The 55,609-nt window shown below is 71.7% G+C and carries 50 protein-coding genes (1 of these 50 cut by a window edge); 15 read left to right on the forward strand and 35 right to left on the reverse strand.

The window, feature by feature from the left end:
* Positions 1 to 4: 4 nt before the first annotated feature.
* A complete protein-coding gene (locus N4G63_RS23740; protein WP_260790094.1) occupies positions 5 to 862 on the reverse strand; it encodes a hypothetical protein in 858 nt (285 codons plus the stop codon).
* 183 nt (positions 863 to 1,045) lie between these two features.
* Between N4G63_RS23740 and N4G63_RS23745 the strand changes: the two genes are divergently transcribed.
* Positions 1,046 to 2,854 (forward strand): acyclic terpene utilization AtuA family protein, encoded by a 1,809-nt coding sequence (locus tag N4G63_RS23745; protein WP_260790095.1) that lies wholly within the window; start codon positions 1,046 to 1,048, stop codon positions 2,852 to 2,854.
* 90 nt (positions 2,855 to 2,944) lie between these two features.
* Here N4G63_RS23745 and N4G63_RS23750 read toward each other — a convergent pair whose 3' ends face one another.
* Positions 2,945 to 3,769: a DUF429 domain-containing protein gene (locus tag N4G63_RS23750; protein ID WP_314600399.1), complete on the reverse strand. Its 825-nt coding sequence runs from the start codon at positions 3,767 to 3,769 to the stop codon at positions 2,945 to 2,947.
* Between the two features lie 40 nt (positions 3,770 to 3,809).
* Positions 3,810 to 4,688 (reverse strand): EamA family transporter, encoded by an 879-nt coding sequence (locus N4G63_RS23755; RefSeq protein ID WP_260790097.1) that lies wholly within the window; start codon positions 4,686 to 4,688, stop codon positions 3,810 to 3,812.
* A gap of 97 nt (positions 4,689 to 4,785) precedes the next feature.
* Here N4G63_RS23755 and N4G63_RS23760 point away from each other — a divergent pair, with 97 nt between their 5' ends.
* Positions 4,786 to 5,835, forward strand: a complete 1,050-nt coding sequence (locus N4G63_RS23760) for an asparaginase (RefSeq protein WP_260790098.1) — start codon at positions 4,786 to 4,788, stop codon at positions 5,833 to 5,835.
* 92 nt (positions 5,836 to 5,927) lie between these two features.
* Here the strand turns inward: N4G63_RS23760 and N4G63_RS23765 are convergent, their stop codons facing one another.
* The 3 genes from N4G63_RS23765 to N4G63_RS23775 form a co-directional block, all read right to left on the reverse strand.
* The gene (locus N4G63_RS23765; protein ID WP_260790099.1) at positions 5,928 to 6,740 is read right to left on the reverse strand and encodes a YdcF family protein; all 813 of its coding nucleotides are present in this window, start codon (positions 6,738 to 6,740) and stop codon (positions 5,928 to 5,930) included.
* 126 nt (positions 6,741 to 6,866) lie between these two features.
* Positions 6,867 to 8,936, reverse strand: a complete 2,070-nt coding sequence (locus N4G63_RS23770) for a phytase (protein WP_260790100.1) — start codon at positions 8,934 to 8,936, stop codon at positions 6,867 to 6,869.
* Between the two features lie 92 nt (positions 8,937 to 9,028).
* A complete protein-coding gene (locus tag N4G63_RS23775) occupies positions 9,029 to 11,518 on the reverse strand; it encodes a TonB-dependent receptor (protein ID WP_260790101.1) in 2,490 nt (829 codons plus the stop codon).
* Between the two features lie 486 nt (positions 11,519 to 12,004).
* Between N4G63_RS23775 and N4G63_RS23780 the strand changes: the two genes are divergently transcribed.
* Entirely contained in the window at positions 12,005 to 13,048 is a 1,044-nt protein-coding gene (locus N4G63_RS23780; RefSeq protein WP_260790102.1) for a GGDEF domain-containing protein, read from the forward strand.
* 36 nt (positions 13,049 to 13,084) lie between these two features.
* Positions 13,085 to 14,359, forward strand: a complete 1,275-nt coding sequence (locus N4G63_RS23785; protein ID WP_260790103.1) for an AraC family transcriptional regulator — start codon at positions 13,085 to 13,087, stop codon at positions 14,357 to 14,359.
* A 78-nt stretch (positions 14,360 to 14,437) separates the two neighbouring features.
* Here the strand turns inward: N4G63_RS23785 and N4G63_RS23790 are convergent, their stop codons facing one another.
* Positions 14,438 to 15,550, reverse strand: coding sequence for a M12 family metallopeptidase (locus N4G63_RS23790; RefSeq protein ID WP_260790104.1), 1,113 nt, complete (start codon positions 15,548 to 15,550; stop codon positions 14,438 to 14,440).
* Between the two features lie 142 nt (positions 15,551 to 15,692).
* Here N4G63_RS23790 and N4G63_RS23795 point away from each other — a divergent pair, with 142 nt between their 5' ends.
* Positions 15,693 to 16,250, forward strand: coding sequence for a hypothetical protein (locus N4G63_RS23795; RefSeq protein ID WP_260790105.1), 558 nt, complete (start codon positions 15,693 to 15,695; stop codon positions 16,248 to 16,250).
* A gap of 102 nt (positions 16,251 to 16,352) precedes the next feature.
* On the forward strand, positions 16,353 to 17,228 hold the full coding sequence (locus tag N4G63_RS23800) for a hypothetical protein (RefSeq protein ID WP_314600400.1): 876 nt from the start codon (positions 16,353 to 16,355) through the stop codon (positions 17,226 to 17,228).
* 39 nt (positions 17,229 to 17,267) lie between these two features.
* Here N4G63_RS23800 and N4G63_RS23805 read toward each other — a convergent pair whose 3' ends face one another.
* Entirely contained in the window at positions 17,268 to 17,735 is a 468-nt protein-coding gene (locus N4G63_RS23805; RefSeq protein ID WP_260790107.1) for a hypothetical protein, read from the reverse strand.
* A 263-nt stretch (positions 17,736 to 17,998) separates the two neighbouring features.
* Here N4G63_RS23805 and N4G63_RS23810 point away from each other — a divergent pair, with 263 nt between their 5' ends.
* Genes N4G63_RS23810 through N4G63_RS23820 form a run of 3 tightly spaced genes read left to right on the forward strand, consistent with a single transcriptional unit; the run spans position 17,999 to position 20,762 of the window.
* A complete protein-coding gene (locus tag N4G63_RS23810; protein ID WP_260790108.1) occupies positions 17,999 to 18,433 on the forward strand; it encodes a gamma-glutamylcyclotransferase family protein in 435 nt (144 codons plus the stop codon).
* Positions 18,434 to 18,483: 50 nt separating this feature from the next.
* Positions 18,484 to 19,110 (forward strand): hypothetical protein, encoded by a 627-nt coding sequence (locus N4G63_RS23815; protein ID WP_260790109.1) that lies wholly within the window; start codon positions 18,484 to 18,486, stop codon positions 19,108 to 19,110.
* A complete protein-coding gene (locus tag N4G63_RS23820; RefSeq protein WP_260790110.1) occupies positions 19,107 to 20,762 on the forward strand; it encodes a MutS-related protein in 1,656 nt (551 codons plus the stop codon). The genes N4G63_RS23815 and N4G63_RS23820 overlap by 4 nt, the downstream gene beginning before the upstream one ends.
* 65 nt (positions 20,763 to 20,827) lie before the next feature.
* On the opposite strand, the gene N4G63_RS23825 is transcribed toward N4G63_RS23820, so the two are convergent.
* From N4G63_RS23825 to N4G63_RS23875, 11 genes are all read right to left on the reverse strand, one after another.
* Positions 20,828 to 21,580, reverse strand: a complete 753-nt coding sequence (locus tag N4G63_RS23825; RefSeq protein WP_260790111.1) for an SDR family oxidoreductase — start codon at positions 21,578 to 21,580, stop codon at positions 20,828 to 20,830.
* A 28-nt stretch (positions 21,581 to 21,608) separates the two neighbouring features.
* Entirely contained in the window at positions 21,609 to 23,045 is a 1,437-nt protein-coding gene (locus N4G63_RS23830) for an aldehyde dehydrogenase family protein (RefSeq protein ID WP_260790112.1), read from the reverse strand.
* A 59-nt stretch (positions 23,046 to 23,104) separates the two neighbouring features.
* Positions 23,105 to 23,785 (reverse strand): ABC transporter ATP-binding protein, encoded by a 681-nt coding sequence (locus N4G63_RS23835; protein WP_260790113.1) that lies wholly within the window; start codon positions 23,783 to 23,785, stop codon positions 23,105 to 23,107.
* Between the two features lie 85 nt (positions 23,786 to 23,870).
* Positions 23,871 to 24,638 (reverse strand): ABC transporter ATP-binding protein, encoded by a 768-nt coding sequence (locus N4G63_RS23840; protein ID WP_260790114.1) that lies wholly within the window; start codon positions 24,636 to 24,638, stop codon positions 23,871 to 23,873.
* Positions 24,635 to 25,579: a branched-chain amino acid ABC transporter permease gene (locus tag N4G63_RS23845; protein ID WP_260790115.1), complete on the reverse strand. Its 945-nt coding sequence runs from the start codon at positions 25,577 to 25,579 to the stop codon at positions 24,635 to 24,637. Before N4G63_RS23845 ends, N4G63_RS23840 begins: the two co-directional genes overlap by 4 nt.
* A 13-nt stretch (positions 25,580 to 25,592) precedes the next feature.
* Positions 25,593 to 26,498 carry a branched-chain amino acid ABC transporter permease gene (locus tag N4G63_RS23850; RefSeq protein WP_314600401.1) on the reverse strand — a complete coding sequence of 302 codons (906 nt, stop codon included), beginning with the start codon at positions 26,496 to 26,498 and terminating at the stop codon, positions 25,593 to 25,595.
* 36 nt (positions 26,499 to 26,534) lie between these two features.
* Positions 26,535 to 27,854: an ABC transporter substrate-binding protein gene (locus N4G63_RS23855; RefSeq protein ID WP_260790116.1), complete on the reverse strand. Its 1,320-nt coding sequence runs from the start codon at positions 27,852 to 27,854 to the stop codon at positions 26,535 to 26,537.
* 223 nt (positions 27,855 to 28,077) lie between these two features.
* Positions 28,078 to 28,743, reverse strand: a complete 666-nt coding sequence (locus tag N4G63_RS23860) for a hypothetical protein (protein ID WP_260790117.1) — start codon at positions 28,741 to 28,743, stop codon at positions 28,078 to 28,080.
* A 62-nt stretch (positions 28,744 to 28,805) separates the two neighbouring features.
* Positions 28,806 to 29,474: a signal peptidase I gene (gene lepB / locus N4G63_RS23865; protein WP_260790118.1), complete on the reverse strand. Its 669-nt coding sequence runs from the start codon at positions 29,472 to 29,474 to the stop codon at positions 28,806 to 28,808.
* Between the two features lie 141 nt (positions 29,475 to 29,615).
* On the reverse strand, positions 29,616 to 30,038 hold the full coding sequence (locus tag N4G63_RS23870; RefSeq protein ID WP_260790119.1) for a DUF3052 domain-containing protein: 423 nt from the start codon (positions 30,036 to 30,038) through the stop codon (positions 29,616 to 29,618).
* Between the two features lie 5 nt (positions 30,039 to 30,043).
* The gene (locus N4G63_RS23875) at positions 30,044 to 30,619 is read right to left on the reverse strand and encodes a GNAT family N-acetyltransferase (RefSeq protein ID WP_260790120.1); all 576 of its coding nucleotides are present in this window, start codon (positions 30,617 to 30,619) and stop codon (positions 30,044 to 30,046) included.
* 252 nt (positions 30,620 to 30,871) lie between these two features.
* Between N4G63_RS23875 and N4G63_RS23880 the strand changes: the two genes are divergently transcribed.
* Positions 30,872 to 32,284 (forward strand): amidohydrolase family protein, encoded by a 1,413-nt coding sequence (locus tag N4G63_RS23880; protein ID WP_260790121.1) that lies wholly within the window; start codon positions 30,872 to 30,874, stop codon positions 32,282 to 32,284.
* Between the two features lie 84 nt (positions 32,285 to 32,368).
* Here N4G63_RS23880 and N4G63_RS23885 read toward each other — a convergent pair whose 3' ends face one another.
* Together N4G63_RS23885 and N4G63_RS23890 are read right to left on the reverse strand one after the other, a co-directional pair.
* Positions 32,369 to 32,818, reverse strand: a complete 450-nt coding sequence (locus tag N4G63_RS23885; protein ID WP_260790122.1) for an SRPBCC family protein — start codon at positions 32,816 to 32,818, stop codon at positions 32,369 to 32,371.
* 115 nt (positions 32,819 to 32,933) lie between these two features.
* Positions 32,934 to 33,515, reverse strand: coding sequence for an isochorismatase family protein (locus tag N4G63_RS23890; RefSeq protein ID WP_260790123.1), 582 nt, complete (start codon positions 33,513 to 33,515; stop codon positions 32,934 to 32,936).
* Between the two features lie 152 nt (positions 33,516 to 33,667).
* Between N4G63_RS23890 and N4G63_RS23895 the strand changes: the two genes are divergently transcribed.
* On the forward strand, positions 33,668 to 33,826 hold the full coding sequence (locus N4G63_RS23895; RefSeq protein WP_260790124.1) for a helix-turn-helix domain-containing protein: 159 nt from the start codon (positions 33,668 to 33,670) through the stop codon (positions 33,824 to 33,826).
* A gap of 197 nt (positions 33,827 to 34,023) precedes the next feature.
* Here the strand turns inward: N4G63_RS23895 and N4G63_RS23900 are convergent, their stop codons facing one another.
* Positions 34,024 to 34,461 carry a hypothetical protein gene (locus N4G63_RS23900; RefSeq protein ID WP_260790125.1) on the reverse strand — a complete coding sequence of 146 codons (438 nt, stop codon included), beginning with the start codon at positions 34,459 to 34,461 and terminating at the stop codon, positions 34,024 to 34,026.
* Between the two features lie 86 nt (positions 34,462 to 34,547).
* Positions 34,548 to 36,737 (reverse strand): TonB-dependent siderophore receptor, encoded by a 2,190-nt coding sequence (locus N4G63_RS23905; RefSeq protein ID WP_260790126.1) that lies wholly within the window; start codon positions 36,735 to 36,737, stop codon positions 34,548 to 34,550.
* Positions 36,738 to 37,003: 266 nt separating this feature from the next.
* Between N4G63_RS23905 and N4G63_RS23910 the strand changes: the two genes are divergently transcribed.
* Both N4G63_RS23910 and N4G63_RS23915 read left to right on the forward strand, forming a co-directional pair.
* The gene (locus N4G63_RS23910) at positions 37,004 to 37,174 is read left to right on the forward strand and encodes a hypothetical protein (protein WP_314600233.1); all 171 of its coding nucleotides are present in this window, start codon (positions 37,004 to 37,006) and stop codon (positions 37,172 to 37,174) included.
* A gap of 4 nt (positions 37,175 to 37,178) precedes the next feature.
* Positions 37,179 to 38,333 (forward strand): PepSY-associated TM helix domain-containing protein, encoded by a 1,155-nt coding sequence (locus N4G63_RS23915; protein WP_260790127.1) that lies wholly within the window; start codon positions 37,179 to 37,181, stop codon positions 38,331 to 38,333.
* A gap of 107 nt (positions 38,334 to 38,440) precedes the next feature.
* On the opposite strand, the gene xylB is transcribed toward N4G63_RS23915, so the two are convergent.
* The 8 genes from xylB to N4G63_RS23955 all read right to left on the reverse strand — a co-directional run bounded on the left by xylB (position 38,441) and on the right by N4G63_RS23955 (position 47,415).
* Entirely contained in the window at positions 38,441 to 39,934 is a 1,494-nt protein-coding gene (xylB, locus tag N4G63_RS23920; RefSeq protein ID WP_260790128.1) for a xylulokinase, read from the reverse strand.
* Positions 39,935 to 39,950: 16 nt separating this feature from the next.
* The gene (locus N4G63_RS23925; protein WP_260790129.1) at positions 39,951 to 40,883 is read right to left on the reverse strand and encodes an AraC family transcriptional regulator; all 933 of its coding nucleotides are present in this window, start codon (positions 40,881 to 40,883) and stop codon (positions 39,951 to 39,953) included.
* A 21-nt stretch (positions 40,884 to 40,904) separates the two neighbouring features.
* The gene (gene dalD, locus N4G63_RS23930; RefSeq protein WP_314600234.1) at positions 40,905 to 42,317 is read right to left on the reverse strand and encodes a D-arabinitol 4-dehydrogenase; all 1,413 of its coding nucleotides are present in this window, start codon (positions 42,315 to 42,317) and stop codon (positions 40,905 to 40,907) included.
* Positions 42,318 to 42,371: 54 nt separating this feature from the next.
* Positions 42,372 to 43,124, reverse strand: a complete 753-nt coding sequence (locus tag N4G63_RS23935; RefSeq protein ID WP_260790130.1) for an SDR family oxidoreductase — start codon at positions 43,122 to 43,124, stop codon at positions 42,372 to 42,374.
* A 13-nt stretch (positions 43,125 to 43,137) separates the two neighbouring features.
* The gene (locus tag N4G63_RS23940; protein ID WP_260790131.1) at positions 43,138 to 44,181 is read right to left on the reverse strand and encodes an ABC transporter ATP-binding protein; all 1,044 of its coding nucleotides are present in this window, start codon (positions 44,179 to 44,181) and stop codon (positions 43,138 to 43,140) included.
* 16 nt (positions 44,182 to 44,197) lie between these two features.
* Entirely contained in the window at positions 44,198 to 45,031 is an 834-nt protein-coding gene (locus tag N4G63_RS23945; RefSeq protein WP_260790132.1) for a carbohydrate ABC transporter permease, read from the reverse strand.
* A gap of 8 nt (positions 45,032 to 45,039) precedes the next feature.
* Entirely contained in the window at positions 45,040 to 45,924 is an 885-nt protein-coding gene (locus tag N4G63_RS23950; RefSeq protein WP_260790133.1) for a carbohydrate ABC transporter permease, read from the reverse strand.
* A 174-nt stretch (positions 45,925 to 46,098) separates the two neighbouring features.
* Positions 46,099 to 47,415: an ABC transporter substrate-binding protein gene (locus N4G63_RS23955; protein WP_260790134.1), complete on the reverse strand. Its 1,317-nt coding sequence runs from the start codon at positions 47,413 to 47,415 to the stop codon at positions 46,099 to 46,101.
* 299 nt (positions 47,416 to 47,714) lie between these two features.
* Between N4G63_RS23955 and N4G63_RS23960 the strand changes: the two genes are divergently transcribed.
* Positions 47,715 to 48,098 (forward strand): hypothetical protein, encoded by a 384-nt coding sequence (locus N4G63_RS23960; protein ID WP_314600235.1) that lies wholly within the window; start codon positions 47,715 to 47,717, stop codon positions 48,096 to 48,098.
* Between the two features lie 57 nt (positions 48,099 to 48,155).
* Here the strand turns inward: N4G63_RS23960 and N4G63_RS23965 are convergent, their stop codons facing one another.
* The gene (locus N4G63_RS23965; protein ID WP_260790136.1) at positions 48,156 to 51,668 is read right to left on the reverse strand and encodes an AAA family ATPase; all 3,513 of its coding nucleotides are present in this window, start codon (positions 51,666 to 51,668) and stop codon (positions 48,156 to 48,158) included.
* 331 nt (positions 51,669 to 51,999) lie between these two features.
* On the opposite strand from N4G63_RS23965, the gene N4G63_RS23970 reads away from it, so the two are divergent.
* Positions 52,000 to 52,794, forward strand: coding sequence for a PEP-CTERM sorting domain-containing protein (locus N4G63_RS23970; protein WP_260790137.1), 795 nt, complete (start codon positions 52,000 to 52,002; stop codon positions 52,792 to 52,794).
* Between the two features lie 41 nt (positions 52,795 to 52,835).
* Here N4G63_RS23970 and N4G63_RS23975 read toward each other — a convergent pair whose 3' ends face one another.
* From N4G63_RS23975 to N4G63_RS23985, 3 genes are all read right to left on the reverse strand, one after another.
* On the reverse strand, positions 52,836 to 53,186 hold the full coding sequence (locus N4G63_RS23975) for a hypothetical protein (protein ID WP_260790138.1): 351 nt from the start codon (positions 53,184 to 53,186) through the stop codon (positions 52,836 to 52,838).
* Positions 53,187 to 53,202: 16 nt separating this feature from the next.
* Complete coding sequence (gshA, locus tag N4G63_RS23980; protein WP_260790139.1) at positions 53,203 to 54,762, reverse strand: glutamate--cysteine ligase; 1,560 nt, start codon at positions 54,760 to 54,762, stop codon at positions 53,203 to 53,205.
* 133 nt (positions 54,763 to 54,895) lie between these two features.
* A protein-coding gene (locus N4G63_RS23985) for an AraC-like ligand-binding domain-containing protein (RefSeq protein ID WP_260790140.1) crosses the window boundary here: on the reverse strand, positions 54,896 to 55,609 show its 3' portion. Its footprint extends 261 nt past the window's final position; 714 of the gene's 975 nt are visible here — the last part of the coding sequence; its start codon lies beyond the right edge, outside the window — the gene reads right to left on this strand; it ends in the stop codon at positions 54,896 to 54,898.

Raw genomic sequence — 55,609 nt, forward strand, 5'->3', positions numbered from 1 at the left:
TGCGTTATCTGGCTGATGGCTGGCGCACCAGCCGCGGCAGCAGTTCGGCCAGGTGGATGCCGGCGGCGGCCGCGGCGCTCAGGCTGGCGGCGTGGGCCGGGGCCGCCCCTGGCGGGCCGTCGGCCAGCGGCACATGGCCGGCGCAGGGCACGCCCAGGGCCTGGCTCACCAGCGCCAGTTCGCCAGCGCCGTGCAGCGCTGTGGCCGGCCCGGCGGCCGGCGGTGGCCATGGCCCACCGGTGGCCAGCCAGGCCACCGGCCGGGCACCCTGTTCGGCCACGGCCAGCCGTGCGCGCTGCGCTGCGCCGGGGGTCAGGCGCACGCACAGCAGCAGCGGCAGGTGCAGGCGCCGGGCCATGCGCGCCAGCAGTGGCCCGGTGGCCGGGGCGCCTTCGGCCACCGCTGGCGAAAGCCAGCCGCCGATGCCCGCCACCACCACCGCATCGGCCCAGGTGGCCAGCACCTGGAAGGCCTCGCGCACCGGCTGGGCACGCAGGCCCGGCCCATCGGCGCTGGCCGCCACGCGCGCCGCACCCGGGCCGCTGGCCGGCCGTTGCGCCGGCAGCACGAAGGGGCACACCGCATGCGCCGGCAGATGAAACGAGGCCGCGGCCGCCAGCCGCGCCACGCGCGCGCTGTGCAGGCCGCCACCCGGGGCGGGCAGGCCGTCGCAGGCCAGCGGGGTCATGGCGGCCACGGTGCCGCCCAGGCCACGCAGGCGGTGCACCAGGGCCAGGGCGGCCTCGTCTTCGCCATCGTCGGGGCCCAGGCCGCTGACCAGGCAGCTCAGCGGCGCCGAGGCCATGCCGCGGCCGCTGGCGGGTGCCTGCGCAGCAAGGCCGGAATGGGCGGGCGCCACCATGGTGCGGCCATCGTGGCGATGGCGGTGCCCTGGCGTCTTGCGGCCAGTGGCTGTGCCGGCTTGGCGAAAACGCCATGCCGGCGGCGCCGCGGCCCGGCTCAGCCAGTGCACACAAGCCATGCCGCGCACGGCTTGCTAGCCTGTGCGCATCGGGTGCATTGCCCGGCCACCGGAGAGCAGCGCATGCCAGCCCAGCCAGACAAGATCGTCCGCATCGGCGGCGCCTCGGGCTTCTGGGGCGACAGCATGGTGGGCGCGCCGCAGCTGGTGAACGCGGGCGGCGGCGAGGTGCCCGACATCGACTACCTGGTGTTCGACTACCTGGCCGAGACCACCATGGCCATCCTGGCCTCGGTGCGGGCACGCAAGCCCGAGATGGGCTATGCCACCGACTTCGTCGACATCGCAATGAAGGCCGTGCTGCCCGAGGTGATGCGGCGCGGCATCAAGGTGGTGGCCAATGCCGGCGGCATCCACCCGCAGGGCTGTGCCGCGGCGCTGCAGGCGCTGGCCGACAGCCTGGGCCTGGCGCCGCGCATTGCCGTGGTGGAGGGCGATGATGTCTCGGCCCAGATGCCGGCGCTGCGCGCGGCCGGCGTGACCGACATGTTCAGCGGCGCGGCGCTGCCCGAGAAGGTGCTCTCGGCCAATGCCTACCTGGGCGCGTGGCCGGTGGCCCAGGCGCTGGCCGCGGGGGCCGACATCGTGATCACCGGCCGCGGCGTCGACAGCGCGGTGACGCTGGGCCCGCTGATCCACGAGTTCGGCTGGTGCGCCGACGACTACGACCGCCTGGCCGGTGGCAGCCTGGCCGGCCACATCATCGAATGCGGCTGCCAGGCCACCGGCGGCCTGCACACCGACTGGCAGGCCGTGCCCGACTGGGCGCACATCGGCTACCCCATCATCCACTGCCGTGCCGATGGCAGCTTCGAGCTCACCAAGCCCGCCGGCACCGGCGGTGCCGTGCTGCGCGCGGCAGTGGCCGAGCAGCTGCTGTACGAGATCGGCGACCCCGGTGCCTATCAGCTGCCCGACGTGTGCTGCGACTTCCGCCAGGTGCACATCGAGCAGCTGGATGCCGGGCGGGTGCGCGTGAGCGGCGCACTGGGCCGCGCGCCGGGCCGGCAGTACAAGGTTTCGGCCACGCAGATGAGCGGTTGGCGCTGCGCCGGCAGCATGGTGATCATCGGCATCGATGCGGCGTCCAAGGCACTGCGCACCGGCGAGGCCATGATCGAGCGCACCCGCGGCATCCTGAAGAGCCTGGGCCTGCCCGACTTCAGCCACAGCGCCATCTCGCTGCTGGGCGCCGAGACCCTGTACGGCCCGCATGCCCGCACCGGCCAGGTGCGCGAGGCCTGGCTGCGCGTGGTGGTCGATCACCCGATGAAGGCCGCGCTCGAGATCTTTGCGCGCGAGGTGGCGCCGGCCGGCACCAGCTGGTCGCCCGGCACCACCGGTCCGGGCGGTGGCCGGCCCGCGCCCTCGCCGCTGATCCAGCCGTTCTCGTTTCTGCTCGACAAGGCGGCCGTGCCGGTGCACTGGCGCATCGGCGCGCAGCAGGGCGTGGTGGCGCTGGCCGATGGCGGCGTCACGCCCGCGGCCCCGGCCCTGCCGGCGCCCGCAGCCTGGCGCGAGCCCGACGAGCCGCAGGTGCTGGTGCCGCTGCTGAAGCTGGCCTGGGCGCGCAGCGGTGACAAGGGCAACATCGCCAACATCGGCCTGATCGCGCGCCGGCCCGAATGGCTGCCGCTGCTGTGGGACCGCATCACGTCCGAGGTGGTGGGCCGCTACTTTGCGCACCTGGTGCTGGGCCGGGTGGAGCGCTTCCACCTGCCCGGCATCGACGCGATGAACCTGCTGATGCACGAGGCGCTGGACGGTGGCGGCCCGGCCAGCCGGCGCATGGACCCGCTGGGCAAGGGCATCGGCCAGATGCTGCTCGATCTGCCGGTGGCGGTGCCGCAGTCGCTGGCCGCCGGGCTGTAGCCGGCCGCGGCGCGGCCGGGCGACATGGCCCTGCCCGGGCGGGCAGGCGCTCAGACACCCAGGCGGGCAGGCACCCGGGCGGGCAGGCGCTCAGGCGCTCAGGATCCAGCCCTCCAGCGCATCCACCCCGGCCGGCAGGCCGTATCCGGGCTGGGTGCTGGCCCAGGCGGCCTGCATCAGGCACAGCACGGCGTCCAGTGTGTCGCCGCGCGCATCGGCGGCCAGGGCGTCGCGCTGCGCCGCGCTGAGCTTCAGGCGCAGGCCCAGCGCGCTGCGGCCCTGCTCCAGCGCCTCGACGATGTCCTTGCGCGCGATCAGGCGCTCGGGCGTCTGCCTGGCGGCGGTGTCGCTCTTGTAGCTGCGGGTGCCGATCAGCGCCCGTGCCAGCAGGCCCGGGTAGGCCTCCAGCGCCTGGCGGTCGGCCGCCGGCGCCACCGGCCCGTGGGCCGGAAAGCCCACGCCGGCCGCGCGCAGCAGCGGCACGCCGGCATGCAGCATCCAGGCCACGGGCGGGTTCACCCACTTCATGCTGGGGCTCGATCCGGCCGGGCCATCGGTGGCGCGGTGGGCAAACTTGGCGCCCACCGGGCGCGCATGGCAAAAGGCCGCAAAGGTCTCGCGCAGCTGCTCGCGCGGCTGGGCGGCGTAGTGGTCCATGCAGGCGGCCCAGTCGCCGGGCCAGCCAAGCTGCAGCACCAGCTCGCGCGGCAGGCCGAACGGCAGATCAAAGCCGCCCAGCCAGGGGCCGGGCTGCTGCAGCCAGTCGCCAAAGGCCGCCAGCGTGGCAAAGCGCTGCACGCCGTCCAGCCGCAGCACCGCGCCCAGGCGCGTGCCCTGGGCCATCACGATGGGTTTGGCGCGGCTGGGCGCGCTGGAGAAGTCGACGCCGATCAGCGCCGCAGGTGGGTGGTTCATCGGCCCGATTGTCGGGCGCGGCACTGCGCTTCACAGCGCCTCACAGCGCCAGCAGCATCACCCCCAGCGCGATGCAGGCCGCACCGGCCAGGCGCGCGCGGCGGTCGCCCTCGCCCAGCAGCTTGCCGCCGATCAGCGCGGCGAACAGCATCGACACCTCGCGCGCCGGCGCCACATGCGACAGCGGCGCCAGTTGCACCGCGTACAGCACCAGCACATAGGCCAGCGGGCTCACCGCGCCCATCAGCAGCACCGCGCGCCAGTTGCGCCGGCCCTCGGCCAGAAAGCCGGCGCGGTCGGCCAGCGCACGCGGGCCCAGCACCGGCAGGCGCAGCAGGTTGCCGAGGTAGTCGAGCACGATGGGCGAAATCAGCGCCACCTTCACCGCATAGCCGTCGATCACCGTGTAGACCGCGATCAGCAGCCCGGTCAAGCCGCCCCAGCGCAGGCCGGCCAGCACGCGACTGCGCTGCGCGGCCGCGTGGCGGCGCGCCAGCAGGGCCGGGCCGCCGGCGATCAAGAACACGCCGGCGCACACGCCCAGCACACCGGCCGCGCCGCGGGCGCTGAGCGTCTCGCCCAGCAGCAGCACCGCGCCGGCCGCCGCCACCAGCGGCCCGGTGCCACGCGCCACCGGGTACACCACGGTCAGATCGGCCCGGCGGTAGCCGGTCAGCAGCACCTGGAAGTACGCCACATGCACCAGGCCGCTGGCCAGGATCAGCGCCCATTCGCGCCAGCTGAAGCCGGGCGCATGCTGCCAGGTCAGCCACAGGCCCAGCGGTGCCCACAGCAGGCTCACCGCCAGCGCCGACCACAGCGCAAAGTGCGGCCCGCCATCGGCCCGCTTGGCCACGATGTTCCAGCCCGCGTGCAAAAGCGCGGCCACCAGGATCAGCGCCAGCGCGGTCAAGGGCATGGGGCGGCATTGTCGGTGCTGGCGCTACAGTGCCCGGCACACTGCTTGATCCACTGCCCCGCCCCTCTACCCCGCCCCTCTACCCCGCCCCATTGCCGTGACGCCCCACAACCCCGACCTCGTGCACCTGCTGCGCGGCCCCGCGCTCGAATCCTTTCACCGCGGGGCCCTGGCCATCGTGGATGCCGGCGGCGCCGTGTGGCGCAGCAGCGGCGACATCGACCGGCCGGTGTTTCCGCGCTCGGCCAACAAGGTGCTGCAGGCGCTGCCGCTGGTGGCCAGCGGCGCGGCCGAGGCCTTCGGCCTCAGCGATGCCGAGCTGGCCCTGGCCTGCGCCTCGCACAGCGGCGAGCCGGCGCATGTGGCCACGGCCGCCGGCGTGCTGGCCAAGGCCGGGCTGGGTGCGCAGGCGCTGGAATGCGGCACCCACTGGCCGCGCGACGAAGCGGTGCTGAAGGCCCTGGCCCGCAGCGGCCACGAGGCCAGTGCGCTGCACAACAACTGCTCGGGCAAGCATGCCGGCTTCGTGTGCGTGGGCTGCCTGATGGCGCGCGCCGCCGGCCGCGAGCCGGGCGAGTTCACACGCGGCTACCTGCGCCCCGATCACCCGGTGATGCGCGAGGTGACGGCCGCAGTGGCTGCCACCACCGGCTGCGATCTGGCGCGCGCGCCGATGGGCACCGATGGCTGCGGCATCCCCACTTTTGGCGTGCCGCTGCGCGCGCTGGCGCTGGCCTTTGCCCGCGTGGCCAGCGGCCAGGGCCTCTCAGCCGGGCATGCGCGCGCCGCCCTGCGCCTGCGCCAGGCGGTGGCGGCCTCACCGTTCCATGTGGCCGGCACGGGTCGCTTCGACACCCGCGTGATGCAGCGCCTGGGCGAGCGCGTGTTCTGCAAGGTGGGTGCCGAGGGCGTGTACTGCGCGGCCCTGCCTGAGGCCGGCCTGGGCGTGGCCATCAAGCTCGACGACGGCAACACCGCGCGTGCCGCCGAGGTGGTGATGGCCGCCGTGATCGCGCGCCTGGTGCGGCTGGACGATGCCGAGCGCGGCTTCGTGCAGGGCCTGGCCGATGTGCCGCAGCGCAACTGGGCCGGCACCGAGGTGGGCCGGCTGCAGGCCAGCCCGGCGCTGCAGGCGGCGCTGGCCTGACGGCTGACGGCTGACGGCGAGAACGCCAGAACGCCCGAACGCCCGAACGCCGGCGCGGCCTGTCCCCGCCGCGGCTTTGACGCCGCCCGGGCCTACGCGCCGGCCAGGCGGCCCAGCCACTCGTGCAGCGCGTAGACGCTGCGCTGCAGCCCCTCTACCGAGGGCATGAAGTCGCCCGCGGCCAGTGGCCCGGCCGGCGGCACGGCCATCGGCGCCGGCAGCAGTGCCAGGCGCACGCCCTGGCGCTGCATGGCGCGCTCAAAGCCGGCCAGCGCGCGGCGCTGGTGCATGTCGTGCGTCACCAGCACGATCTGCGTGATGCCGGCCTGGCTGAGCAGGGCCACGGTGAACTGGGCGTTCTCGGCGGTGTCGCGCGAGCGGTCTTCGCGCCAGCGCAGGCGCACGCCCAGGTCGCGCTCGGCCACGCGGGTGGCCGCGGCGGCCTCGGTTTCACCGGGGTCGACGCCGGGCGCCAGGCCGCCGCTGAAGGCCAGCGGCAGCCCGGTGCGGCGCGCCAGCCAGGCGCCGTAGCGCAGGCGCTCGGCGGTCAGCGGCCGCAGGTCGGGCACGCCGTACTCAGGCGCCGGATCGCGGCGGCCGGCCCCCAGCACCACGATGGCGGTGCTGCGGGCGCCCTTCAGGGCCAGCACCTGCGCGTCGGTCAGCGGTGGCGGCGGCGTGGTCAGCCAGCGCGCCAGGCCCAGGCCCACGGCCGGCAGGCACAGCAGCCACATCGACACCAGGCCCAGCACCACCAGCGCGCGGGCCAGCCGCGGCCGGCGCCGCCACAGCAGCAGGCCCAGCAGGGCCAGCAGCAGCGGCGAGGCCGGTGGCAGCAGCAGCTTGCCGGCCAGGCCCTTGAGGGCATGCAGGTTCAGTGCGGCGATCAGATCATTGGGTGACACGGCAGGGGGCGGTCGGCAAGGGCAGCGCATGCTACCCGCAGGCCTGTTGGCTGGCCCTGGCTGGCGCTGGCTGGCCCTGGTTGGTGCTGGTTGGTGCTGGCCGGCGCGGCGGGTGCCCTGCCCCGCCTATGGCTCGCCCAGGCCGAGGGCGCGTGCCACCACGCGCCAGTCGATCAGCTTGAAGTTCTGCGGGCCTTCGGGCGCGCGCTTGTGGCCGTCCTGCATCACCAGCAGGCCCTGCGGATAGGCCGCACCGAGCGCCGCGCCGCTCACGTCCAGGCCATCGGTCTCGGACACGCCGTCGATGCCGGCACCGGCGTTGTGGCCCACGCGCAGTGCGCCGCGCACGCGGTAGGGCGGCTGGGCCTCGAGCACCACCACGCTGTGGTTGCCCTGGCTGGAGGCCACCAGCCAGCGCGCCGGCTGGCCCGGTGCGCCGGGGTACAGCGCCAGGCCTTCCACATCGGCCTGCAGCACGCCGCCCGCGCCACCGACCCGCAGCACCTCGGTCAGCCGCGGCTGCGGGCTGCGGTCGGCCAGGTCCAGCGCCCAGATGCCGCGGTCTTCCTCGCCGATGAACAGGCGCTGCGCGGCATCGTCGGCCACGCAGCCCTCGGGCTGGCTGGCCATGGCCAGGCGCTGCACCACATCGGCCACGATGCGCCCGCCCTCCATGCGCAGCGCCAGGCGGTGGATGCGGCCGTCCTTGTCGTTGGCAATGGCCTCCAGGCCACCGGCCGGCGGCTGGTGCAGGCACAGGCCGTACAGGTCATCCAGGCCGCTGGGCAGGCGCGCACGCTCGCTGAAGCGGCCCTCGGCATCGGCCTCGAAGACCACCAGCGCACGCGCGTCGCGGTGCGTGGCCAGGGCCAGGTCGCGCGGGCGGTCGTCGCCGGGCAGGCGCACGCGCTGGCGCAGGTCCACGTTGTTGAGCCGGCCCACCGGCAGGCGCTGCAGCTCGCGGCCGTCCAGCGCGTAGACCATCAGGCCTTCGCGCTTGTTGGTGCCCAGCACGCGCGAGCGTTCGGGCGCCGCCGGGTGCACCCAGATCGCGGGGTCGTCGGCAGCGTCGCCGGCCTGGTGCACCGGCTCGGTCTGCGCGCTGGGGGCCACCACCGGCAGCGCCGGCGGCAGGCCTTGTGCGGCCGTGCCCGCCCAGTGCAGCGCCCGGGCCTGCCAGGCGGCCTTGGGCGTGCTGCGCCAGGCCAGCTGCCAGCCGCCGGCGGCGGGGGCATCGCCTGTGGCGCGTGGCAGCGCCAGCAGCTGCGGCTCGTCGCTGTCGGCCGCGCGGGGCACGGCCAGCGGCTTGCCGCTGCGCACCCAGGCCGGCTGGCCATCGGCGCTGCGCTGGCGCGCCAGCAGGTGCAGCTGGCCGGCCCGTGCATCCAGCACCGCCAGGCCGCCGGGCAGCAGGGCCAGGGCCGGATCGGCATCGCGCAGCGGGCCCAGCGGCTGCTGGGCCAGCAGCAGGTGGCGCTGCGGCATGCCTTCCGAATCGGCCCGCAGCGCCCACAGGCCCACGCCGGGCTCGTGGGCGTGCAGCCAGCCGCCGGCGTCATCGACCACGCAGCGTTCCAGGCCTGGCGGCAGGGCCAGGGTGCGCAGGCGCAGCGCCGGCTGGCTGCCCTGGGGGATTGGCGTGCCTTGCGGGCCTTGCGACCCTGGCGCGCCTTCGCTGCCTGCCGCGCGATCACGCAGCAGCCACTGCTCGGCCAGGCCCTCGTCGCCCACCAGGAACACCTGGTCGGCGCCCTGCGCATCGCGGTACAGGCACAGCGTGCTCACGCGAAAGGCCGGCGATGGCAGCAGCGGCTGCGGCTCGGCCAGGCGCATCCGGGCCAGATCCACCCCCACGCCCAGCGTGCGCTGGCTGTCGGCATCGAGCAGCACGGCGCGCACCTGGCCGGCGGGGCCGGCGCGCCAGTCCATCGCGCTGGCGCGCAGGGCCAGGCGGGCGCGCTCGGTGCCGTTGGCGTCGTGCAGGCGCAGCGCGCGCTTGTCGAGTGCCAGCCAGGCGCCGCCGGGCAAGGCGGCCAGGGCCTCGGTGCGGCCGATGGCGGCGGGCACGGCAGCGGCACTGGCCGTGGCCACGGCAGCATCCACCGCCGCCGCGCCGGGCTGGGCCGCCAGCGCGGCGCGGGTGGGGCCCAGGGTGGCGGCCAGCAGCGCCGCGCAGAACAGCGCACGGCGCAGCATCGCGCCAGGCACAGGGCCAGCACAGGCAACCAGGCGCCGGCCGCGGCCGCGGCAAGGCTTGGACGAAGCGATCATGGGCAACAGGCGGGTCATCAGAACAGCGCCATCTTCACCGACACGCGCAGGCTGCGGCCATAGCGCTCGTACTGTGCGTTGCGGCTGCTGCGGCCCTGCAGCACCTCGTAGGCCTGGTTCGTGAGGTTCAGGCCCTCGACGACCAGGGCCGTGTCCTTGGCCAGGTTGAAGCGCGCCGACACATCCCACTGCGTCTGCGGCGCCACGTACAGGTCGGCGTCGGCAGCGCGCGCATCGCCCACCTCGAGCAGGTAGCGCGACTTGTGATTGGCCGCCAGGCGCAGGCCCAGGCCGGGCGTTTCCCAGCCCAGCATCAGGTTCAGCACGCGCGACGACTGGCTGGGCAGCGGGATGCTGCGCTCCACGCGGCTGCCATCGTCCATGGCCGCGATACGCGCCTTCGAGTGGCTGAGCGTGGCATTGGCCGCGGTGACCAGGGCGTTCCACGGCCCCGGCAGCTCGCGCCAACTGCGCGACCAGGCCAGCTCCAGCCCGCTGACCCGTGCGCTGCGGCCATTGGCATAGGTGATGGCCTCGCTGAAATCGGCCCAGTCGCCGCTGCCGGCCACATCGGTCTGGTAGACGAAGTTGCGGATCTGCTTGTGGAAGGCGTAGGCCGACACCGCACCGGCATAGCCCAGCTGGCGCTCGAGGCCCAGATCGAGGTTGCGCGCGCGCAGCGGCTGGAGCAGCGGGTTGCCGAACTCGGCCTCGTCGCCATCCACCAGGCGTGCCGGCGAGAGCTGCTCGAAGGTGGGGCGCACCACGCTGTTCGTCCAGGCCGCACGCAGGCTGGTGGCGCGATCAAGGTCGTGGCGCAGGTGCAGGCCGGGCAGCCAGTGGCTGTGGCGGCTGTCCACGCGGGTGGGCGTGAACTCGCCATCCACCAGGGCCCAGCCTTCGGTGCGCAGGCGGGTGCGCTCCATGCGCAGGCCGGCCAGCAGGTGGGTGGCGCCGAGATCCAGCTTGCCCTGCAGGTAGCCGGCGTCGATGCGCTCGCGCAGCGTCATCGTGGCCAGGCGCGACTCTTCGTCGTCGATGAAGTCATCGAGGTTCACGCGGCCCAGCATGGCCAGGATGGGGGCCGAGGCGATGGCCGGCCCGAACTCGCCCAGGCCGTAGGCGGCCTGCCCCAGGTTCAGCGCGCTGAGGCTGCGCTGGGCATCGCTGAGCGCCAGCGGCGCCTCGTCCAGGTCTTCGAGCTTCCAGGTGGTCTGCTCGTTCGTCTTGCGGCGGTGGCTGGTCTTGGCGCCGAACTTCAGCTCGGCCTCGTGGCCGGCCAGCGCAAAGCCGCGCGAGAAATCCAGCCGCGCATGGCGCTCGCGGTCGATGGCCAGCGAGCGCTCGGCCTCGATCTCGGTGAGCAGGTAGCTGGCCGCGCGGTGGATCGCTGCCGGCGCCACCAGGCTCGGCGCGCGGGCGTTGGTGAAGCCCACGCCCGAGAACACATCGTCGGCCTCGAACACCGCCGCGGCAATGCGCTGCGGCAGCTTTTCGCGCGCCTGGCTCTGGCCCAGCTCGCCCTGCACACGCCAGTCGCTGGCGGCAGCGCCCAGGCGCCAGTCGCCACCGAGTGAGAACGCGCGGATGGTCTGGGTCTCGAGCCGGTCTTTCAGCTCGCGCACCGATTCGGCCTCGCCAGTGGCGCCGGCCGCCTGGGCCTCGTCAAAAGCGATGGCATGCGCCTGGCGCTGCTCCAGATCACTGAAGCGGCTGTAGGTGGCGCGTGCAAACCACTGCTGCAGCGCCGTGGGGCGGTACTCGAGGTTGGCGGCCAGGCCGCTGCGCTTGCGCGTGATGCGGTAGGCGCGGCGCTCGAACTCCGCCAGCGCATCGCCGTCCCAGGCGCCGCCGGTTTCCACGTTGTCGGAGCCGAAGGCGCGCTCCTCGTGGCTCAGGCCCAGGGCCAGGCCCAGGCGGCCACCGTCAAAGCGCTCGCTCCAGGCCAGCGCGGCATTCGGCCGGGTGCGGCCGGTCAGGCTGTCGCGGCTGGCACCCAGCTCGGCGCTGAGAAAACGCCCCGGCTGGTCAAAGGCCGAGAGCGTCTGCACATCGATGGTGCCGCCCAGCGAGTTGGCGTCCATGTCGGGCGTGAGGGTCTTGTGCACCACCAGCGCGCGCACCAGCGACGAGGGCAGCACATCCAGCGCCACCGCCCGGCGGCCGGCCTCGGGCGCCGGCACCAGCGCGCCGTTCAGCGTCACCGCGTTCAGGTCGGGGCCCAGGCCGCGCACACGCACATAGCGGCCCTCGCCCTGGTCGCGTTCGATCGAGACACCGGGCACACGCTGCAGCGCCTCGGCGGCGTTCTTGTCGGGCAGGCGGCCAATGCCATCGGCGCGCACCACGCTGATCACGCTGTCGGCCGCGGCCTGCTCGCGCAGTGCACGGTCGGTGGCCTCGGCCTGGCCGGTGATGACCACGGCCTGCACCGCCGCCGGCGGCGTGGCCTGGGCCCAGGCCATGTCACCGGCCGCGGCGCAGGCCAGCAGCGCGGCGGCGGCCACGTGGCGAAGCGGGCGAGCCGTGCGAACCGCGCGAACCGGGCGTACCGGTCGAACCGGGTGGGAGGGGTGTGCAGGGTGTGCCGGGCGCCGGCTGCTGCGGGCCGGGGTGAAGCTTTGATGGGCGGGGTACGGCATGGGCTTGGGCGCGCTGGGCGTGTGGCAGGTTGGGCGTTCAATGAACGTGACGGGGCGCACGGTAGGCAGGCCGCATGAAGCTTGCGTGACAGGCCGGCGCGCCGCGGCGCGTTGGCAGCCGGCCCGACACCACGCTGAGCCCCTTGCACCCGGTCGGGCCCCGGCCCGTCACGCGGCCGCTCACCCGGCCCCTCCCCCGGCGTTCCTCCCGGCAAGGCCCAGGCCCGCCGCACGGCAGCGCGGCGCGGCGTGAGCTCTTTGAACCCCCCCGCCCCGCGCTGCGGCAACAGCGGCACAACTGTCATGCATGCGCCCTAAGCTGGTCATCCAGACGTCACACCCGCCGCACCCATGTTCCAGCACCTTGCCTCGTCCGCCACCCGCCGCAGCGGCCTGCCGCACTGGCGTGCCCACCAGTGGCTGGCGTTGGGCCTGCTGGCCGGCTGGCTGCTGCTGGCGCTGCTGTTTGCGCAACAGGGCCTGCCCAAGCCGCTGGCCGCCTGGCATGCGCTGGACATCGCCGGCGAGGGCTGCCTGGCCCTGCTGGCCGGCGCCTGGGCCCTGGTGGTGCTGGACAGCCGCCCCGCCGGCCGCGTGACCCGCTGGCTGGGGGCCGGGCTGGCGCTGCTGTCGCTGTCGGCCGGGGCCGACCTGATGGACGAGTTTTTCACCCTGCCCGCGCAGGCCGTGCTGCTGCGCTGGCTCGAATCAGGGCTCACGCCGCCCGGCCTGCTGGCGCTGAGCGTGGGCCTGGTGCTGTGGCGGCAGGAGCAGCAGGTCATCGGCCTGCAGCTGGCCGGGCGCGAAGGCGGGCTGCGCGACCACCGCAGCTTTGACCAGCTGACCCGGCTGGCCGATGCCGGGCACTTGCGCCGCGTGCTCGAGCAGGCGCTCGACACGCCCGCCAGCGGCAGTCTGGTGATGCTGGAGCTGGCCAGCCGCAGTGCGGCAGAGCGACTGCACGGCCGCCGCGCCGGCCAGCAGCTGATGCGTGCCGTGGTGCAGATGGTGTTGCTGAACCTGCGCCCCGACGACCTGCTGTGCCGCTACGGTGGCGACCGCCTGGTGCTGTGGCTGCCCGGCACCCCGCTGGCCGAGGCACACCAGCGTGCCAGCGCCCTGCAGCGCATGGCCGAGGCCCTGCACACCTACGCGGCCCGGCATGGCCCGGCCCTGGGCGCGCAGCTGCGCGTGGCGCTGCAGCCTCTGGATGGCGAGGCACTGGCCCAGGCCGCCGCCGGCCGGCCGGCGCCCGGCCCGGCCGCTGCGGCGGCGGCCAGCGTCCAGGTGCGTGCGCAGGCGCCGCTCAGTGCGCTGTGCCGCCTGCTCGACGAGGCCGGCGGTCCGGGTGAAGCCAGCGCAGCCGCCACCGCCGGCTGCGCGGCCGCGCGCTGACCGGCGGCGCGCCTGTCTGTTGCGCCCGGCCACGCCATGTTCACTGGCAGCACCCGCCCCGCCTGGTACGACGCCGGCACGCCGCTGATCCCCTCACTGCACCAGCCGGCGCTGGTGGCCGAGCACATGGCCGCCCACCTGGATGACCACCTGGATGAGCACCTGGATGACCCGCGCGCCTGGCAGGCCGGCGGGGGCATGCCGGCGTGCCGCACGCCGCCCGATGCGGCACTGGCCGCCTGGCTGGCCGGCAGCGGGCTGGCGCCCGAGCTCTTCGGCCCGCGCCCCGGCCTGCTGAGCCCGGCCCAATGGCTGGCACTGCTGGCCCGCGCCGAGCGCAGCCTGGCTGCGCCCGACACCGCGTTCGAGCTGGGGCGCATGCTGCTGCCCGGCCACCATGGTGCGGCCAGCCAGGCCCTGGCCCAGGCCGCGCACCTGGGCGAGGCCCTGCACCTGCTGCAGCAGCATGCCGCACGCCTGAGCCCGCTGCTCACGCCACGCCTTGTGCTGGCCGGGCCCGAGGCCGTGCTGCTGTGGACCGACGCCGTGGGCCTGGGTGCCCAGCGTGGCTTCGTGGTCGATCTGATGATGGCCGCGGTGGTCGGCATGGCCCAGTGGCTGGGCGGCGAGCGCCTGCCCTGGCGCCTGTGCTTCAACCGCGTGGCTCCGCGCCGCATCGAGCAGCACCAGGCCTACCTGGGCAGCGCGCTGCGCTTTGGCTGCCATGTCGACGCCATGATCCTGCCGCGCGAGCTGCTGCAACGCCGCTGGCCGGCCGCCGGGCAGGTGGGCGCAGCGGCCCGCCGCGCCGCGCGCCACGCGGCCGACGCCGAAACCGCGGCCCTGCCGCGCAGCCTGCTGGCGCTGCTGCACGAGCACCTGCACCAGCAGCTGTGGCCACGCGGGCCCGCCAGCGCCCATGGCAACCCAATGGATGAGATGAGCGGCTTGCCGGGTGACGGCCTCAACCCGGCGCCGGCCGTTCCGGCCCCGCTGCCCGCACCCGGCCAGCCCTGCACCCTGGAGCATGCGGCCGCCGCGCTGGGCACCAGCCCGGCCACGCTGAAGCGGCGGCTGGCCGCCGAGGGCACGCACTTCCAGGCCGAGCTGGACCAGGTGCGCAGCCACCTGGCGCTGTACCTCTACCGCTACCGAGGCGCCGACAACGCCCAGGTGGCGCAGGCCCTGGGCTTTGCCGACGTGCCCAACTTCCGCCGCTCGTTCAAGCGCTGGACCGGGCTCACGCCGCAAAGCCTGCGCACCGGCCTGATCAGCCCCGGCCCGGCGCCCTGGCCTGCGGCAGCAGGCTGAGCCGGGCGTGGGGCGCGGCGCCCCAGGGCCAGGCTGCCGGCCGAATCCCCACACCCAGGCCCGGTGCCGGGCCGCCCATCACCACCACATCACGGCGGTCTCGCCCATGTCGCTGGCGTGATACAGCCGGATGCGCAGCACATAGGTGCGGCCCTTGTGCAGGCGCTGGCGGATCAGCGCATTGCGCTCTTCGCCACTGTCGTCGTCGGCGGTGAGGTACAGGTCCTCGGTGGCGGTGCGCTCGAACAGCGCGGCCACCACGTCGGCATCGCCAAAGGTCTGCATCCGGTAGTAGCGGCTGCTCTTGGGCTTGAGCAGCATGTTGATCTGGCCGCCAGCCGGCACATCGAAGCGCCGGGCCGTCAGCATCGGCAGCTCGGGCTCGGCAGCGGCGGTCAGGGGCGGGTAGAAGCTGCGGATCCATTCGCGGTCGCGCGCCGACAGGCCACCGGCCGGTTGCAGCGGCTGCACCTGGTAGATCGGTGGTGACTCGATCAGGCCGGCCTCGAACGGGTAGTGCATGACCGAATCCTTGTCCCAGTTCGAGCCCTGCACGGTGTCGGCGTTGATCTTGCGGATGATGTTGTGAAACGTCACCTCGCGCGGCCACTCGTTGGGTGGCTGGGCCAGCGCTGCATACACCGCCTCTTCGTTCCAGACGATGCCGGCCTTGGGGTTCTGGTGCTCGTGCGGCAGGCCCATGCTGTGGCCGATCTCGTGCGCGGCGGTCTCCCAGTCGAAGTTGCCTGCGGTCGGGTCGAGGTTCATGGTGGCGGCGTCGATGCCCTGGTCCAGCACATCGCGCCCGATGTACGACCAGTGGCCATCGTTGCGCTGGAAGGCAATGCGCAGCTGCGCATCGGCACGCTTGGGCACTTCCTCGAACTTCAGGCCGATGCCCAGATCGACCCAGGCCTTCAGGCCGTCACGGAACACTTTCTTCTGCGCCTCGGTGCCCGCCAGATGCGCCAGGCCCGGCCGGTTCTCGAAGAAGGCGTAGCGCAGGGTGCTGCCGTTGACCCACTTGCGGTCGTTGACGATGATGGCCCGCATGCGATTGGCCGCCACGCCGGGCTTGAACGTGCGCGGCGCAGCCTCGCGCATGCTGCAATAGTGCCGCAGGCGCAGCGGGCCACCATCGGCGCGCCCGATCGTGGCCCGGCCCGTTGCTGCTGTCTTTCTGCTTGCCATGGTTCGCCTCCTGGGCATTGCCCGCCCGGGTGGGGTTCAGTGGTGGCGCAAGGCGCCGGTGGTGGCCCCGGGTGCTGCGCAGTCTGCGGCCACCACCCACGCGGCCACATCCGCACGGCTGAGGACGGGCACCGACAATGCCATGCACCAGCTGCTTGAATTTGAGCGCGTCAACACCACGTTAGGCCCCATGCGTACGCCGCCGCGATCTCGTGAACCCACGGTTGCCAACATCGCCTTCGTGGCGCTCCTGGTGTTTGCGGCCATGTTCTTTGTGGTCGGTGTGATCCTCGTGCCCGAGGTCATGCGAGGCGCCGAGATCGCCAGACACCTGGCGGCGGGCTCCGGGCAGGTGGATGGCGCGATCGTCGGGCTTCAGCACTACGTCAGTCGACAGCGATGCGAAACGGCCGCCACCGTTCTCTACAGGGTGGATGGCAGGTCGTATGAGGTGGTGGCCCATGGCTGCGGCAGGCAGCATGGACGCACCTTGAAGCTGGGCGACCAGGCCCGCGTCACCTTTGCCCTGGCCGATCCCAGGTTCGCCAACGCCGTGGCCCCGGGCGTTTCGTCCATCGCACCGGCCTGGCCCACGCTCCCATTGCTGTGGGCGCTGGCCGCGGCCTGCGGCTGGGGTGCGTTGCGGCTGTTCCGCCGCGGGCACTGGCCGATCGGGCATGTGCCGCAGCGCCGATCGTGACGGCCCGAGCGGCCGCGCCAGCCGCCCAGCCGATGCCCCCGACCTCCGGCGTGCCGCCGTGCCGGCGCCGCGCCGCGCGTGGCCCTCAACCTGGCCGTCGCCATGCCCTTGAACCGTCATCGCCCCAGGCCTGCTGAAGCGGCCACCCGCACCGCGCCCGCGGCATCGCTGCCGCGCCACTTCGTGCGGTCGCGCATGGTGGAGGCGGTCAGGCGGCGCCTGCAGGCCCGGTCGTATCCGCGCACGCAGATGGGGTTGATCGTGCTGCTCACCGGTGGCTTCGGCCTGCTGGCCTCGTTCGCCTTGCTGCAGTTCGGGCTGGGCAGCATGGCGCTGCGTTACCCGCTGGCGCTGGCCTGTGCCTACCTGGTCTTTCTGGGCCTGATCGGCCTGTGGCTGCGCAGCCAGGCCGAGCACTGGCTAGACATCGTGCAACTGCCGGACTGGCCGGCGGCGGGGCCCAGGCAGGCCGGCGCGCCGGCCCGGCCGGGGTTCGAGCCTGGCGGAGGCGGTGATTTCGGCGGCGCTGGTGCCAGCGCATCGTTCGACGCGCCGGCGGGCCCAGGCGCCGAAGCGCTGGCCCTGCCCGGCAGCGATACCGAGGTGCTGCTGCCCCTGCGCCCGGTGGGCAAGGCCGCCAGCGCCCTGGCCGAGGCCGACGACCTGGCGTTGCCACTGGCGGTGCTGGGCGTCGTGGCCGGACTGGCGCTGGCGTCGCTGTACGTGGTGTACATCGCCCCGGTGCTGCTGGCCGAGGTGCTGGTGGATGGCGCGCTGTCGTACGCGCTGCTGCGCTACCTGCGCGGACACGACCCGCAGCACTGGCTGGCCAGCACCTGCCGGCGCACGGCGCTGCCCTTTTTCATCACCGCGGTGGTGCTGTCGGCCAGCGGCGCGGCGATGTCGGCCTATGCGCCGGGCGCCCGGTCGGTCGGGCAGGTGATCAGCCAGGCCTGGCCGGCAGGCGCCTCGAGGTGATGGGGGGCCGGCATGCGTGCAGCAGGGGCACCGCGCCGATCAGGCCTTCTTCGGCACCGGGGTGCGCTGGTTGCGCTGGGTGCGCTGGGGCCCGCAACCGGCCTGCAGCCAGCGCCCGCGCAGCTCGAGCTTTTGCAGCAGCGCGCGCTTGCCGCCCACACGCACCACGGTGCCGGCCAGGGTTTGCGGTGTCTTGGCGCTGAAGCGGGCATGCACCTGGCTGCCGTCGTCGCAGTGCAGCACGATGGCCCAGGCCTGGCGGCTCACCCGGGCCGGGCCGGTGGGTCGGCAGGGGTCGTCCTCGATCGCGTCGGGGCCGTGCACCAGGTGCAGCAGGTTGCGCTCGGGCAGGCAGTGGCTTTCCACCACCGTGCGGCGCGGCTGGCTGACCTGGGTGGTGATCTCCCATTGGCCGGTCTGGATCTCCAGGGCTTCGGCGCGCGCCGCGGGCGGCACCAGCGCCTGCAGTGCCAGCCATGCGAGCGCCACGGTCCACAACGCGTTCATTTTTCTGGTGTCGGTTGGCGAGAAAGCGCGCGCATTGTCACCGCGCCGGCATGGCACGGCGGCATCGGCCGCCGCAGATTGATCGCCACGTGCGTGCCATTCGCCTGTGGCTTGGGCGCTATGTCACAGCGTAAGCGCCCGCCTGGTCTGGCCCGCCACGGCGGTGCGGGCCGCTGAGTGCGTGGCCTGCCCACGCGGTGGCGTGCGCAGCGCCGGCCTTGCCCGAGGCGCGGCAAGCACGGCCGCCCTGCGATCATTGCGCCATGCGCATCCAGCTCTTCGTCTACGGCACCTTGAAAGAGGGTTTTCCCAACAGCCACCTCAATGCCGGCCGCCGGGTGCCCGGGCGGTTCATCACGCGCCAAGCCTTTCCGATGTATGTGGTGCGCCTGCCGGCCGAAGACCGCGCGCCCTGGCTGGTGAACCTGCCCGGCCACGGCCACCAGGTGCACGGTGAGGTGTACGAGGTGGACGCCGCCGACCTGCCGGTGCTTGACCAGCTGGAGGAAGTGGGCCTGCCCACCGGCTATGTGCGCGTGGCCATTGCGCTGGAGGCCCTGCATGAACCCGGGCTGTGCGTGCAGGCCCAGGCCTACCTGAAGCCAGCGGACCACCTGCGCCACTGCCTGGCCCGAGAGGGCCCGTATGCCGAATACACCGCGCAGCATGCGGTGGGCTACTACCTGCATCAGCGCTGACGGCCGGGCGCGGGCCCGACGTATGCTGGCCGCCTGACAAGGAGACGCCGATGACCCGACCCGCCCCGCGCCTGCCTCACGCCGTGCTGCTGCGCCTGGCCGCGCTGGTGCCGGGCCTGGTGGCAGGTCTGCTGGTCACCGGGCCCGGCGCCCAGGCTCAAGCACTGGCTGAACCCGGCTTCGCGCTGGACGGCAGCAAGCGCGTGCTGGCCGTCATGGCCGACGGTGCGCGCATCGAGCTGGGCGCGGTGCGCTTCACGCCCACGGGCGATGGCCGCACGGCCCGGGTCGACCTGACGCTGCACACCGAGCGCTTCACCGACCACTTCTTGTCGATGCGCGAGTTCAAGTGCCTGCCCGGCGGCACCGAGCTCAGCTGCCATGTGCCCTACCCCTATGCCAACCCCGGCACGGTGGCGCCGGGCCAGCTGGCCTGGCTGGAGCACCGGCTGATGTTCTTCTACAAGAAGCCGGCCGACTTCGGCGCCAAGCTGTGGAACGGCGTGTATTACCAGCTGCGCGAAACACCCACCGGCCTGGTGGGCACGCCGCAGGCCATCGACCTGAACCACATTGCCGCGCCCCCGGCCCGGCTGGACGAACCGCCGTACCGCCCGGCGCTGCGCGAGCCCATGCCGGCGGACGCGCGCTGGCTGCGGCAGATCCTCATCGAATGAAGGCGCTGCGTGCATGGTTCGGCCGCGTCATGCTGCTGGCGCGTGGCCTGCCGAAGGGCGCTTCAGCGCCTCCGCTGCCTTACGAGTGGTTCAGCGACGACGAGGCCGCGTGCTACCACCGCGCCGTTCTGGGCGCCGAGGCGTTGGCCGTGGACGAAGCCACCGCGCGCGATCTGCACTTGGCCGACTATGTACGCCAGCTGGCCAGTGACCGCAGCATCTTTGCCCGGCAGTACCTGCTGCATCGCCTGCTGGCCGGGGCCGGTGGCACGGCGGGCGCCGCGGAGGCCGAGGCCGAACGGCAGGCCACGCGCGAGCGCGTGCAGTTGCTGCAGGCTTCAGCCCGCGCCGCGGCGGCGGTGCAGGGCGCTGTGGCCGGGCTGCGCACCGTGCCGGCCGAGGTGGCGAGTTTCGTCTTCGGCCAGGATGGCGTGGTGTTGCCGCCGGCGTTTGCGCGCATCCGCTCCTTCGAGGCCCTGGTGCTGGCGCTGGGGCTGGCCGTGCTGGTGTGGCCGGGCGCGTGGACGGCTACCCTGCTGGCCGCCTGCCTGGTGTTCGGGCTGGGCTTTCAAATGCGCTGGTACCGTGTGCTGCAGCAGTGGACACGCCAGCGCGACGGTGTGCTGGCCATGCTGCGTGCCGCCCGGGTGCTGGCCGCCGCCCACGAGGCCCTGCCCCCACCGCTGCGCCCGGGTGTGCTGGCCACGCCGGCATGCATCGACCGCTTGCTGGCCACGCTGCGTCCCGGGCCGCTGGCTCGGGTGCCGGCACTGGCCGAATACCTGAACCTGCTGCTGCTGCACGAATACGCCAGTGCCGCGCGCGACGGTTTGGCCATGGCGCGCGAGCGCGTGGCGCTGGGCGCGGTGTTCGAGGCCGTGGCCCGCAGCGAAGCCGAGCTGGCATTGGCCACCATGGCCACGGCCTGCACGGGCGGCGGCACGGCCTGGTGCTGGGCCACTCCCGCGCCGCCCGGGCAACTGGCGGTGCAGGGCCTGCAACACCCACTGCTGGCCCGGCCCATCGGGGTGGATGTGGCCGTGGCGCCGGGCCGTGGCCTGTTCATCAGCGGCCGCAACGGCGAGGGCAAGAGCACGCTGATGCGCGCGCTGGGCCTGGCCGTGCTGACCGCCCGCGCCTTCGGCCATGCCCATGCGCAGCGGGCCAGCCTGCCGCGTGTCATGGTGTGCACCAGCATCCAGGTGCACGACGACATCGGCCAGGGCCGCAGCCTGTACCTGGCCGAGCTGGCGCGCGCGGCCGCGCTGTGCCGGGTGGCGGCGCAGCGGCAAGCGGTGCTGTTCATCGCAGACGAACTGTTTCGCGGCACCAACTATGTGGAATCGGTGGCGGCCTGTGCCGCCACGGTGCGCGCGCTGGCCCAGGGCGGCATGGTGGTGGTGGCCTCGCACAACGTGGTGCTGGCCACGCTGCTGGCGCCCTGGCTCGACGCGCTGCGGCTGCAGCGCTCACCGGGCGCGCCGCCGGCCCTGCAACTGGTGCCGGGCGTGCTGGTCGACACCAATGGCGTGGCCGTGCTGCGCAGCGAAGGCTTCGATGCCGAACTCGTGGCGCGGGCCGAACGCATCCAGGCCTGGTATGCCGCCTACGTGACCCACCCCACGCAGTTGCCCGGCGACCTGATGGCTTGATGGCTTGATCGCCCGGTGGCCGCGTGCGGGGGCGCCGGGGCGCCGGGGCGCCGGGGCGCTGCGGATTACACCGTGCGCCCGCCATCCACCGGAAATTCCACCCCGGTGATGAACTCGGCATCGTCGCTGGCCAGAAACACCGCCGCCTTGGCAATGTCCAGCGGTGTGCTCAGCCGGCCCAGCGGAATGGTGGCCAGGAACTTGGCGCGGTTATCGGGCGTGTCGGGCATGCCCATGAAGGCTTCGAGCAGGCCGGTCACGCCCATCACCGGGCAGATGGCATTGACGCGGATGTTGTCGGGGCCCAGCTCCACGGCCAGGCTCTTGCTCATCAGGTTGACTGCGCCCTTGGAGCTGTTGTACCAGGTGAGGCCCGGGCGCGGCCGCATGCCGGCGGTGGAGCCCACGTTCAGGATCACGCCGCTCTTTTGCTGGCGCATCAGCGGAACCACGGCGTGCACCATGTGGAAGATGCTCTTCACGTTGATGGCGTACACCTTGTCGAAGGTGTCTTCGTCGACATTGAGCAGCGGCTGGTTCTTGTGCGTCCAGCCGGCGTTGTTGACCACCACGTCGATGCGGCCACCAAAGGCCTCGGCGGTGGCCTTGACCAGGGCGTCGATGTCGGCGCGCCGGGTCACGTCGCAGGTCACGGCAATGGCGTTGGGGCCGAGTTCGGCGGCCACCGTCTTGGCGCCTTCGCCGTTGATGTCGGCCACGGCCACCTTGCCGCCTTCGCGCACGTACTGGCGCGCGATCTCGGCGCCGAAGCCGCTGGCTGCGCCGGTGACGATGGCCACCTTGTTCTTGAGTCTCATGATGTCGCTCCTGTCGGATCTTGTGACGTCATTGTCCGTGGTACTGCACCACGGTCTTCACGGTGCAGAACTCCTCCAGTGCCATGAAGCCCTTCTCGCGGCCGTGGCCGCTGCGCTTCACGCCGCCGAAGGGCAGCTCCACGCCGCCGCCGGCGCCATAGGTGTTGATGTAGACCTGGCCGCACTTCATGGCCTTGGCCATGCGGGTCTGGCGGCCGCCGTCGCGCGTCCAGATGCCGGCCAGCAGACCGAAGTCGGTGGCATTGGCCAGCGCGATCGCATCGGCTTCGTCGTCAAACGGGATCGCCGCCAGCACCGGGCCGAACACTTCGTCGCAGGCCAGCGGGTGATCACGCGGCACCGGGCCGAACAGCGTGGGCGCCACGTAAAAGCCGCCGGGGTGCACGCCATCGGCCACCTGCCCCTGGGCCAGGATGGCGATGCCGCTGTCCTGCGCGCGGCGGATGAAGCCTTCCACCCGTGCCTTCTGCGCCGCATTGATCAGCGGGCCGCAATCGCGGTCTTGCGCCGGCGTGCCGGCCGCGCTGCCCTTGAAACGCTCGGCCACGGTGGCCACAAAGCGCTCGTAGATCGACCGCTGCACCAGCAGCCGGCTGCCGGCCGAGCAGGTCTGGCCGGCGTTTTGCGTGATGGCCTTCAGGATGAACGTGGCGGCGCGCTCGAGATCGGCATCGTCGAACACGATCTGCGGGCTCTTGCCGCCCAGCTCGAGCACCACCTTCAAGGTGCGGTCGGCCGCGGCCTTCTGCACCAGCGTGCCCACCTCGGGGCTGCCGGTGAAGGTGACGAAGTCGATGTCGTGATGCGCGGTGAGCGCGGCGCCGGCTTCTTCGCCCAGGCCGGTCACCACGTTCAGTGCGCCATCGGGCAGGCCGGCCTCCTTGGCAATGGCGCAGAAGGCCAGCGGCGTCATGCAGGCGTCTTCGCTGGGTTTCAGCACCGCGGCGTTGCCCATCGCCAGTGCCGGCACCACCGAGCGGCCGAACATCTGCGCCGGGTAGTTCCAGGGCAGGATGTGGGCGGTGACGCCATAGGGCTCGCGCAGCACCACCACATGAAAGTCGTTCAGGTAGGGGATCTGCTCGCCGTGCAGCTTGTCGGCCGCGCCGCCGTAGAACTCGCAGTAGCGCGCGGCCACCGTGATGTCGTTGCGCGCCTGGGCTATGGGCTTGCCGGTGTCGCGCGATTCGAGCTGCGCCAGCTCTTCGGCACGCGCCAGCATCAACGCCCCCATGCGCAGCAGGATGCGGCCGCGCTCGGTGGCGTTGAGCCTGCCCCAGGGGCCGCTGAGCGCGGCACGCGCGGCGGCCACCGCGGCATCGATGTCGGCGGCCGTGCCGCGGGCCAGGGTGTCGAACACCTCGCCGGTGCTGGGGTCGATGACCGGCAGGGTTTCGCCGTTGGCGGCGGCCACCCAGTGGCCGTTGATGAAGAGCTGGGCCATGCGGGCCTCCTGTGCAGATGAGCAGCGGGCCCCACCGGCGCCCGCCGGGTAAAGGCGGGTCAGTGCACGGCTGCAGCGGCCGCCTCGTCGTGGATCAGCGCGCCGCGTTCCAGCACCAGGGTCTGGCTGGGAATGTCCTTGAGCAGGCTGCGGTTCGATTCGGTGATCACCACGCACAGCTCGGGCCGCACCTGGTGCAGGCGCTGCAGCGAGGCCGCGTATTGCTGCGCCAGCACCGGCGCCAGGCCCTGGAAGGGTTCATCCAGCAGCACCAGGCGTTCGCCGGCCATCACGGCGCGGCCCAGCGCGGCCATCTTGCCCTGCCCGCCCGACAGCGCGGCGCCTGAGCGCGCCAGCATCGGCTGCAACTCGGGCACGATGCTCAGGGTTTCGGCCAGGCGCTCGTCAACCGCCTTGCGGGCCATGCCGATCACCTCGCACGGAAAGCGCAGGTTCTCCTCCACTGTGAAGCTGGGAAACATCACGCGGTCTTCGGGCGCGTAGCCGATGCCCAGCCGGGCGCGGTTGCGTGCGGGCACGCTGGCCAGGTCTTGGCCGTCCAGCAGCACGCGGCCACCATGGCCGGGCATGAAGCCCATGATGGTGCGCAGCAGCGTGGTCTTGCCGGCGCCGTTGCGGCCCACCACGGCCACCGTGGCGCCACGCGGCAGCTGGGCCACGATGCCGCGCAGCACCGGGATGCCGGCGATGGTGGCGCAGACGCCTTCGAGGTTCAGCATGTCAGGCCTTTCGCCGGGCCGCCCCAAGGAAGGCCTGCGCCCCCTCGGGGGGGCAGCGAACGAAGTGAGCGTGGGGGCGCCATGTCTATTCCCCGATCACGTTCTTGATGACCACCGGATCTCTGAGCACCTCTTCCGGCACGCCATCGGCCGCAATGCGTCCGGCAATCCACGCCGCCAGGCGCGTGGCGTAGCGGCGCACGATGTCGATGTCGTGCTCGACGAAGATGCTGGTCACCTGGCGGTCGTCGAGTGCCTTCATCACCACGGCCATCAGTTCGTGCTTCTCGTCGCTGGAGACACCGCTGGTGGGCTCGTCCATGATCATCAGCTTGGGGCGCAGCACCAGGGCCATGGCCACGTCCAGCAGCTTGCGCTGGCCTTCGGGCAGCGAACCCGCCAGGTCGTGCGCACGGGGCATCAGCTGCAGCAGCTCGAGCGTGGCGTCCACCTCGTCGGCCTCCACCGCCCTGGCCAGCGGCGGCCACAGGCCGAACACGCCCGCCGGCCGGCGCTGCACGGCCGATGCCGCCAGCAGCAGGCATTCGCGCACCGTGTGTTCGGTGAACACCTGCGGCAGCTGGAACGAGCGGCCCACGCCGCGGCGCGTGATGGCGCGCGGGCTCTGGCCGGTGACCTCGGCGCCATCGAAGAACACCTGGCCGCCGTCGGCCTTCAGGTAGCCGGTGCAGATGTTGATGAAGGTGGTCTTGCCGGCGCCGTTCTGGCCCACCACAGCCAGGCGCTCGCCGGGCATCAGGTCGAAGTCGATGGCGTCGGCGGCCACCACGCCGCCGAATCGCAAGCTGAGCCCGCGGGTCGACAGCAGGCCTTTGGGCGGCGCCGCGCTCATGCCTTGCCTCCCGCTGCCGGCAGCAAGCGCTTCGCGACCAGGCCGAAGATGCCGGTGGGCGCCACGAACACCATCACGATCAGCACCAGGCCCAGCGCCAGCTGCCAGGCACCAGTGAGCAGCGAGGCGGCATAGAGCTTGACGAACTCGAACACGAAGGCACCGATGAAGGCCCCCAGCGCATGCGCGCTGCCGCCCAGGATGGCGATGAACACCACCTCGCCCGAGCGCACCCAGTAGCCCATCTCCGGCGTCACCAGGCCTTGCGTCAGCGCGAACAGGCTGCCACCCAGCCCGCACAGCGTGGCCGACAGCAGGTAGCCGCCCCAGAACACGCGCTTGGCCGAGATGCCCAGGTACTCGAGCCGCGTCTCGTTGGTCTTGATGGCGGCCAGCGCCTGGCCGTTGACGCTGCCGAAGTAGCGCTGCACCGCCCAGCCGGCGGCCAGTGCCAGCACCAGGGCCAGGCCCAGCAGCGCGGTCTCGAAACCTTCGCGCTCCATGGCCACGAAGCCGAAGCTGGGCCGGTCGAAGCGCAGGCCGTCGGTGCCGCCGGTGATGCCGCCAAACTTGCCCAGCACCGAGAACAGCACCATCGAGAAGGCCAGGTTCAGCATGCCGAAGAAGATGCCGCGGTAGCGCACCATGAACACGCCGATCAGCGCGCCGGCGGCCGTGGCGCTGAGCGTGCCCAGCGCCACCAGCAGCAGCGCGTCCAGGTGCCAGGCCCGCGCCGCAAAAGCCACCGTGTAGCCCGACAGGCAGGCAAACATGGCGTGGCCGAACGACACCTGGCCGGCGCGGATCAGCACGATCACGCCGGCCACGCTCAGGCCGTTGGCCAGCGCCAGCAGCACCGGTGTCTTGAGCCAGGGCGCAGCGGCGGTGGCGCCGGCCACGGCCAGCACCAGGGCGAAGACGACGAAGGAGAGACGGTTCATCGCGGGCCGTCCGTCAGATGCGGCGCGCGGCCGTCGTTGAGAACAGGCCCTCGGGCCGCAGCAGCAGCACGCCCACCATGATCAGGTAGGGCATCAGCACCTCGGCTTCGGGCAGCAGGTACACCGCGAAAGAGCGCGCCAGGCCGATCATCAGCGCCGCCAGCGCCGCGCCGCCGATCTGGCCCAGGCCGGCGGTGGCCACCACGGCAAAGCTCAACACCATCATGTCGGCGCCGATGCCGGGCGTGAAGCTGGTGGTGGGCGAGGCCAGCGCACCGCCCAGCGCACCCAGCGCCCCGCCGATGGCGATGGTCAGCCAGGTGACGCGGTTCGTGTTGACGCCCATGGCGGTGGCCACCTCGCGGTGGTGGGTGACCGCCGTGACCTGCCGGCCCAGCGCCGTGCTGCGCAAGAACCAGCGCAGCGCCACGAAGGCCGCCACCGCCACCGCCGGCAGCACCAGCAGCTGGTAGCGGGTGTAGGTGACGCCCACCACCTCCAGCGTGCCGAGCTGGTTGACCACCTCGCTCACGAACACCGGCTGCACGCCCCAGATCAGGCGCTGCAGATCCTCCAGCACCATGAAGGCCGCAAAGGTGACCAGCAGCTGCAGGATTGGGTCCTTGTCGAGGATGCGGCGCAGCAGCGCAAATTCAAGCACCGTGCCCAGCAGCCCGCCGATGACCAGCGCCGCCACAAACAGCGCCGGCAGCCCCAGCCAGGCCGGCAGGCCGAAGTTGCCGATGGCCAGGCCCAGCGTGGCGGCAAAGTAGCCGCCCCAGGCATACAGGCTGCCGTGCGCGATGTTGAGGATGCGCATGACGCCGAAGATCAGCGTCAGCCCCAGCGCCACCAGAAACAGCAGTGCCGCATACGACACGCCGTCCATCAGGGCCAGGGCGACCAGGTTCGCGTCCATCCGTGCGGTGGTTGCTTCAGCGGTGGGCGCTTGGCATCACTTGTGGTCGTGGGTCTTGAGCTGATCGGAGGTGAGCACCTTCAGTACCGCCGGGTTGATCGACTTGACCCAGGTGGGCGACTGCTGGCCCACCGGGGTGGTGACCAGCTCGGCCGGCACGATGACCATCTTGTCCATCACCGCAAACGGGTACTTGGGCGTGCGCTTGGTCACCCCCAGCAACTGGGCCTCGAGGCCCTGGCCGTCCTCGCGCATGGTCACCTCGCGGCCATAGGCCTTGAACTTCATCTTGCGCATGGCCTCGGCCACCTGCTCGGGCGAGGGCCACTTGCCGCCGTTGGCCTTGATCGCCGCCTCGTAGCCGGTCTTCAGGCCCACCAGGGCCTGGGCCATGTGGTAGGTGGGATAGATCGGGTAGGCGCCGGTCTTGGCCTTGAACTTGGCGATGAAATCCTTGTGCGCGGGGTCGTCCTTGGTCTCGGGGTGCAGCCAGTAGTGGTCGCCCCGGCCGCCCACGATCACGCCCTCGGGCAGCGCGTCGCCCAGGCGCTCGAAGCTGCTCTCGGCCAGCGGCAGCACGAACTGGGTGCTGCCCTTGAACAGGCCGCGCTGCGCCGCCTGGCGCACGAAGGTGTCGAGGTCGCCGCCCCAGCCGGTGTTGAGCACCACGTCGGGCTTGAGCGCCTGCAGGCGCGAGATCTCGGTGGAGAAGTCCGACGCGCCCAGCTTGGGGAACATCTCGGCCACCACCTTCACGTCGGGCTTGAGCGCACGCAGCGTGTTGATGAAGATCTCCCAGCTGTCGCGGCCCCAGGCGTAATCCTGGTTGACCACCGCGATGGTGCTGAAGCTGGGCTTCATCTTCAGCAGGTACAGCACCGTGGCCACCATCTCGGTGGTGGCATTGGCCTGGGTGCGCACCACGTACTTGTAGCGCTTGTTCTCGAGGATCTTCTCGGTGCCGCAGTCCCACATCACGTTGAGCACCTTCAGGTCCTCGGCCACCGGCGCCACGATGTTGCAGTTGCCGCTGCTGATGGCCGAGAGCATCACCTTCACGCCCTGCTCCTGCACCAGGCGGCGGTACTCGCTGAGCATCTTGTCGCCACCGATGCCTTCGTCGATGAAGGTGGGTACCAGTTTGACGCCGCCGATGCCGCCCTTGGCGTTCATCTCCTCGATCAGCAGCTCGGCCGCGGCCTTGCCCGGCACGCCAAACACGCTGGCCGCGCCCGAGGTGAAGGTGGTGATGCCCAGCTTCAGCTCGGCCGGCTTGTCCTGGGCCAGCGCGGGCGCCAGCAAGGTGGTGGCCAGGGCCAGCGTGGCCAGCGTGCGGTGCATGGGCGTGGGGCGCATCGGTGTCTCCTGCGGTTTTTGTGGGCCGCAGCGGGCTTCACCGTCGGCCAGGGCACTATGCCGCCGGCCCGGGGGACACGCCATTCATCAATCTGGAAGCGCGCCTTCCGGGGGCCGGAAGCAGGGCCAACCCTCGGGCCGCGGCCAGGCCACGGCCGGGCCAGCACCTGCACCTGCGCCTGCGCCTGCGCCAGGGCCAGGGCCAGGCGCGTGGCCGGTGTTCTCAGGGCCGCACGGCGTCCAGCAGGCGCGGGTTGGGCTGTGGCGTGTGCTGCACCGCGGGCGCCGCCGAGGGCACGGGCTGCGGGCAGGCCTGGGCCTGGCGCAGGCCCTTCAAGAAGGCACGGCGCACGCCGCCGGCGGCAATGGCCGCGGCCACCGCGCGCGAGCGCTGCTCGGCACCGCTGAGCTTGCGCACCCAGCCGCGAAACGGCACCAGGCCCTCGGCCGTGCGCTGCAGCGCGCCCACGGCGGCGTCGCCGGCCAGGCTGCTGCCGCGCTCGATCAGGCCGGGCCGGGTGTCGCTGGCCGGGGCATCGAGGTCGGGGCCCAGGGCCTCGTCGAGCGCATTGATCTCGGCCTGCAGCGCGGCGCAGCCACCGGCATCGGGCGGGCCATAAGGCGCCTTGCGTGCGGCCTGCAGCACCTCGGGGATCACCTGCTGCAGCAGGTTCAGATCGACCAGCGGCGTGGTGGCCGCGTTCTCGATGCGGGTGGCCGGTGGCGCGCTGGCGCAGCCGGCCAGGCTGGCCAGCACGGCCAGGCCCAGCGTGGCCGGCACCCGCCAGGGCCGGCGCGGCGCTGGCGCGTGGCCCGGCGCGCGGGCGCTGTGGCCATCGGGGCGGTGGGCGCCGCCGGTGGGGCGGGCGGGGGGCAGGTGGGGTGTCATCACCTGCCGATGCTACTGCGGTGCCGGGCCTGGCGGGCCTGGGCTGGGCCGCGGCGGGGCGCCTACTCCAGCACCGACAGCGTGCGGCCAAATCGTGGCCGCCAGCCGTCGGTGGTGTCGGCCGACACCAGCACGCGCTCGGCGCGGCCGATCAGCCGGTGCCGCGGCACGGCGCCGATGAAGCGCGAGTCTTCGCTGTTGTCGCGGTTGTCGCCCAGCATGAAGAAGTGCCCGGCCGGCACGGTGGTGGGCGCGAAGCTGCGCCGTGCCTGCACGCCGTCGAGAAACTGCACCTGGCGGCCGCTGCCGGCCAGTGTTTCACGCGCCCGCGTGGCCGGCACCACCACGCCCGGGGCCAGCCACTCGCGCAGCAGGCCGATCTCGTCATAACGCGCGGCCTGGCCGTTGACGATCAGCACCTCGTTGCGCATCTCGAGCACATCACCGGGCAGGCCGACAATGCGCTTGATCAGCCGCGTGCCATTGGCCGGCGACGAGAACGTGACGATGTCGCCGCGCTGCGGCTCGCCCAGGCGCGCCAGCGAGACATCGGTGAGCGGCAGCTTCAGGTCGTAGGCCAGGCGGTTGACCAGCACCACATCGCCTTCCACGATGGTGGGCCGCATCGAGCCGGTGGGCACCGGGTTCCAGTCGGCCACCGCGGTGCGGAAGAAGCCGAAGCACAGCAAAAACACCAGAAAAGCGCGGTTCTCGCGCAGCCAGTTCGTCATCGTTGCTCCCTTGTGGCCTGGCGGCCTGTCGGCCGGCTGGCGGCAGCGCCCCCGGTGGCGCCGGCCCTGCCGACTGACCCGTGCACAGCCCGGAGGTTCCATGCCGTGGCGCTGGGCATGCCGGCGGGCGCGGCGGCTGGCTCAGCGCAGCGTCTTGCGCACCACCAGCTTCAGGCCCGACCACACCTCGCTCACGGCGCAGACCTTCACATCCACCCAGCCCAGTGGCAGCGCCAGCGTGCGGATCACGTCCTCGGTGATGTCGGTGGGCATCCTGGAGGCCTTCTTGGGCCACGACACCCACAGCATCGCGTCGGGCCGCAGCGCCTGGCGCAACAGCGTCAGCTGCGTGGCCAGCTCGGCCTGCCGGGTGGTGAACAGGTGCGGCAGGTCGGTTTGCGGCGAGGCCGCTGCGGCCCATACCAGGCCCGGCGGCAGCGGCGCCAGCCAGCCGGCATAGCCTTCGGGCGCGTTCAGCACGCACACCTGGGCGCCGGCCACGATGCCCAGCTTGCGCGCCAGCGGCGTGCCTGAGTAACCGGCGGTGGGCGTTGCGCTGGCCATGGCGATCAGGCCCCGTTGGGGCCAGGCGCCTGGCCAGTGGCCATGGCAGCGGCCGGCGCCAGCGGCTTGTGCATGAACACGCTCAGCGGATCGTCGCGGTAATCGGCAAAGGGCCCGCGCCGCGCGTAGCCGTGGCGGGCGTACAGCGCCAGGGCCTCGGGCTGGTAGGGGCCGGTCTCGAGCATCACGCAGCGGCAGCCGCGTGTGGCGGCCTCGGCTTCCAGCCAGGCCAGCAGGCGGGTGGCGATGCCGTGGCCGCGCTGCGCGGGCTGCACATACATGCGCTTGAGTTCACCGTGGGCGATGCCGGCACCCGGCTCGGCCGCTGCCAGCACGATGGCGCCGCAACCCACGGCCCGGCCGGCGGCGGTGCGGGCCACGGCAAACAGCACCTGCGGCTGGCTGAGCGCGCCGATGTCGAGCGCATGCCGGCTTTCGGGCGGGTACAGCGTGTCCTGGTAGGCATCGAGTTCGGCGATCAGCGCAATCACCTCGGCCTGGTTGGCGGCTTCGCCACGCACCACGATGGGCGTTGCCGCCGGCTGGTGGCCTGGCGTGTGCGGCGCGGGGGTGGGGTTCATGTCGGGCGCGAGACAAAAAGGAGGGGATTGGGCAGGCCATTCGGCCCATTCGGGCGCCGCCGCATGCTAACGCGCAGCAGAATCGGCAACCGGGCGCGCCGATTTCGACATTCGGCCAGTGCGCGGCCGCCTCGAACCGGCCCGAGCCGGGCTTGCCCCGCGATCATCACCGCCATGCCCACCTCGCCTGCCCCTGCCGTGAAGCCCTGGTTGCCTCTTCTTCTGGCTGCCGCCGCGGCCTGGACCATCGCCGTGCCCCGCCCTGCCCTGGCGGCCGAGCCGGTGCGCACCTGGATCGTTGGCGCCACCGTGCTGTCGCCCGAACGCGGCGACGAAGGCCAGCGCCTGAACGTGCTGATCGAGGGCGAGCGCATTGCCGCCGTCACGCCCACGCTGCCGGCCGACGCGGCGCGCACGGCGCAGATCGTCGAGGCCGGCGGCCAGGTGCTGATCCCGGGCCTGATCGACAGCCATGTGCACCTGGCCAGCGTGCCGGGCTTCAACCCGGTGATGGCCTTCACCCACCCGCTGATCACGCGCGACTACCGGGCGCAGATGCCGCGCTCGTTTCTGCGCTATGGCTACACCACGCTGGTCGACCTGGTGCCCACCAGCCGCGATGTGCTGGACGACTTCATGGCCGCGCCGGCCCACCCCGACCTGCTGCACTGCGGCGCGCTGCCGCTGTGGGGTGGCTACCCCTCGCACTACGCGCCCTGGCTGCTGCGCGGCTGGGTGTTTCCGAACGCGGTGGCGCCGTCCGAGCCGGGCAGCAAGCGCTCGCCGCAGGCGGCGGTGGCGCGGGCCCAGGCCGAGGGCGCGCGCTGCGTGAAAACCTTCTTCGAGCGTGGTTTCGGCCCCGACCGCAACCTGCCGGTGCCCGATGCGGCGCTGTTCGGGCAGATCGTGCAGGCCGCGCGCGCCGCCGGCATGCCGGTGCTGCTGCATGCCAGCTCGGTGGAGGCGCAGCGCTTCGGCGTGGCCGGGGGCGCCGACATCCTGGTGCATGGCCTGTGGAACTGGCAGCCAGATGGCGCCTCGGGCACGCTGCCGGCGCCGGCGCGCGAACTGCTCGACCAGATTGCCGAGCGCCGCATCGGCTTCATGCCCACGCTGCAGGTGCTGGGCGGCCTGAGCCTGCTGTTCGAGCCCGGCTATCTTGATCGGCCCGAGCTGCGCCGGGTGCTGCCGGCATCGCTGCTCGAGTGGCTGCGCAGCCCGGCCGGCCAGTGGTTCAAGAACGAGCTGGCCGGCGGCCAGCCCGATGCGGTGATGCGCGGGCGCTTCGACGCCGCGCTGCGCCGCGGCGCCGAGGCCACCCGCTACCTGGCCCAGCCGGCGCGCGGCGCGCGCTTCTTGTTTGGCTCCGACACGCCCTCGGGCCCCACGCCCGGCAACCTGCCGGGCCTGAACGGCTACCTCGAGATGCAGCGCCTGGCCGCCGCCGGCCTGAGCCTGCGCCAGATCTTCGAGGCCGCCACGCTGCACAACGCCCAGGCCTTCGGGCTGGCCGCCCAGGTGGGCAGCATCGAGGTGGGCAAGCGCGCCAACCTGCTGCTGCTGGCCAGCTCGCCGCTGCTGAGCGTGCAGGCCTACGACCAGATCCAGAGCGTGTGGATCGGTGGCCGGCGGCTGGCGCCCAGCAGCCTGGAAGCGCAGCCCTGAATCGGGCGGGCCGGCCGGCCGGGCGCAAGCGCCAGGGCCATCGCCAGGGCTGGGGCTGGGGCCGGGGCCGGGGCCGGGGCCGGTTCAGCCCGGGATCTCGGCCTCCACCAGCTGGGCCAGCAGCAGCAGCGATTCCTGCCAGCCCAGCTGGCAGGCCGCGGCCGGAATCACCGCCGGGATGCCCGCCTGCGTGGCCACCAGCTCGGTGCCGCAGAACACCGGCGTGAGCGTGACGGTGGTCACCATCTCGCCGGGCAGGTTGGCATCGTCGAACACGCTGGTGTAGCGGATGCGGCCGGGCGGCGCGAGCTCGAGGTAGGTGCCGCCAAACGAGTGCGCGCCGCCCGTGCCCAGGTTGATGAAGGACATGCGCCACTGGCCGCCCACCCGCACATCCATCTGATGCACCTGGCCCACGAAGCCATGCGGCGGCAGCCACTTGGCCATGGCCTCGGGCGTGGTGAAGGCGCGGTAGATGCGCTCGGGCGGTGCGCGCAGCACGCGGCGCAGTTCGATGGTGTGGGTCTCGGACAAGGCAGGCTCCTGCAGGTGGTTGCGTGTGACGACGAAGCAGGCGCTGCCAGATCGACACGGTGTGCCGGCTCGGCCCGGCTGGATGGGCCTGGCCCGCGGGCAGGCCGTCTGACGCTCAGGTGGCCGGGCCGGTGGGCGGCGCGGCAAAGCTCAGCTGCGCGGCGGCCACCGCGGCATTGCCGCGGCCTGGATAGCGCAGCCAGGTCATCGCGGTGTTGAGGTCGTGCACCACCGATTCGGCCTCCACGCGCTGGCCGCCATCGAGCACCAGGGTCTCGGTGCTGTGGGCATCGCTGACCAGCGTGAGGTCGTAGCCGCGCTCGAGCGCGGCATAGGCCGTGGCGCGGATGCACCAGCCGCTGGCCGCACCGGCCAGCACGATGTGCGTGGCCCCCAGCGCAGCCAGCTCGGCGACAAGCGGTGTGTCTTCAAAGGCCGAGTTGAACTGCTTGGCAATCAGGCGCTCGCTGGCCGCGGGCACCAGCTCGGGCACCCATTGCCAGGCTGGCGTGCCCGGCTGCAGCTCGTGGTTTTGGTGCTGCACCCAGATCACCGGCACGCCCTGCGCGCGTGCCTGCGCCACCGTGTGCGCCACATTGGCAATCACCCGCGGCGCCTGCCAGGCCGCGGCCATCACGCCCACCTGCACATCCACCACCAGCAGCACCGGCTGGTGCCCGTCACGAACCGTGGCCATGTCGACTCCCTGTCTGCCATCACGCAGCCGGCGAGTGTGCCAAAGGCTGGGCGACGCGCAGCCGGCTGCGTGCCCCAGTGTGGGGGGATGCGGCCTTTATTCAACCAATGGGTTGGCAGTCGGCCTCGCGCCGTCTGAATTCAACTGCATGGTTGAACAACAAGACGCCCACCTCGATGCCGTGTTCCATGCGCTGGGCGATGCCACGCGCCGCCGCATCCAAGCACATCAAGGCGCTGGAAAGTGCCGGCCTGATCTGGCGCGGGTGGGTGCGGCTGCGGGCCGAGTACGAACAACGCGTGACGGCGTGATCACTTCAGCTGATAGGTGAGTGCTTCCGCCACGCACAGGCCCAGCGCATCCATCGGCATGGCATCGGCCACATCGAGCCGCTTCGTGCGCAGTGCCAGCAGCTTGTCGCGCCCGGCGGGCGAGACGGCGCCATTGGCCGCTTAGGACTGGGCCACCGCGGGATCGTGGCATGCCAGGCGTCCTGGCCGCCGCCCGATCACTCGCGGCTGCGTGAATGCACCACCGCGTCGCGCACCGCCTTGCCGGCCTTCTTGTCGGCCGGAAAGATCACCTCGCGCTCGAGCCAGCGCACAAAGCGCAGGGTCTGCTCATCTTGCGCCTGGCGCAGCAGGCCCACCAGCGCACGGGCCTCGATGCGCTCTTCGGCGCGGCTGCGCCCCTCGCTGTGCGTGCCGCCCGGGCACAGCGCCTGCAGGCGCCTGAACTCGGGCAGCCCCGCAACGGTGCGCCGCACATCGCTCACCCGCAGCCAGCGCTCGCCGCTGGCCACCTCGACGATGTCGATCGGGTTCGTGCGGTACTGGTAGTGGCGGCCATCGGTGTCGGCATAGGCGCGCTCGCGCAGCCTTTGCCACAGCCACAGACACATGGCGATGACCGGCGCACCGATCAGCCTGGACAGCAGATACCTCATGGCGCGCAGCTTACAGGCCGCGCGCCGCGCCGCCGCGCCGCCGATGGCGGGCACGGGCGGCGGGCCTGGCCTGGCCTGGCCTGCGCTCAGAACTTGTGCTGCAGGCTGAGCTGGTAGTTGCGCGGCGCGCCATAGATGGCGCCGTACTGCAGGCCGCGCACATAGGTCTTGTCGAGCAGGTTCTTGACGTTCAAGCGCACGCTGGTGCTGGCATCGAACTCGTAGGCGGCGAACGCGTCCACCAGGGTGTAGGCCGTCTGGCGCACGCCGCTGCTGCCCTGCACCTCGCTTTGCCAGCGCAGCGATGCACCGGCGCGCAGGCCTGGCAGCAGCGGCAGCTTGCTTTCGGCACGCACGTGGGCGGTGGTCTTGGGCACCCACAGCGTGCCGACCTGGTAGCCGTTGATGCCTTCGATCTCGACCCGCGCAATGCCGGCGGCCAGCTTGACGCCCTCGCCCACGCGGCCCATGGCCTCGAACTCCCAGCCCGAGGACTTGGCGTCGACCGGCGTGTAGTAGTAGGTGCCGTCGCGGGTGGTGTTGGGGTCGGTGTCGGTCGGGAAGGTGCCGGCAAAGGCGGCCAGGCCGCTTTGCTTGGCGCCGTACACGGCCAGCGTGGTCAACAGCTTCTTGTCCAGCCACTCGGCCTTGACACCGATCTCGTGGTTCAGGCCCTTCATCGGCGCCAGGTACTCGCCGCCGAAGTCAACCTGCTCCTGGTTCTGGAAGATGCTGGAGTACGAGGCATAGGCCGAGATGTCGGGCGTGATCTCGTAGCTCAGGCCCAGGTAGGGGCTGACCTTGCTGGTGTCGGGGTACACCGTGGCCGGCGTGTTGCCGTAGCGCGAGCTGCCCTCGCGCTGCAGGCGCACCGCGTTCAGGCCGGTGATGGCGTGCAGGCCATCGGCCAGGTTCAGGCGCGAGGCCAGGTACAGGCGGGTCAGCACCTGCTTGCCGGCGGTGGCCGGCTCGGCCGCGCCCCAGGTGGGCTCGGCATAGACGTTGCCGGCATACGGGAAGGCCGGCAAGGCGAGGAAGTTGCCGACGACGGCGGCCCGGGTGTCGGTGGTGAACTCGTCGGTGGCATGGCTCAGGCCGGCCAGCAACTGGTGCTTGCGTCCGAAGAGGCTGAAGCGCCCGTTCAGGTTGACATCCAGGATCTCGCTGTCGCTGGGCGAGTACGAGGTGTAGGCCCAGCCGACCAGGCCGGTGTTGTCGGCGTTCAGGCCGCCACCGTTGGTGTAGGCGTAGAGCAGGCGGGTGGCCTCCTCGGTGCGCCGCACGTTGTAGGTGGCCTTCAGCTCCCAGTTCTCGCTCAGGCTGTGGGTGTACTCGATGAAGCCGCTGTTGGTGCGGGTGTTCCAGTAGGTCCAGTCTTGCGAGGTGGAGGCCGAGCGGTCGAAGTTGGCGCGGCTGCCGTTGGTGTAGTTCAGCGTCAGCGAGCCCCACATCGGTGACTTCTGCTTCATGTCCTGGTGGCTGAAGCCCAGCGTCAGCGTGCCGTTGCTGCCGATCTGGCCGTCGATCACGCCGTAGATGCTGGTGCGCTTGTCATGCAGCGCGCGCAGGTACGAATCCTTGTCGTCGTGCGCCACCACCAGGCGGCCGGCCCAGCGGCCGTCGTCGGACAGGCGCCGGTTCAGGTCGAGCGTGAGGCGCTTCTTGTTGTACGAGCCCAGCGTCAGGCCGATCGTGCCCTGGTCGGTGTTGGTGGGGCGCTTGCGCACGTAGTTGATCGTGCCCGACGAATTGCCCACGCCGGTGAGCAGGCCGTTGGCGCCGCGGATGACCTCGATGCGCTCGAACAGGAAGGTGTCCTGCTGGCCCACCACGGTGCCCCAGGAGTTGGTCATGCCCAGGCCGTCGAGCTGGGTGGACTGGATGTCGAAGCCGCGCGCGTTGTAGGTGGCGCGGTTGGTCTCGTACTGCTCGACGTTGACGCCGGTGACCAGGCTCAGCGCGTCGTTGGCGCCGTCGAGGCCGAAGTCGCTGAGCTCCTCCTTGTCGACCGTGCTCACCGATTGCGGCGTGTCCTTGATCGTCAGCGGCAGGCCCGTGGCGCCCTTCGAAATGCGCTGCGCGCGCTTGCCGGTGATCACCACCGCCTGGCCGCTGGCGGGCGTGGTGCTGGCTGTTGCGGTGGTGCTGGCCTGCGCCGCCGGCGCCGGCGGCGCGCTGTCGGTGGTGGCAACGGCGGGCTGGCTCTGGCCATGGGCGGGCAGAAACACCAGGGCGGCGGCAAAGGCGCAGGCGCTGAGCGCCGGATTGCGGGACATGGGGGTACTTCCTTGAATTGCGTGGGAGATGGCATCACGGTGCCCGCCGGGGCGCGGCAAGCACGGCACCCGGTGCCGTGCCCCACCGCCCCGGCCAAGCCGCCGCTGGAGTGAAGCGATCCGGCCGGCCCGGCAGCACCGGTGCGCCAGGCGGTGGATCAACGGCGAAATCTTAATCGCAATAGGAAGGGTTCTCATTCATAATGAGCATATTCACCACACTGGGCGTCGCCGGCTGCAGGGTTCGGCCGCGCCATGGAGTCCGCATGTCCGAAGAATTCCGCCGCGTCTGGACCTGGCCGGTCGCGCTGGGTCTGCTCACCGCCACCGGCCTGCTCAGCGCGCTGGTGTCCGATGGCTGGGGCGATGCCTGGTCCTGGCTGGCGCTGGGTGTGCCGGTGGCCGTGATGACCCGCTTCTCGCTGACAGGACGCTAAAGCCATGCCCTCGCCCAAAGCCCTGCGCGTGTGGTCGTGGCTGCACACCTGGAGCAGCCTGGTCTGCACCGTGTTCATGCTGCTGCTGTGCCTGACCGGTCTGCCGCTGATCTTTCATCACGAGATCGAGCACCTCAGCGGTGACGAGGTGGAACTGCCCGCGCTGGCCCACAGCGGCCCGCCGGCCAGCTTCGACACGGTGCTGGCCGCGGCGCGCGCCAAGTACCCGCAGCGCGTGCTGCAGTACGCCTCGGCCGACGAGGAGAACCCGCTGCTGTGGCATGTGACGCTGACGCCCACGCCGGCCCCCACCGACGACTACAAGTCGCTTGCCGTGGATGGCCGCAACGCCCAGGTGCTGCGCGACGCGCGCACCAGCGAAGGCTTCATGTACTGGATGCTGCGCCTGCACGTCGACCTGTTTGCCGATCTGCCCGGCAAGCTGTTCCTGGGCTTCATGGGCCTGCTGCTGGTGATCGCCATCGTCTCGGGCGTGGTGCTGTACGCGCCCTTCATGCGCAAGCTCGAGTTCGGCGCGGTGCGCCGCGACCGCTCGCCGCGCCTGAAGTGGCTGGACCTGCACAACCTGCTGGGCATCGTGACCCTGGTGTGGGCGCTGGTGGTGGGCTTCACCGGCGTGATCAACACCTGGACCGACCTGCTGGTGAAGTACTGGCAGTACAGCGAGCTGAGCGCGCTGCTGGCGCCCTACCAGGGCCAGGCCCTGGTGGCCGAGGCCGAGCGCGCGCCGATGCAGGCCGCACTCGATGCCGCGCGCGCCCACACGCCCGACAAGCGCATGGCCTTCGCGGCGTTTCCGGGCACCGCCTTCTCCAGCCCGCACCATGTCACCTTCTTCATGCAGGGCAATACGCCGCTCACCTCCAAGCTGATGCAGCCGGTGCTGGTGGATGCGCGCACCGCCAAGGTCACGGCCTCGCCCCAGCTGCCCTGGTACCTGACCGCCCTGCTGCTGTCGCAGCCGCTGCACTTTGGCGACTACGGCGGCCTGCCGATGAAGCTGCTGTGGGCCTTGCTCGACATCGCCACCCTGGTGGTGCTGGGCAGCGGCCTGTACCTGTGGGTTCGCCGCCGCGCCGACCAGAAGCAGGCGGCCGTTCAGTCACCGGACACCGGGCTCAGCTCGGCGGCGGGCTGAGTTGGCGCCCCCAACGTCGCTGCGCTCCGGCCCCCCGAGGGGGCCCTCGGCCCCTTGGGGCGGCCCGGCGGGGCTGAGCCGGCCGCGGTGCGTGCCCGCAGTGCGTCTCAGCGCGGGCCGTTCAGCCGTGGATACAGCTGCCTGAAGCGTGCGTAACGCGCCAGCAGCGCCTCGCGCCAGGCCGGCACCGGCTCATGGGCCTGGCGCACCGGGGCCGCGGCGCAGATGGCGGCCTCGTCGGCCCGCAGGCCCTGCTCAGCCAGCCAGGCCAGGCGCGCGGCGCCCAGCGCGGCGCCGGTCTCGCCGCCCTCGCGCAGCAGCAGCGGGCGGTCGATCAGCGTGGCCAGCAGCCGCGCCCAGTGCGCGCTGCGCGCACCGCCACCCACCAGTGACAGCGACTGGACCCGCGCGCGCTCGTCGGCATCCAGCGCAAACCAGCCGTCCAGCAGGCCGAAGCTCACGCCTTCCAGCACCGCCTGGGCCAGGTGGCCGCGGCCATGGGCATGGGTCAGGCCGATGAACGCGGCCTGCGCCTCGGGGTTGTTGTGCGGCGTGCGCTCGCCGCCCAGGTAGGGCAGAAAGATCGGCGCACGCTCGCGCTCGGCGGGGCTCAAGGCCTCGGCCTCGGCCACCAGCGCGGCTTCGCTGGCGGCGCCGGTGGCGTCCTTGGTCCAGCGCAGCGCGCTGGCGGCCGAGAGCATCACGCTCATCTGGTGCCAGCGGCCGGGCAAGGCATGGCAGAAGGCATGTACCGCGGCCGGCGGGTTGGGCCGGTAGCGGCTGCCGGTGACGAAGATCACGCCACTGGTGCCCAGCGACACGAAGCCCTGCCCCGGCGCCGTGGCGCCAATGCCCACCGCGCTGGCGGCGTTGTCGCCCCCGCCGCCGGCGATCGCAATGCCCGCCGGCAGGCCCCAGCGGCGGGCCAGCGTCTCGTGCAGGTGGCCGGCCACGTCGCTGCCTTCCACCACGCGCGGCATCTGCGCCTCGGCAAGGCCGCAGGCGGCCAGCACGGTGGGGCTCCAGCGGCGCGCGGCCACGTCGAGCCACAGCGTGCCCGAGGCGTCGCTGGCGTCGCTGGCCTTCTCGCCCTCGCTGCCGATGCCGCCACCGCTCAGCTTGAAGCGCAGCCAGTCCTTGGGCAGCAGCACGGTGGCCACGCGGGCAAACAGCTCGGGCTCGTGCCGGCGCACCCACATCAGCTTGGGCGCGGTGAAGCCGGGCATGGCCAGGTTGCCGGCGATCTGGTGCAGCGCCGGCACGGCGGCCTCCAGCGCGGCGCACTCGGCGCCGCTGCGGCCGTCGTTCCACAGGATGGCCGGGCGCAGCACCTGGCCCGCGGCATCCAGCAGAACGGCGCCGTGCATCTGGCCCGACAGGCCGATGGCGCGCACATCGCCCAAGGCCTGCGGCACCTGTCGCTTCAGCTGGGCCATCGCCGCATCCAGCGCCGCCCACCAGTCAGCCGGTTGCTGCTCGCTCCACAGCGGCTGCGGGCGTTGCAGCGTCAGCGGCGCGCCGGTGGTGGCGACGATGCGCTGATCGTTGGCCAGCAGCAGCAGCTTGATTTCGGAGGTGCCGAGGTCGATGCCGAGGTACATGGTGGAGCCGGGTGCTCTATGTCGAGCCGGAGAAACGGTTGGCCGACTGCTTGCGGAAGTCGCTGGGCGTCATGCCCTTGACCTCGAGAAAGCGCCGGTTGAAGTTGGCCACGTTGTTGAATCCCACCTCGTAGCAGATGTGGGTGATGAGGCGGTCGCTCTCCATCAGCAGCTGGCAGGCGCGGTGGATGCGCACGCGGTTGACGAAGTCGACAAAGGTGTTGCCGGTGGCGCGGCGAAAAAAGCGCGAGAAGCGGCTCTCGCTCATGCCCAGCTCGGCGGCCACGCCGGCCAGCGTGATGGGCTCGGCGATGTTGTCGGTGATGCGGCTGACCACGGCATGGATCTGCGCGATCGAGGCATCGTCGCCATCGCTTTGCAGCTGCACGCTCGACAGCAGCCGGTAATCGGTGCAGGCGGCCAGGTCGGCCAGGTAGTCGCAGAAGGCGGTGATGCGGCGCAGGCCGCGCGAGGTCTTCACGCGCTGCCAGTGGGTGGTGGCCCGCTCCGACAGGCCGAAGAACTCGATGCCGTTCTTGGCGCGCTCGAGCAGCGGCAGCACCTCGCGCAGCTCGGGAATGGTGTCGGCCGCCCGGGCCAGCGGCTCGTGCGAGAACTGGATCACCAGGTCGCGCTGCTCGACGCCGCCTTCGGGCACATCCAGGCTCACCCAGTTGTGCGGCAGGCGCGGGCCGGTGAGCACCAGCTGGCCGGGGCCGAAGGGGCCGATCCAGTCGCCCACGAACACCTTGCCGCTGGTGCTGGTGATCAGGTGCAGCTCGTACTCGTCGTGGTAGTGCCAGCGCGCCAGCGGCGTGGGAAATCCGTGCGACAGGCAGCGCACGAAGCCGACGTCGCTGGACGACTCGTAGCCCAGGTCGGGCGAGCGCGCATGCTCGTGCTCCAGCTCGGGCCGGATGTCGCGGGGCAGACCGGGCTTGACCGACATGGCTGGGGCGCGGGCCGGCAATCAGCCGGCGCTGCGGCGCGCCACGAAGTCGAGCACGCGGGCGTGGGCCGTGCGCAGCGCGGCCACCAGGCGCGCATCGGCGGCCAGGTCGCCCCACAGCGTGCGGTCGGTGGCAAAGGCGGCCACCGGGTCGGCCGCGTCGCACAGGGCATGGGCCACGGCCGGGTCCATGGCCTGGTCCTGGTAGCTGTAGGGCAGCGCGCCGGCATGCCAGCGCTGCAGGTAGGCCAGGTACAGCGCCGGCAGCATGCTGACGCTGGCAATGCCCTCGCCGCGCGCCAGGCGCTCGCGGATGGTGGGCGCGATGAAGCCGGGGATCTTGCTGAAGCCGTCCATCGCCACGCGCTGGTTGGTGTCCTGGATCGCCGGGTTGCCGAAGCGGTCGAGCACCACGTCGCGGTAGGCGGGCAGGTTCAGCGGGCACGGGTGCTCGGGCGTGTCGAGCACGGGAATCGTGTCGTCGGTGACGTAGTCGTAGGCCAGCTGGCGGATCTCGGCGTCGTGCGTGCCTTCGTGGATGTAGCGGTAGCCGGCCAGCGTGCCGGCCCAGGCGATGCAGCTGTGCGTGGCGTTGAGCAGGCGGATCTTGGCTTCTTCGTAGGCCTGCACCGAGGCCACCATCTCCACGCCCACGGTCTCCCATGCGGGCCGGCCGGCGATGAAGCGGTCTTCGATCACCCACTGGATGAAGCTCTCGCCCATCAGCGCGGCCGCGTCGTCCACGCCGGTGGCGGCCTTCACACGCGCCGCCACCTCGGGCGTGGGCCGCGGCGTGATGCGGTCGACCATGGCGTTGGGGCTGCTGGTGTGGGCCTCCACCCAGGCCTGCAGCGCGGCATCGCCCAAGGCGGCGATGAACTGCAGCAGGCCGCTGCGCGAGCGGTCACCGTTGTGGCGCAGGTTGTCGCAGTTGAGCAGCGTGAGCGGGCCGGCGCCGGCCGCCATGCGCGCGCGCAGCAGGCGCACCAGCGCGCCGTAGACCGTGTGGCCGCTGGCGCTCACCTGGCCGGCGCGCACCGCCTCGAGGTCGGCCTGCAGCTCGGGGAAGCCGGCCCAGTCGAGCTGGTTCTTCGCATCGAGGTAGTAGCCGGCCTCGGTGACGGTGAATGACACGATGCGCGTGTCGGCCTGCGCGCCCACGGCGATCAGCGGCGCCAGATCCGGCTGGTAGCCGATGACCTGGCGGATCGAGGTGATGCGCGTGTAGCTGCGCTCGCCCTGCGGCGTGACGGTCTCGAGCGTGTAGGCGCCGCCCTGGGCCTGCAGCGCGGCGATCACGTCGGCCATGTCGGGGCGCAGGTTGCCGCCGGCCAGCTGCCAGCCGGTGTCGCCGGCCTCGCGCAGCTGGTGGATGTAGAGGGCCTGGTGGGCGCGGTGGAACGAACCCAGGCCGAGGTGGAGTATCGTGAACATGGTCGGGCCTTGATGGTCAGGCAACGAAGAAAAACAGCACGGAAGGGCGGGGGCTCAGAGGTCGAAGTTGCTGGGCATCATCACCACGTCGCGGATGGTCATGCCGCGCGGGCGGGTGAGCATGAACAGCAGCACCTCGGCCACCTCGGACGCCTCGACCAGGCTGCCGTTGGCCTTGGCCTCGGCCAGCTTCTCGGCCGGCCAGTCGGCCAGCAGCGAGGTGATCACCGGGCCCGGCGAGATGGCGCCCACGCGAATGCCATGCTTGAACACCTGGCGGCGCACGGTCTGCACGAAGCAGTTCACCGCCCACTTGGACGAGGCGTACACCGGCTCCCACGGGGTGGGAAAGTGCGCCGCCAGCGAACTGGTGACGATGATGTCGCCCACGCCCTGGGCGATGAAGTGCGGCAGCACGTTGTGCACGTTCTTCATCACCACGTTGACGTTCAGGTTCAGCATGCGGTCGATGGCGTCGGGGTCGGCATCGACCAGATCGCCACCCACATACAGCCCGGCATTGGCATGCAGGATGTGCAGGCCGCCGGCCAGCGCCAGCACACGCTGCAGCAGGCTCTGGCACTGCGCCGCGTCCAGCAGGTCGAGCACCAGCGGCAGCGCGGCCTCGCCGATCTGGCCGCAGGCGCGGGCCAGCGCAGCTTGGTCGCGGTCGACCAGCACCACGCGCGCGCCGGCGGCGGCCAGCGCCTGCGCGCTGGCCAGGCCGATGCCCGAGGCCGCACCGGTGATGGCCGCCACCTGGCCCTGCAGCGGCAGGCCCTGGGCGGGCAGTTTGGCTTGGTTCATGCGTGCGGCCCCTTCAGCGGGACGCGCCGGCCACCACGCGGCCGGCGGTGTCGAACCAGTGCGCCTGGCGGGTGTCGAGCGTGAGGCTCACGCGCTCGCCGGGGCGCAGCGTGCTGCGGCTGTTCTGGCGCGCGGCAAACTGTGCGCCGGCGGGCGTGCGCGCATACACCAGGGTCTCGGCGCCCAGGGCTTCGATCAGCTCCACGCTGGCTTCCACCGGCGTGCTGCCGGCGGCCTGCACCACGATGCTTTCGGGCCGCAGGCCCACCGAGCCGCCGGCGGCCGCGGCCGGGGCCTCGCTCTGCAGCAGCTGCGGCGTCTGCTGCAGCGGCACCACGTTCATCTGCGGCGTGCCGATGAACTGCGCCACGAAGCGGTTGGCCGGGCGGTCGTACAGCGCGAGCGGCGAACCCACCTGCTCGACCAGGCCGTCCTTCAGCACCACCACGCGGTCGGCCAGGGTCATGGCCTCGACCTGGTCGTGGGTGACGTAGATGGTGGTGGCGCCCAGCTCGCGGTGCAGCTTGGCGATCTCGACCCGGGTCTGGCCGCGCAGCGCGGCGTCGAGGTTGGACAGCGGCTCGTCGAACAAGAACACCTTGGGCGAGCGCACGATGGCGCGGCCGATGGCCACGCGCTGGCGCTGGCCGCCCGACAGCTCCTTGGGCAGGCGCTTGAGGTAGGGGCCCAGGTTCAGGATCTCGGCGGCGCGGTCGACCTTCTTGCGCACCTCGGCCGCATCGGCCTTGGCCAGGCGCAGCGCGAAGCTCATGTTGTCTTCCACCGTCATGTGCGGGTACAGCGCATAACTCTGGAACACCATGGCCAGGTCGCGCTTGCTGCTGGGCACGTCGGTGATGTCGCGGCCGTCGAGCACCAGGCTGCCTTCGTCGATGCGCTCGAGCCCGGCAATCAGCCGCAGCAGCGTGCTCTTGCCGCAGCCCGAGGGCCCGACGAAGACCACGAACTCGCCGCGCTCGATGCTCAGATCGACGCCCTTGATGGTGTGCACCGGGCCGAAGCGCTTGTGGATGCCCTGGAGTTGCAGGAATGCCATGTGTATGTCTCCGCGTTTACTTGACGGCACCAAAGGTGAGGCCTTGAACCAGCTGCTTCTGACTGAACCAGCCGAACACCACGATGGGCGCGATGGCCAGCAGCGAGGCCGCCGACAGCTTGGCCCAGAACAGGCCCTCGGGGCTGGAGTAGCTGGCGATCAGTGCGGCCAGCGTGCCGGCATTGGCGCCCGAGAGGTTGAGGCTCCAGAAGGCCTCGTTCCAGCTCAGCACCAGGCACAGCAGGCCGGTGGAGGCCAGGCCGCCCATGCCCAGCGGCACCAGCACATGGCGGAACTCGCCCCACAGGCCGGCGCCGTCCATGCGCGCGGCTTCCAGGATCTCGTGCGGGATCTCCTTGAAGTGCGAGTACAGCATCCACACCATGATCGGCAGGTTGGACAGCGCAAACACGATGGTCAGGCCCAGCGTGCTGTCGAGCAGATGGGTCTTCTGCGCCATCACGTACACCGGCACCAGCGCGCCGACCGCGGGCATGAACTTGGTGGACAGCATCCACATCAGCACGTCCTTGGTGCGCTGGGTCGGGAAGAACGCCATCGCATAGGCCGCCGGTGCGGCCAGCAGCAGGCCCAGCAGGGTGGAGCCCACGCTGGTGATGACCGAGTTCTTGGCGAACTGCAGGTAGTCGCTGCGCTCCTGCACCTCGTGAAAGGCCTCGAGCGTGGGCGCAAACCACCACAGCGTGGGCACCTCGATGGCCTGCAGCTCGGTCTTGAACGCGGTGATGAACAGGAAGATCAGCGGAAAGACATACAGCAGCGACAGCCCCCACGCCACCACGGTGCGCAGGGCCTGCAGCCAGTTGAACGGGACGGGACGGGTAGACATGCTTGGGCTCACTTGTCGAGGCTCTTGCCGATCAGGCGCACCAGGAAGATGGCCACCACATTGGCCAGCACCACCGCAAACAGGGCCCCGGCACTGGCCACGCCGGCGTCGAAGTTCAGCAGCGCCTGCTTGAAGATCAGGAAGGCCACGTTGGTGCTGGCATCGCCGGGGCCGCCACCGGTGGTGGTGAAGATCTCGGCAAACACCGACAGCAGGAAGATCATCTCGATCATCACCACCACGGCCACCGGCCGGGCCAGGTGCGGCAGCACCAGGTGGCGCAGCTGGTCCAGCCAGCTGGCGCCGTCCATGCGCGCGGCTTCCATCTGCTCGCGGTCCAGGCTTTGCAGCGCGGTGATGAAGATCAGGCAGGCAAAGGGCAGCCACTGCCACGAGACCATGATGACCACCGCGGTCATCGGCCAGTCGGCCATGAAGTCGATGGGCGTGGCGCCGAACCACTGCGCGATCTGGGCGAACACGCCGTAGATCGGGTTCATCATCATGTGCTTCCACATCAGCGCGTTCACCGTGGGCATCACGAAGAACGGGCTGATCAGCAGCATGCGCACGATGCCGCGGCCGGCAAAGGGCTCGTTGACCAGCAGCGCCAGGGCCACGCCGCCGACCACGCTGATGGCGATGACGCTGCCGATCAGCAGCAGCGTGTTCAGCACCGCCGTGCCGAAGGACGGATCGGTGATGAAGTAGTGGTAGTTCTCGAGCCCGATGAAGCCGCTCTGCTCGGGCTGCATCAGGTTGTAGCGGATGGTGCTGAAGTACAGCGTCATCACCAGCGGCACGATCATCCACAGGAAGAGCGTGACGACGGCCGGCGCCTGCAGCAGGCGCGGGATCAGGCGGGGTGCGGCTTGGGTGGCGGGGAGTGACATCGAACGATCCGCTTGAAAGGCGCGAGCCCCGCGACGCGCTGCGTCGCGGGCGAGAAGGAAGCGTTCAGCCGGCGTAGCGAGCGGGCCGAGGTGGGTGCGCAGCATCGCAGCCGTACACCCGTACGGCGAGAAGCTCCGCGCCCGGATCGGCCCGCGCAGTAGCCGGATGAATGCTTACTTGTAGTAGCCGGCCTTCTTCATCTCGCGCTCAGCACTGGCCTGGCCGGCCTTCAGCGCGGCGTCCACCGTGCTCTTGCCCGCCAAGGCGGCGCTCATCTGCTGGCCCACCGACAGGCCGATGGCCTGGAACTCGGGGATGGCCGCGAACTGCACGCCCACGTACGGGCTCTTGGGCAGGGTGCTGTCGGTCGGGTTGGCGCTGTCGATGGCGGCCTTCTCGGCGGCGGCAAACTTGGCGGCCTTCAGGAACTCAGGCGAAGCGTAGGTGCTCTTGCGCGTGCCGGTGGGCACATTGGCCCAGCCATTGGTCTTGGCAACCAGCTGGATGTAGTCCTTGCTGGTGGCCCACTGGATGAACTTCTGCGCCTCGGCGGACTTCTTCGAGCCGGCGGGAATGGCCAGGTTCCAGCTCCACAGCCAGTTGGCGCCCTTGGGCGTGACCTTGGTCGGCGCGTTGGCAAAGGCCACCTTGTCGGCCACCTTGCTCTGCTTGGGGTCGGTGATGAAGCTGGCGGCGATGGTGGCGTCGATCCACATGCCGCACTTGCCGGCGTTGTAGAGCGACAGGATCTCGTTGAAGCTGTTGCCGGCCGAGCCCGGGGGGCCGTAGTTCTTCAGCAGGTCGACGTAGAAGGTGATGGCGTCCTTCCAGGGCTTGCTGTCGACCTGCGGCTTCCACTGCATGTCGAACCACTGGCCGCCGTAGGTGTTGACCAGGGTGCTCAGGAAGGCCATGTTGTCGCCCCAGCCCGGCTTGCCGCGCAGGCAGATGCCGTACACGCCGGCCTTGGGGTCGTGGATCTTCTTGGCCAGCTCGGCAATCTCGTCCCAGGTGGGCTTGTCGGCCACCTTGACGCCGGCCTTGTCGGCCAGGTCCTTGCGGTACATCAGCATGCTGCTTTCGCCGTAGAACGGCGCGGCGAACAGCTTGCCGTCGATGGACAGGCCGTTGCGGATGGCGGGCAGCAGGTCGTCGACGTCGTAGGCTGCGTCGGTCTTGAGCTCTTGCAGCCAGCCCTTCTTGCCCCAGATCGGCGCCTCGTACATGCCGATGGTCATGATGTCGAACTGGCCGCCCTTGGTGGCGATGTCGGTGGTGACGCGCTGGCGCAGCACGCCTTCCTCGAGCGTGACCCACTTGAGCTTGATGTCGGGGTTGGCGGCCTCGAAGTTCTTGGCCAGCTTCTGCATCTCGATCATGTGGCCGTTGTTCACGGTGGCGATGACCAGCTCGGTGGCGGCGTGCACGCCGCTGGCGGCCAGGGAGGCCAGGCCGAAGGCCACGGCAAACGACAGCTTGGACAGCTTCATGGAATGTGTCTCCTCAGAAGGGGCGGGGACCAGGGGTGGATCGCTGCGGCGCTTTCACGGGCACCGTCGGCAGGGCGCAACGATAGGCCGACAGCCCGCGCGAATTGGTACTTCGGCGGGCATGATTGATACTTTCCTGCGTCAAAAACCTAGGGTTTTCCTGATTCATGAGCAAAAACGTATTGCCTGTTGCGGGCTGTACGTTCACCGCGACGGCGCTGCGGCGGCTGAACTGTGCGGACAAGCCCGCCGTTTTCAGCCCAGTGGCCCGGTGCCCGCGCCGGCACACTGGCCTGGCCATGGCCCACATCCCCCCCGCCCACAGCACGCTGGCGACCTACTCGCCACCCGCCCTGCCCCGCACTGTGCTGGCGGTGGGCACAGCACCGCTGCTGGTGCTGCTGGTGTTCACGCTGGTGGTGCTGCGGGTGATGGACGTGGACACCGCACTCGCCTGCCTGGCCGCCTGCGCGGTGTGGGTGGCCACCGAGATGCACGGCTGGCAGCGCGCCACCGACCGCTACAACGCCGAGTACGTGCAGCGCCACCTGATCTGGCGCAGCAGCGACACGCTGCTGGCCCTGTCCACGCACGAGTACACCAACGCCGAGACCCGCGTCTTCGTGCTGCGCTACCTGGCCGCCGGGCGCGTGCTGCGGCCCGATGGGCCGCTGGCACAGTAGCTCAGCCCTGCGGTCGTTCAGCCGCGCAGTGCGCGAGCAGCGCCGTCGCGCGGCGCTTCAACCTGCCACCGGAACACCCAGCATCAGGCCGCGATGCACCGGGTTGCGGTGCAGGAAACTGTCGCGATACGCCTCGGGCACATGCGGCAAGGCGGTCTGGATCCAGCGGCAGCCTTCGGCTTGCGCTGCGGCGGCCAGCGTGGCATCACCGCCCGCGGCAGCCGCTTCGTGCACCAGCCAGCAGTAGCTGCTGTGATCCAGATCCAGCAGGGCCGGCTCGCCGCCCTGCCCCCAGGCCTCGGCGGCCAGGGCCTGCGCGCGCTCAGGCTGGCCCACGCGTGCGCAGCAATGCGCCAGACGCGCCAGCGCATGGCGGTGCGCTGGCAGATCGGCCGCGGCCAGGGCCTCCTCAGCCACCTGCGCTGACAGCGCCAGGCCCTCGTCGGCCGGCAGGTGGGCCGCCAGCAGCAGTTGCAGCGCACGCCGGTCCATGGCCGACAAGCGCGGCGCGAACTCGGTGAGCGCAAGCCGCAGCTGCGGCAGCACCGCATCGCCGCGCTGGTGCGCAATGCGGCACGCCACCATCACCCGCATCGCGGCGCGGCCGGCATCGTCGTCATCGCCCAGCGGCGTCAGCACCTGCAGCGCGCGGGTGTGCTGGCCCAGGCGCAGACAAACCACGGCCAGACGGTGCTCGGTGATGATGCGCCAGGCCGCCGGCCCGCTTTGGCGCCACACCGCCAGCGCCGATTGCAGGCGCTCGATGGCCTCGGCAAAGCGCCCGCGGGCCGCATACAGCGCGGCCAGCTGCACCATGCCCGACATGGCCGACACGCTCTCGGGCCGGCCCAGACGCTGCCACAGCACCAGCATGTGCTCGCCGGCCCGCAGCGCCGCATCGCGCTGGCCCAGCGAGCCCAGACAGATCATGCGGTTGTTGGCCTGCTCGAGCGCCTCGCCCAGCTCACCCAGCGATTCGGCCAGCCGCAGCGTCTGCTCGAAGGCCTGCAAGGCGCCCGCATAGTCGCCCGCCTGGTGCAGCGCATAGCCGTGGGCGCCGAAAAAATCCAGCCGTGCACGAGGGTCGGCCACGGCCTCGATCCGGCCGACCATGCCGCGCAGCAGCGCCAGGCCCGGCGCCAAGCGCCCGTTCATCACCTGGGCCAGGCCCAGCCAGCCCGCGGCCCTGAGTTCGGCCGCGGCATCGGCCAGCTGCCGGGCCAGCACCAGGGCCCGCTCGGCCACCGGCAGCGCCGCATCCCCATCCGAGGCGTTGAGGGCGGCGCGGGCCTGCGCCAGGGCGACCCGCAGATGCTGCTGGTCGTTGCGCGCCAGCGCGGCGAGGCGGGCGATGCGCTGGTGCAGGCCCTGGTCGGTGTCCAGCAACAGCGCCACCGCCAGGCCGCGGTGCAGATCGGTCCACTGCGCCTCGGGCTCGCCGGCCTGTGCCGCGGCGTCGGCCGCGGCGTCGTGAAACGCCAGCGCCTGCTGCAGGCGGCCGCGCAGGTGCGCGGCCTGCGCCGCGGCGCGGTAGGCCTGCGCAGCCTCAGCCCAGCAAGCGGCGGCGGCCCAGTGCAGCGCCACGCGCTCGGGCGGTGCCGCGGCATCGGCCAGCGCCTGGGCCAGGCGCAGGTGCAGGCGCCGCGCCAGCGCCGTGGGCAGATCACTTTGCACGGCCTCGGCCACCACGTCGAAGGCACGGCCGTCGTCGTCGAGCAGCTGGGCCGCCTCCAGTTGGTGGCGGGCCGCGGCCAGATCCGGCCCGTCCAGGCCGCTGGCCTGCCTGGCCTCGGCGTCAGCCAAAACGCCGCCGGCCAGCGCCAGCACCTGCAGCAGGCGCTGCGCCAGCGGCGGCAGATGGCCGACACGGCGCACCAGCAGGGCGCGCAGTCGCAGATCGAGTTCGGTATCGCCGCCGGTGGCGCCCTGCCGCACCGCCGGCATGCGCCCCTGCGGCCCCTGTCGCAACAGCTCGAGCACGATGTACGGATGCCCGCCGGTGCGGCGCAGCAGGGCCTGGGCATCGGCGGCGGCCGGCGCCGTGCCGGGTTGCAGACTGGCCAGCAAGTCGCCCAGACCCGCGGCATCCAGCGGGCCCAGCTCCAGCTCGAGCACCGGCGCGCTGGCCACCGGGGCGGCCGGCCCATCGGCGTCACCGCGGCCCTGCGCAGCCAGGCCAGCGCCGGGCGCCGGCTGGCGCGCCAGCAACCAGCGGCTGAGCGCCGCAGGCACGGATTGCGACCGCACGGCCAGCACCACCGGCGGCGCAGGGTGCGGCAGCGGCGCAGGGTGCGGCAGCAGCGCCGGTTGCGGCACCGGCGCTGTGGGCGATGCGCCGCTGCCATCGGGCAGCCGAATCGCTGCGTCGGTGCCGGCAGCCAGATCCAGCCAGTCCAGCAGCAGGGCCAGCGACGGCGCATCGGCCCATTGCAGATCGTCCACCACCAGGCAGGCATCGCCGCGTTGCGCCCAAGGCGCCAGCAGATCGGCCATCGCACGGGCCAGTCGCTGCGGCTGTTCGGCACCGGGCAGCACCGGGCCCCAACCCCACTGCGGTGGCGCCACCAGCGCCAGGGTCTGGGTGACCGTGCCAGCCAGGGGCATGGCCAGGCCCAGCGCGCGCCAGGCCTCCAGCCAGGCCTGCGCCAGTGCATACGGCAGATGCCGGGTCTCGGGCAGCGGGCGCAGGATCAGCGCACGGGCATGACTGCGGCCGAAGTCGCCCACCAGCCGGCTCTTGCCGATGCCCGGCTCACCGCGCACCAGCACCGGCAGCCGGGCATGGGCAGCGGCCTGCAGCCGGGCCCACAGCGCATCACGCCCCACCAGCCGCGGCGGCCGCAGCAAGGCCACTGCCGGCGTGGCCGCGCTGGCGTCGGCCCGTCCGGGCAGGCGCGCCGACGTGACCAGCCGCGCCAGTTGCTCGGTTTCGTCATCGGGGGCCAGCCCCAGATGGGTGCGCAGGTGCGCCCGGCAACGCTCGTACTCGGCCATTGCCTGGCCGCGATCGCCCAGCAGGTAGAGCAGCTGCATGCAGCGCCGCGCCGCGCGCTCGCTGGCCGGCTGGGCCGCACGCAGGCGCTGGGCGATGCGCAGGGCCGCGGCCAGCTCACCCTGCGCCTGCAGTGCGTCGGCGCGCGCCTCAAGTGCCGCCAGGCGTGCGTGCAGCCAGCGGTCTCGCAGCGCCTGCAGGCGCTCGCTCAGCGCCTCGCCAGGCGGGTGATGGTGGCCGGCCAGCAGCGAGAACTCCGACGGCGAGGCCGCGGCGTCGTCCTGATCGGCCATGGCGTGCAGATCGTGCGCCACGCCATCGGCCAGCTGCAGCGGCCCATCGTCACTGACCACGGCCTGGCCCACCGCGCGGCGCAGCCGGAACAGGCGCTGGCGCAGGCTGCTCATGGCCTTGGCCTGCGGTACCTCGGGCCACAGCAGCGCCGCCACATCCTGCCGCGCCTGCGGGCCATCCAGCACCAGCAGCGCCAGCAGCGCGGCGTCGTGCCGCTCGAGTGACACCCGCTGGCCATCGCTCAAGACCACGGCCGGCGCGCCCAGCAGCACCAGCCTCGGCATCTGTGGTGCCGATCGGTTTGCAACTCCCAAGGTCGCACTCCCCCCTGTTCGGATGCCCCGAATCTAACGCGGCAGTCACGCACGCTGCGGACAGTCAGGTCAACAGGCAGGGCGGACAGGATGGCGGGTCAGAGCGCGGTTCTGGCCGACCCCAGGGCACAAAGGGAGGAAGGCTGGCCGCCCGGCCGCTGTGGTGAACCCCAGCGGCCGGGCGGATCAGACCTTGCGCGCCGCTCCGGCAGGTGGCCGGGCATGCCGGCACGCCCCGCTTTTTTGAGAACGACACAGTCCAGTCCACCAGCCACAAGCACAAAGGGAGCGAAAAAGCATGATGAACCGATGGGCCGCCAACTGGGCCTTGTCAGTTGCCGCCGTGGCCTGCGTCACACCGGCCCATGCCGGTGTTGCGGTGAGCAGCTACGGGGCCATCTCTGGCAAGCACGTGGTCAGTTTCGACGAGTTGATCACCGGCGTCGACATCACGAATCCAGTGGCTTCGAACAGGGCGGTCGACGGCATCGTCTACAGCCAGGGGGTGGCCATTGCGGAGCACTTCGCGGGACAGACGGTGTCGCCTTCGGGCGATTTCGACGTGCTGTCGGACGCGCCGGGCAGGCCCTTGCAACTGGTTGCGGGCGCACCGGGCGAGAACCTCTACGCCGCGCTGTACCGAGTGACCGATCTCGCCACTTTCAGCTTCGACAGTGTCTTGTCGGGGGTTGGCTTCAAGGGCCCGTCATCCATCGGCGGCGTCGGCGAAGGCGCCATGTCCTTCCTGTTCTCGTCTGACCAGTCCCAGTTCGGTCTACAGGTCATCGGGATGAATGGCGGTTTTCTGAACTTTGCCTTCTTCCGGCAGGACGGCTCACTGATCAACAGCCTGGCCATTCGGGCAGCGGACAAGAGCTACCTCGGTTTCTTCAGTACCAGCCGCGAGATCCGAGGTGTCTCGCTCTGGAATTCAGATCCCAACGGCATGTCCATCAACAACCTGAAGCACGATGTGGCGTCGAACCTGGCCGCGGTTCCAGAGCCCGGCCAGTGGGCGCTGATGCTCGGCGGCTTGGCCACACTGTCCTGGTCGGTTGCCAGCCAGCGCCGGATCAGGCGGCGCGCCACCCGTTGAACGTCGAACGGGCGTCGAAACGGAATCGACTGCCCGATCCGTCAAAGCTCTTCCGCCTCGATCACCACCCGCTCCCGCCCGACCCCGCGCACCGCCACCTTGGCCAGCACGCGCAGCGGTTCGCCCAGCGGCACGGTGCGGGCAAAGCGGTAGTCCAGGCCGTCGGTCTGGCCGGGGTTGCTGCTGTCGATGCGGCGGCGCCATTGCTGGTGGCCGTTGGCCAGGATCTGCAGTTCGTGCCAGGCGCCGTGCAGTTCGGCCGGGCAGCGCACGGTGAGTGCGACGGCCACCTCGAAGCGGCGGTCGCGGTGGGCGTCGGGCGGAATGTCGAGCAGGGCTTCGCCGGCATCGCCGGCGTCGATGGCCCAGCGTTCTGGGGCGGTGTCGCTCACGTTCGCGGGCTGCCCTTCACGCGGCCTGCGCCTGCGCCATCACCTCCAGCGTGGCCGGATCCAGGTAGGCCTGGCGCCAGGGCTCGAAGGGTTGGGTGTCGGCGGCCTCGATGCGGCGCTGCTCGGCGCGCGAGGCTTCGGCCATGGCGGCCAGGCGCTGGGCCAGTGGCTCGGGGTAGGGCAAGGCCAGCAGGCGGGCGCGGGTGGCCTCGCTTTGCGCGCGGGCCAGGGCATTGAAGCTGCCGTCGAAATCGGCCTGCATCTGCGCCAGCACACGGGCCGAGGGCAGCGTGTCGGGCGCGGCCAGGCTGGCGTGGGCGCCGGCCAGCGCGTCGCGGTAGTGGTGGCCGCCGTGGGCGGTGTCGAGTGCCTCGGCGATGGGCGCGCATTCGCCCAGCAGCTCGATGGCCCAGTCGTTGAGGGTGATGACGTCGCCGTCGCGCTCGAGCAGCAGGCCCGGCTCGCGGCCGCGGGCCGCGGTGCGGTGCTGGTTGCGGCCCAGCGCGGCAATCTCGTCGGGGCTGTCGGGCGGGCTGTCGGCCAGCAGGCAGTGCAGCAGGAAGATGTCGAGAAAGCGCATGGTGCCGGCCTCGATGCCCACCGGCACGAAGGGGTCGAGATCCATGCAGCGCACCTCGATGTACTCGACGCCGCGCTGGCGCAGCGCATGCAGCGGGCGCTCGCCCGAGCGGATCACGCGCTTGGGCCGGATCAGGCCGTAGAACTCGTTCTCGATCTGCAGCAGGCTGGTGCTGAGCTGGTTGTAATCACCACCCGGGTTGCGCACGCCCACGGCCTCGTACAGCGGATAGGGCGTGGTGAGCGCGCCGTGCAGCGAGTTGGCGTAGCTCTCCAGGCTGTTGTAGCTGACCGCCAGCGAGGCCTGCGCGTCGCTCTGGTAGCCCAGGCGGCCCATGCGCAGCGAGGTGGCGTGCGGCATGTGCATGGTGTGGCCGCCGGTGCCGGGCACCGGCAGCAGGGTGTGCTGGCGGCCGGCCACGAAGCTGGCGCACACGGCCGGGCTGGCGCCAAACAGCGTCAGCAGCACGAAGGCATGGCGGCGGAAGTTGCGGATCAGGCCCAGGTGCTGGTCGTTGTCGAGCCCCGGCAGCGACCAGTTGTAGTGAATGCCCGAGATGGTCTGCATGCGCCGGCCGTAGCGGTGGCCCAGGCCCATGCGGTAGACGCTCTTGGCGCGGCCGATGTGGCTGCTGCCGTAGCGGCCCAGCGGAATGGTCTCGTCGGTGGGCAGCTCGCACGGCATGCTGCCCACCCACAGGCGCTCGGCCTCGGGGCCCTGGCCCAGCGCGTGGTACACGGCCTGGTGCAGCTGGGTCAGCTCGTCCAGACAGCTTTCGGCCGAGCCGTGCACGCCGGTGATCAGCTCGACCTGGCTCTCGCTGTAGTCGGTGGTGATGTGCGGATGGGTCAGCGCCGAGCCGAGCGCGGCCGGGTGCGGCGTGAGGGCCAGCGCGCCGTTGGGCAGGGCGCGCAGGCTTTCCTTCTCGAGCCCGCGCCGCATGCCGGCCAGCTGGGCCGGGCTGAGCGCACGCAGGCGCCTGGTCAATGCGGTCATGGCGGTCTCCTCTCGTCTGTCGGGGCGGTACGGTAGCAGAGGCCGATGACGGCTGCAGGCAACAGGCTGATGCGAAACGTGATAGGGCGAAATTTCACCATGCGGCAACCGGGCGGCCCCGGCCCGCCGCCGGTCAGCGCTGCGCCTGGTGGATGGCCGCTGCCGCGGCGCGGTAGGCGCTGGGTGCCAGGCCGGTGCGGGCGCGGAACACGCGGCTGAAGTGGCTGAGGTTGGAGAAGCCGAAGGCCAGCGCGATGTCGGTGATCGAGCGCTCGCTCAGGCGGGCATCGTCGAAGGCGGCGCGGCAGGCCTCGATGCGCCGCGCCTGCACGAAGCCGGCCACGCCGTCGGCCTCGTCGGCAAAGGCGTTGTACAGCGCGCGCCGGCTCACGCCCAGCGCGCTGGCAATGCGCTCGCCGCTCAAGCCTGGGTCGCCCAGGTGGCGCAGCACATGCTGCTTGATGCGCTCGCGCAGCGCCTCGCGCTGGCTCACCGCGGTGCTGCGGCCGGCCAGCTCCAGCAGCGACAGGTGCACGCAGTGGGTGATCATCTCGCCCAGGCCGCGGGCCGCGTCGGGCGCCATGCCGGGCAGCTCGCGCCAGGCACTGCGCATGGTCTCCAGCGCCACCCGGGCGATGCCGCCGTCGCCGCCCATGCGGCGCGCCATCAGCTCGTCGATGGCCAGGCCGCGCTCGGCCAGCTGGGCCTTGGGCACCATCACGATCAGGTGCTCCACGCGCACCGGGTTGTCGACGGCATAGGTGTCGGTGGTGTCGTAGATGCTCCACTCGCCCGGCGTCACCCAGGCCTGGCGGCCCTTCTGGCCCACGCCGGCACAGCCCTCGTA

This window comes from Aquabacterium sp. OR-4 (assembly GCF_025290835.2).
In the GTDB taxonomy this organism is placed as follows: domain Bacteria; phylum Pseudomonadota; class Gammaproteobacteria; order Burkholderiales; family Burkholderiaceae_C; genus Pseudaquabacterium.

Bases quoted from the DNA above. Each gene is read 5' to 3' on its own strand.
- N4G63_RS23925 (WP_260790129.1), bottom strand. From the start codon at position 40,883: ATGTCGGTCAAGCCCGGTCTGCCCCGCGACATCCGGCCCGAGCTGGAG.
- N4G63_RS23825 (WP_260790111.1), bottom strand. From the start codon at position 21,580: ATGAGACTCAAGAACAAGGTGGCCATCGTCACCGGCGCAGCCAGCGGC.
- N4G63_RS23965 (WP_260790136.1), bottom strand. From the start codon at position 51,668: ATGCCGAGGCTGGTGCTGCTGGGCGCGCCGGCCGTGGTCTTGAGCGAT.
- N4G63_RS23950 (WP_260790133.1), bottom strand. From the start codon at position 45,924: ATGTCACTCCCCGCCACCCAAGCCGCACCCCGCCTGATCCCGCGCCTG.
- N4G63_RS23820 (WP_260790110.1), top strand. From the start codon at position 19,107: ATGAAGGCGCTGCGTGCATGGTTCGGCCGCGTCATGCTGCTGGCGCGT.
- N4G63_RS23870 (WP_260790119.1), bottom strand. From the start codon at position 30,038: ATGGCCAGCGCAACGCCCACCGCCGGTTACTCAGGCACGCCGCTGGCG.
- N4G63_RS23945 (WP_260790132.1), bottom strand. From the start codon at position 45,031: ATGTCTACCCGTCCCGTCCCGTTCAACTGGCTGCAGGCCCTGCGCACC.
- N4G63_RS23805 (WP_260790107.1), bottom strand. From the start codon at position 17,735: ATGAACGCGTTGTGGACCGTGGCGCTCGCATGGCTGGCACTGCAGGCG.
- N4G63_RS23810 (WP_260790108.1), top strand. From the start codon at position 17,999: ATGCGCATCCAGCTCTTCGTCTACGGCACCTTGAAAGAGGGTTTTCCC.
- N4G63_RS23740 (WP_260790094.1), bottom strand. From the start codon at position 862: ATGGTGGCGCCCGCCCATTCCGGCCTTGCTGCGCAGGCACCCGCCAGC.
- N4G63_RS23940 (WP_260790131.1), bottom strand. From the start codon at position 44,181: ATGGCATTCCTGCAACTCCAGGGCATCCACAAGCGCTTCGGCCCGGTG.
- N4G63_RS23835 (WP_260790113.1), bottom strand. From the start codon at position 23,785: ATGCTGAACCTCGAAGGCGTCTGCGCCACCATCGCCGGCATCCCGGTG.
- N4G63_RS23960 (WP_314600235.1), top strand. From the start codon at position 47,715: ATGGCCCACATCCCCCCCGCCCACAGCACGCTGGCGACCTACTCGCCA.
- N4G63_RS23780 (WP_260790102.1), top strand. From the start codon at position 12,005: ATGTTCCAGCACCTTGCCTCGTCCGCCACCCGCCGCAGCGGCCTGCCG.
- N4G63_RS23915 (WP_260790127.1), top strand. From the start codon at position 37,179: ATGCCCTCGCCCAAAGCCCTGCGCGTGTGGTCGTGGCTGCACACCTGG.
- N4G63_RS23840 (WP_260790114.1), bottom strand. From the start codon at position 24,638: ATGAGCGCGGCGCCGCCCAAAGGCCTGCTGTCGACCCGCGGGCTCAGC.
- xylB (WP_260790128.1), bottom strand. From the start codon at position 39,934: ATGTACCTCGGCATCGACCTCGGCACCTCCGAAATCAAGCTGCTGCTG.
- gshA (WP_260790139.1), bottom strand. From the start codon at position 54,762: ATGACCGCATTGACCAGGCGCCTGCGTGCGCTCAGCCCGGCCCAGCTG.
- N4G63_RS23785 (WP_260790103.1), top strand. From the start codon at position 13,085: ATGTTCACTGGCAGCACCCGCCCCGCCTGGTACGACGCCGGCACGCCG.
- N4G63_RS23770 (WP_260790100.1), bottom strand. From the start codon at position 8,936: ATGCTGCGCCGTGCGCTGTTCTGCGCGGCGCTGCTGGCCGCCACCCTG.
- N4G63_RS23905 (WP_260790126.1), bottom strand. From the start codon at position 36,737: ATGTCCCGCAATCCGGCGCTCAGCGCCTGCGCCTTTGCCGCCGCCCTG.
- N4G63_RS23845 (WP_260790115.1), bottom strand. From the start codon at position 25,579: ATGAACCGTCTCTCCTTCGTCGTCTTCGCCCTGGTGCTGGCCGTGGCC.
- N4G63_RS23855 (WP_260790116.1), bottom strand. From the start codon at position 27,854: ATGCGCCCCACGCCCATGCACCGCACGCTGGCCACGCTGGCCCTGGCC.
- N4G63_RS23890 (WP_260790123.1), bottom strand. From the start codon at position 33,515: ATGGCCACGGTTCGTGACGGGCACCAGCCGGTGCTGCTGGTGGTGGAT.
- lepB (WP_260790118.1), bottom strand. From the start codon at position 29,474: ATGACGAACTGGCTGCGCGAGAACCGCGCTTTTCTGGTGTTTTTGCTG.
- N4G63_RS23970 (WP_260790137.1), top strand. From the start codon at position 52,000: ATGAACCGATGGGCCGCCAACTGGGCCTTGTCAGTTGCCGCCGTGGCC.
- N4G63_RS23900 (WP_260790125.1), bottom strand. From the start codon at position 34,461: ATGAGGTATCTGCTGTCCAGGCTGATCGGTGCGCCGGTCATCGCCATG.
- N4G63_RS23750 (WP_314600399.1), bottom strand. From the start codon at position 3,769: ATGAACCACCCACCTGCGGCGCTGATCGGCGTCGACTTCTCCAGCGCG.
- dalD (WP_314600234.1), bottom strand. From the start codon at position 42,317: ATGTTCACGATACTCCACCTCGGCCTGGGTTCGTTCCACCGCGCCCAC.
- N4G63_RS23790 (WP_260790104.1), bottom strand. From the start codon at position 15,550: ATGGCAAGCAGAAAGACAGCAGCAACGGGCCGGGCCACGATCGGGCGC.
- N4G63_RS23795 (WP_260790105.1), top strand. From the start codon at position 15,693: ATGCACCAGCTGCTTGAATTTGAGCGCGTCAACACCACGTTAGGCCCC.
- N4G63_RS23830 (WP_260790112.1), bottom strand. From the start codon at position 23,045: ATGGCCCAGCTCTTCATCAACGGCCACTGGGTGGCCGCCGCCAACGGC.
- N4G63_RS23800 (WP_314600400.1), top strand. From the start codon at position 16,353: ATGCCCTTGAACCGTCATCGCCCCAGGCCTGCTGAAGCGGCCACCCGC.
- N4G63_RS23875 (WP_260790120.1), bottom strand. From the start codon at position 30,619: ATGAACCCCACCCCCGCGCCGCACACGCCAGGCCACCAGCCGGCGGCA.
- N4G63_RS23755 (WP_260790097.1), bottom strand. From the start codon at position 4,688: ATGCCCTTGACCGCGCTGGCGCTGATCCTGGTGGCCGCGCTTTTGCAC.
- N4G63_RS23745 (WP_260790095.1), top strand. From the start codon at position 1,046: ATGCCAGCCCAGCCAGACAAGATCGTCCGCATCGGCGGCGCCTCGGGC.
- N4G63_RS23910 (WP_314600233.1), top strand. From the start codon at position 37,004: ATGTCCGAAGAATTCCGCCGCGTCTGGACCTGGCCGGTCGCGCTGGGT.
- N4G63_RS23860 (WP_260790117.1), bottom strand. From the start codon at position 28,743: ATGACACCCCACCTGCCCCCCGCCCGCCCCACCGGCGGCGCCCACCGC.
- N4G63_RS23955 (WP_260790134.1), bottom strand. From the start codon at position 47,415: ATGAAGCTGTCCAAGCTGTCGTTTGCCGTGGCCTTCGGCCTGGCCTCC.
- N4G63_RS23850 (WP_314600401.1), bottom strand. From the start codon at position 26,498: ATGGACGCGAACCTGGTCGCCCTGGCCCTGATGGACGGCGTGTCGTAT.
- N4G63_RS23935 (WP_260790130.1), bottom strand. From the start codon at position 43,124: ATGAACCAAGCCAAACTGCCCGCCCAGGGCCTGCCGCTGCAGGGCCAG.
- N4G63_RS23815 (WP_260790109.1), top strand. From the start codon at position 18,484: ATGACCCGACCCGCCCCGCGCCTGCCTCACGCCGTGCTGCTGCGCCTG.